The sequence below is a fragment of the Dorea sp. D27 genome (assembly GCF_001185345.1).
Lineage (GTDB): Bacteria > Bacillota > Clostridia > Lachnospirales > Lachnospiraceae > Extibacter.
On record NZ_KQ236743.1, the window covers coordinates 733,871 to 778,073 of the forward strand.

Annotated in this window: 36 protein-coding genes and 1 other annotated feature (1 of these 37 only partly in view); of the genes, 33 read left to right on the forward strand and 3 right to left on the reverse strand. The window is 47.7% G+C overall.

Annotated features, from left to right (window positions below; genetic code table 11):
• The 8 genes from HMPREF0980_RS03455 to metA form a co-directional block, all read left to right on the forward strand.
• A protein-coding gene (locus HMPREF0980_RS03455) for an acetate--CoA ligase family protein (protein WP_049727728.1) crosses the window boundary here: on the forward strand, positions 1-1,067 show its 3' portion. It extends 388 nt beyond the left edge of the window; the window shows 1,067 of its 1,455 coding nt (coding positions 389-1,455); its start codon lies off the left edge, out of view; it ends in the stop codon at positions 1,065-1,067.
• Positions 1,060-1,722 carry an acetate--CoA ligase family protein gene (locus tag HMPREF0980_RS03460; protein ID WP_049727729.1) on the forward strand — a complete coding sequence of 221 codons (663 nt, stop codon included), beginning with the start codon at positions 1,060-1,062 and terminating at the stop codon, positions 1,720-1,722. The genes HMPREF0980_RS03455 and HMPREF0980_RS03460 overlap by 8 nt, the downstream gene beginning before the upstream one ends.
• A gap of 4 nt (positions 1,723-1,726) precedes the next feature.
• The gene (locus tag HMPREF0980_RS03465) at positions 1,727-3,139 is read left to right on the forward strand and encodes a YfcC family protein (protein WP_049727730.1); all 1,413 of its coding nucleotides are present in this window, start codon (positions 1,727-1,729) and stop codon (positions 3,137-3,139) included.
• The gene (locus HMPREF0980_RS03470; RefSeq protein ID WP_242847325.1) at positions 3,126-4,406 is read left to right on the forward strand and encodes a metal-dependent hydrolase family protein; all 1,281 of its coding nucleotides are present in this window, start codon (positions 3,126-3,128) and stop codon (positions 4,404-4,406) included. The genes HMPREF0980_RS03465 and HMPREF0980_RS03470 overlap by 14 nt, the downstream gene beginning before the upstream one ends.
• A gap of 26 nt (positions 4,407-4,432) precedes the next feature.
• On the forward strand, positions 4,433-5,368 hold the full coding sequence (locus tag HMPREF0980_RS03475) for a DMT family transporter (RefSeq protein ID WP_049727731.1): 936 nt from the start codon (positions 4,433-4,435) through the stop codon (positions 5,366-5,368).
• A 3-nt stretch (positions 5,369-5,371) separates the two neighbouring features.
• Positions 5,372-6,829: a Na+/H+ antiporter NhaC family protein gene (locus tag HMPREF0980_RS03480; RefSeq protein WP_049727732.1), complete on the forward strand. Its 1,458-nt coding sequence runs from the start codon at positions 5,372-5,374 to the stop codon at positions 6,827-6,829.
• Positions 6,830-6,942: 113 nt separating this feature from the next.
• A complete protein-coding gene (locus tag HMPREF0980_RS03485; protein WP_049727733.1) occupies positions 6,943-8,298 on the forward strand; it encodes an AI-2E family transporter in 1,356 nt (451 codons plus the stop codon).
• Between the two features lie 3 nt (positions 8,299-8,301).
• Positions 8,302-9,222 carry a homoserine O-acetyltransferase MetA gene (gene metA / locus HMPREF0980_RS03490; RefSeq protein WP_049727734.1) on the forward strand — a complete coding sequence of 307 codons (921 nt, stop codon included), beginning with the start codon at positions 8,302-8,304 and terminating at the stop codon, positions 9,220-9,222.
• 303 nt (positions 9,223-9,525) lie between these two features.
• Here metA and HMPREF0980_RS19375 read toward each other — a convergent pair whose 3' ends face one another.
• Positions 9,526-10,377 (reverse strand): hypothetical protein, encoded by an 852-nt coding sequence (locus HMPREF0980_RS19375; RefSeq protein WP_242847326.1) that lies wholly within the window; start codon positions 10,375-10,377, stop codon positions 9,526-9,528.
• Positions 10,378-11,029: 652 nt separating this feature from the next.
• Between HMPREF0980_RS19375 and HMPREF0980_RS03500 the strand changes: the two genes are divergently transcribed.
• Positions 11,030-11,254 (forward strand): hypothetical protein, encoded by a 225-nt coding sequence (locus HMPREF0980_RS03500; RefSeq protein WP_049727735.1) that lies wholly within the window; start codon positions 11,030-11,032, stop codon positions 11,252-11,254.
• A 60-nt stretch (positions 11,255-11,314) separates the two neighbouring features.
• Here the strand turns inward: HMPREF0980_RS03500 and HMPREF0980_RS03505 are convergent, their stop codons facing one another.
• Together HMPREF0980_RS03505 and HMPREF0980_RS03510 are read right to left on the reverse strand one after the other, a co-directional pair.
• Positions 11,315-12,466 carry a sensor histidine kinase gene (locus HMPREF0980_RS03505; RefSeq protein ID WP_198146158.1) on the reverse strand — a complete coding sequence of 384 codons (1,152 nt, stop codon included), beginning with the start codon at positions 12,464-12,466 and terminating at the stop codon, positions 11,315-11,317.
• 191 nt (positions 12,467-12,657) lie between these two features.
• Positions 12,658-13,380, reverse strand: coding sequence for a LytR/AlgR family response regulator transcription factor (locus HMPREF0980_RS03510; protein ID WP_049727737.1), 723 nt, complete (start codon positions 13,378-13,380; stop codon positions 12,658-12,660).
• 189 nt (positions 13,381-13,569) lie between these two features.
• Here HMPREF0980_RS03510 and HMPREF0980_RS03515 point away from each other — a divergent pair, with 189 nt between their 5' ends.
• The 24 genes from HMPREF0980_RS03515 (at position 13,570) to HMPREF0980_RS03635 (ending at position 43,761) form a co-directional block, all read left to right on the forward strand.
• Complete coding sequence (locus tag HMPREF0980_RS03515) at positions 13,570-13,950, forward strand: DUF2304 domain-containing protein (RefSeq protein WP_242847327.1); 381 nt, start codon at positions 13,570-13,572, stop codon at positions 13,948-13,950.
• Positions 13,951-13,952: 2 nt separating this feature from the next.
• Entirely contained in the window at positions 13,953-16,073 is a 2,121-nt protein-coding gene (locus tag HMPREF0980_RS03520; protein WP_049727738.1) for an NAD-dependent epimerase/dehydratase family protein, read from the forward strand.
• Positions 16,074-16,086: 13 nt separating this feature from the next.
• Entirely contained in the window at positions 16,087-17,004 is a 918-nt protein-coding gene (locus HMPREF0980_RS03525; RefSeq protein WP_049727739.1) for a hypothetical protein, read from the forward strand.
• A gap of 6 nt (positions 17,005-17,010) precedes the next feature.
• On the forward strand, positions 17,011-19,227 hold the full coding sequence (locus HMPREF0980_RS03530) for a hypothetical protein (RefSeq protein ID WP_049727740.1): 2,217 nt from the start codon (positions 17,011-17,013) through the stop codon (positions 19,225-19,227).
• Complete coding sequence (locus tag HMPREF0980_RS03535) at positions 19,190-19,936, forward strand: glycosyltransferase family 2 protein (protein WP_049727741.1); 747 nt, start codon at positions 19,190-19,192, stop codon at positions 19,934-19,936. Before HMPREF0980_RS03530 ends, HMPREF0980_RS03535 begins: the two co-directional genes overlap by 38 nt.
• Positions 19,933-21,585 carry a DUF2194 domain-containing protein gene (locus HMPREF0980_RS03540; protein WP_049727742.1) on the forward strand — a complete coding sequence of 551 codons (1,653 nt, stop codon included), beginning with the start codon at positions 19,933-19,935 and terminating at the stop codon, positions 21,583-21,585. Before HMPREF0980_RS03535 ends, HMPREF0980_RS03540 begins: the two co-directional genes overlap by 4 nt.
• Positions 21,582-23,003 (forward strand): GT4 family glycosyltransferase PelF, encoded by a 1,422-nt coding sequence (gene pelF / locus HMPREF0980_RS03545; RefSeq protein ID WP_049727743.1) that lies wholly within the window; start codon positions 21,582-21,584, stop codon positions 23,001-23,003. Before HMPREF0980_RS03540 ends, pelF begins: the two co-directional genes overlap by 4 nt.
• Positions 23,003-24,460 carry an exopolysaccharide Pel transporter PelG gene (pelG, locus tag HMPREF0980_RS03550; RefSeq protein ID WP_049727744.1) on the forward strand — a complete coding sequence of 486 codons (1,458 nt, stop codon included), beginning with the start codon at positions 23,003-23,005 and terminating at the stop codon, positions 24,458-24,460. The genes pelF and pelG overlap by 1 nt, the downstream gene beginning before the upstream one ends.
• Positions 24,447-25,928 carry a lipopolysaccharide biosynthesis protein gene (locus tag HMPREF0980_RS03555; RefSeq protein WP_049727745.1) on the forward strand — a complete coding sequence of 494 codons (1,482 nt, stop codon included), beginning with the start codon at positions 24,447-24,449 and terminating at the stop codon, positions 25,926-25,928. The genes pelG and HMPREF0980_RS03555 overlap by 14 nt, the downstream gene beginning before the upstream one ends.
• A 16-nt stretch (positions 25,929-25,944) precedes the next feature.
• A complete protein-coding gene (locus HMPREF0980_RS03560) occupies positions 25,945-27,009 on the forward strand; it encodes a glycosyltransferase family 2 protein (protein ID WP_049727746.1) in 1,065 nt (354 codons plus the stop codon).
• Between the two features lie 13 nt (positions 27,010-27,022).
• Positions 27,023-28,009, forward strand: a complete 987-nt coding sequence (locus HMPREF0980_RS03565) for a glycosyltransferase family 2 protein (protein ID WP_049727747.1) — start codon at positions 27,023-27,025, stop codon at positions 28,007-28,009.
• A 2-nt stretch (positions 28,010-28,011) separates the two neighbouring features.
• Complete coding sequence (locus HMPREF0980_RS03570) at positions 28,012-29,343, forward strand: DUF4832 domain-containing protein (protein ID WP_084002641.1); 1,332 nt, start codon at positions 28,012-28,014, stop codon at positions 29,341-29,343.
• Between the two features lie 31 nt (positions 29,344-29,374).
• Positions 29,375-30,538 carry a CDP-glycerol glycerophosphotransferase family protein gene (locus HMPREF0980_RS03575; RefSeq protein WP_049727748.1) on the forward strand — a complete coding sequence of 388 codons (1,164 nt, stop codon included), beginning with the start codon at positions 29,375-29,377 and terminating at the stop codon, positions 30,536-30,538.
• A 450-nt stretch (positions 30,539-30,988) separates the two neighbouring features.
• On the forward strand, positions 30,989-32,374 hold the full coding sequence (locus HMPREF0980_RS03580; protein WP_049727749.1) for an alanine/glycine:cation symporter family protein: 1,386 nt from the start codon (positions 30,989-30,991) through the stop codon (positions 32,372-32,374).
• A 63-nt stretch (positions 32,375-32,437) separates the two neighbouring features.
• Positions 32,438-32,686, forward strand: a binding site (T-box leader).
• A 262-nt stretch (positions 32,687-32,948) separates the two neighbouring features.
• Positions 32,949-33,965 carry an ABC transporter substrate-binding protein gene (locus tag HMPREF0980_RS03590; protein WP_049727751.1) on the forward strand — a complete coding sequence of 339 codons (1,017 nt, stop codon included), beginning with the start codon at positions 32,949-32,951 and terminating at the stop codon, positions 33,963-33,965.
• 36 nt (positions 33,966-34,001) lie between these two features.
• Positions 34,002-34,883 carry an ABC transporter permease gene (locus HMPREF0980_RS03595; protein ID WP_049727752.1) on the forward strand — a complete coding sequence of 294 codons (882 nt, stop codon included), beginning with the start codon at positions 34,002-34,004 and terminating at the stop codon, positions 34,881-34,883.
• Positions 34,876-35,649 carry an ABC transporter ATP-binding protein gene (locus HMPREF0980_RS03600; protein WP_049727753.1) on the forward strand — a complete coding sequence of 258 codons (774 nt, stop codon included), beginning with the start codon at positions 34,876-34,878 and terminating at the stop codon, positions 35,647-35,649. Before HMPREF0980_RS03595 ends, HMPREF0980_RS03600 begins: the two co-directional genes overlap by 8 nt.
• A gap of 221 nt (positions 35,650-35,870) precedes the next feature.
• Positions 35,871-38,000: an anaerobic ribonucleoside-triphosphate reductase gene (gene nrdD / locus HMPREF0980_RS03605; protein WP_049727754.1), complete on the forward strand. Its 2,130-nt coding sequence runs from the start codon at positions 35,871-35,873 to the stop codon at positions 37,998-38,000.
• Between the two features lie 3 nt (positions 38,001-38,003).
• On the forward strand, positions 38,004-38,492 hold the full coding sequence (gene nrdG, locus HMPREF0980_RS03610; RefSeq protein ID WP_049727755.1) for an anaerobic ribonucleoside-triphosphate reductase activating protein: 489 nt from the start codon (positions 38,004-38,006) through the stop codon (positions 38,490-38,492).
• Positions 38,485-39,000 carry a dCTP deaminase/dUTPase family protein gene (locus HMPREF0980_RS03615; RefSeq protein WP_049727756.1) on the forward strand — a complete coding sequence of 172 codons (516 nt, stop codon included), beginning with the start codon at positions 38,485-38,487 and terminating at the stop codon, positions 38,998-39,000. Before nrdG ends, HMPREF0980_RS03615 begins: the two co-directional genes overlap by 8 nt.
• Positions 39,001-39,168: 168 nt before the next feature.
• The gene (locus HMPREF0980_RS03620) at positions 39,169-40,530 is read left to right on the forward strand and encodes a spore germination protein (RefSeq protein WP_049727757.1); all 1,362 of its coding nucleotides are present in this window, start codon (positions 39,169-39,171) and stop codon (positions 40,528-40,530) included.
• 137 nt (positions 40,531-40,667) lie between these two features.
• The gene (locus tag HMPREF0980_RS03625; RefSeq protein WP_049727758.1) at positions 40,668-42,089 is read left to right on the forward strand and encodes an MATE family efflux transporter; all 1,422 of its coding nucleotides are present in this window, start codon (positions 40,668-40,670) and stop codon (positions 42,087-42,089) included.
• A gap of 3 nt (positions 42,090-42,092) precedes the next feature.
• A complete protein-coding gene (locus HMPREF0980_RS03630; protein WP_049727759.1) occupies positions 42,093-42,956 on the forward strand; it encodes a DegV family protein in 864 nt (287 codons plus the stop codon).
• A 166-nt stretch (positions 42,957-43,122) separates the two neighbouring features.
• On the forward strand, positions 43,123-43,761 hold the full coding sequence (locus HMPREF0980_RS03635; RefSeq protein WP_242847328.1) for a B3/B4 domain-containing protein: 639 nt from the start codon (positions 43,123-43,125) through the stop codon (positions 43,759-43,761).
• Positions 43,762-44,203 lie beyond the last annotated feature (442 nt).

Consider the following 44,203-nt stretch of genomic DNA (forward strand, 5'->3'; position numbering starts at 1 on the left):
ACGGAATCCGGGTGGTCGGCCCGAACTGTATCGGAATCATAGACAATATCAACCGTGTGGATACGACTTTTGTAGAGACGCTCATACCGAAGGAGATGAGAGGGCAGAAAGGAGGTATCAGCTTTATCTCCCAGAGCGGGGCCATGGCCGCTTCCATCCTCATGATGGGTGCGTCCGGACCGGCGCCGATTTCTATGAACAAGTTCATCTCCATAGGAAATATGGCCGATGTAGACTGTATCGACCTGCTGGAGTATTTTGAGCAGGATGAGGACACGAAGGTCATCGGCATGTATCTGGAAGGATACCCGGACGGACGGAAGCTGATCGACACGCTGGCAAGAATCGCCCGGAAGAAACCGGTGGTAATCCTGAAGGTCGGCCGCAGCAGCATCGGGGCAGAGGCCGCCAATTCCCACACAGGTTCGCTTGCAGGGGCAGATTCCGTATACGACGCCGCATTCCGCCAGTTTGGAATCGTCAGGGTATATACGATAGAGGACATGATGGATACGCTCCAGGCTTTTGACGCGATGAAGATACCGGACGGCAGGAACTGCTTCCTCCTTACACAGGCCGGCGGGCCTGGTATCTACTGCACGGATGCATTTGTAGATGAGAAGATACTTAAGTTTCCGCTCGTATCAGAGGAGACGAAGAATAAGCTCGCAGACGCTCTGCCTCCTATGGCAAATGTCTGTTCCCCGGAAGGATATGCAGATATCACGGCAGCGGCCACCGTGGAACATCATGTAGAGAGCCTCAGGACCGTTATGGATGACGATGCGGTGGACAGCGTCATATTCGTGACTGTCGTGCCTACTTTCCTTCCGAGAAGGGAGCTGGCCGAAGGACTGCTCCATCTGCTTGTGGAAGATGGATACCGGGAGAAAAAGCCGGTCTGCATCTGCATCATGGCCGGGAATTACGTATGGGAATGCCGGCAGATACTGGAGCGTGGAGGGATACACACGTTTGATACCCCTGCCCACTGTGTGAAGGCGATGAGCCATATGACGGCTTACGGCCAATTTTTGAAGCGTCAGGAGGAAGAGGCGGATGAGTAGATTTTTAAATGAACTGGATGCAAAGAACCTTCTTTCTGAATACGGGGTCCCAATGGCCATGAGTAAGGTTGCCGGGTCGCAGGAGGAAGCTGTACGGATAGCGGGAGAGATGGAATTTCCGGTTGTCATGAAGATATTGTCCTCCGATATCCAGCATAAGACAGAGGCAGGCTGCGTGTATCTCGGCGTCGGAGAAAAGGATGTAGGAAAAACATATGAAGAGATTATGGAGAATGCGGCAGCTTATAAGGCAGATGCCGCCATTGACGGGGTACTCATACAGGAGATGGCAAAAGAAGGGCTGGAAGTGATAGTCGGGATGAAGAAAGACCCGCAGTTCGGGCCTGTGCTCATGGCAGGAAGCGGCGGCATCTACGTAGAGGTATTTCAGGACATCGCGCTCAGGCTGCTTCCTGTAGACGAGAAGGAAGCAGTGAGGATGATAAAGGAGACGAAGCTGTACCAGATTATCAGAGGAGCCAGAGGGACGGAATATGACATGGATGCTCTGGTCAGCTGCCTCCTGAAAGTATCGGAACTCGCAGTGGATCAACCATCTATCGAAGAAATCGACATTAATCCCCTGTTCTTGTACGAGAAGGGCCAAGGAGCGAAAGGGGTAGATGCTTTGATCAAGATTACCGAGGAGAAATAAGCCTATGAAAGAGAAAGTAAAATCGATAAGAGAGAGAAAGTTTCCCCATATATTTGCCATCTTGTTTGTGATGATGGTCGTTGCACTTATCGCCACATGGATCGTACCGTCCGGGACGTATGAACGGGCCGCGCTGGAGGACGGCACGTCTCAGGTGGTGGTGACAGACTCCTTCCAGTATACGGACAAAGACTACCTGAATCCATTTTTCCTGCTGAAAGCAGTCACCCAGGGCCTGACGGGCGCATCCCTCGTGGCGTTCACCATCCTGATCATCGGTGCGTGCTGGCAGGTCATCAATGCGACCGGAGCGATTGCAGTCGGCATCAGCTCGATTGCCAGAAGGCTGAAAGGAAAGGAGATGCTCATCTTCCCGATCCTCATGTTCGTATTTGCACTGATTGCAGCAATCATCGGAGGCGCGGAGCTGATGCTCGTATATCTTCCGGCAGTCATGCCGCTTATGCTTGCCCTGGGATTTGATTCTATGACGGCGACCGGCATGGTAGTCGTATCCGCCTTCTCCGCGTTCTCCGTCTCTGTCACGAATCCGTTTACTGTGGGAATCGGGGATGAGATTACAGGACTGCCATTATATTCAGGTGCATGGTTCCGTATCATCCTTCAGGTCGTATTCTATGTGGCAGGTGTTCTCTATGTCCTGCACTATTCCAAAAAGGTGAGAAAGGATCCGAAGAGCAGCCTCGTGTACGAAGAGAGCGCGGCACTGGCCAGACGTTATGAGAACCAGACAGGAGAGACGGCGGCTACGGGCCGCCACAAGCTGATTGGAGCCGCGCTTGTCGTCATTTTGGCAGTCATGGTGTACGGAATCATCTCCCGTGGGTGGTATATGGAAGAAATCAATGGCCTGTTCATTATCGCGGCTATCGTTGCAGCCGTCATAGGCAGGCTTAAGGTTGAGGACGTCTGTACGAATATGATTGAAGGCGCCAAAGGCGTGATAGCGGCGGCAATCGTATGCGGGCTTTCCAGAGGCATCATGGTCATACTGGACGCCGGGAGCATCATCGACGTCATCATCCATGCACTGTCACAGGCAGTTGGAATCCTTCCGCCTTCCCTGGCGGTTATCGGGATATTCTTCATACAGTTATTGTTCAACTTCCTTGTGAATTCAGGTTCCGGACAGTTCCTGATCACGATGCCCATACTGGCGCCGCTCGGCGCGCTGGTCGGCATCAACAGCCAGACGATGATACTGGCATCCCAGATGGGAGACGGGTTTACGAATCTGCTTTTTCCGACGTCAGGCGTATTGATGGCGTGCCTGGCTTTTGCTAAGATCCCGTATCAGAAATGGGTGAAGTTTATCTGGAAGTACATGTTGATAGTGACGGTTCTCGGCAGCATCAGCCTCGTGACAGCTCAGCTGATTGACTATGGGCCGTTTTAAGAAGGACGGTGGTGTTGGAATGTATGTAATCAGGAATTGTTTTCTTATAGACGGGATTGCGGATGAGGGCATGGAACATGCCATGGTGGCAGTGGACGGGAATCGGTTCTGCTACGTGGGAAGGGAAACAGAAGAGGCGCTTGAGCTATACCGGGACTGGGAGATGACAGATGCCGGCGGACGCACGGTGATGCCCGGAATGATTGACGCCCATGTACATCTTTGCATGAACGGGGAACCGGATAACTTCCGCGGCATGATTATGGAACAGGCCGGCCTGGCGGCTATCCATGGTGTCAGAAGAGCGCAGGAGGATTTGAAGGCGGGTTTTACGACAATCCGATGCTGCGGTGAAAAAGGCGAGATAGATATGGATATCCGGCAGGCGGTACAAGAGGGCTCGGTCATAGGGCCCCGCATTCTCGCCAGCGGCAAGGCGCTTACGATAACAGGAGGACATGGTGATATGTTCTCGGACAATTCGATGGAAGCCGACTGGATAGCAGAAGTGTGCGACGGAGAAGATGAAGTGAGGAAATGTGCGAGAAAACGAATCAAGCGCAGGGCAGACAATATCAAGCTCATGGCGACCGGCGGGGGAATGTCTCCGGGGCCTGCCACGGTGGCTCAGTTCAATATAGAAGAGATGGCTGCCGCGGTACGGGAAGCAGAAAAGAACGGCATCTGTACGGCAGCCCACTGCATCGGTGAAGAAGGCTGCTCCAACGCCGTGGAAGCGGGAGTCCGCACGATTGAACACGGGACTTTTCTGAATGAGGCGACAATCGCGAGAATGAAAGAAAAAGGAGCCTGCCTGATGAGTACGCTGTGCGCGTTCCGGACGATACAATACGGCGCGTCTGCCGGCGTGCCGGCAGACCATCTGCAAAAGGTAGAAATGTTCGCACGGCACCACTATGTGAATCTGCAAAAAGCGCTGGAAGCAGGAGTAAAAGTAGGCGTTGGCACAGATACTGGAACACCGTTCAATTACCACGGGGAGAACGCGTACGAACTGGAATGTCTGACACGCAACGGCATGACGCCGATGGAGGCGCTCAAAGCGGCGACATCCGTGAATGCTGAGGCGCTGCTGCAGAAAGACATCGGGAGCATAGAACAGGGAAAGACTGCGGATATGCTTCTTATAGACGGGAACCCGCTTCTGGATATCCGAATACTTCAGGATAAGGAACGTATAAGAAAAGTATTCAGAGACGGCGTGGCTGTCGTTGACCGGGAGGAAGGAATCATGCCTGCATTCTAAAATGTGGGAACAGGAAGAGAGGCTATATGAAAAAAACAGGTATTCTGCCTTATGCGGCAGGTGTCGTGATGGCCGTGTTTTTCGGACTGTCGTTTCTCGTAACGCAGCAGGGGCTGGCCGAGATTCCTCCGATGGTGCTGATGAGCTTCAGGTTCGCGCTGGCAGCAGTCTTTATGACTCTCTTGAGGGCGTTCGGCGTCATACATATCAGCTATAAGAACAAGCCGGTGATGGGTGTCATTGCCCTCTCGGTGTTCTACCCGGGAATCTCATTTTTCTTTGAGACGATAAGCCTGCAGTATGTATCATCTTCCCAGGCAGGCATATTAGTGTCTATCATGCCTATATTCGTGACGCTGTTCGGCATATTGATACTGAAGGAAAAGCCGATGAGAATCCAGGTGTTTTTCATCATCGTGTCCGTGACAGGGGTGATGATCACCGTTATATTTGCCAAGAGCAGCGGAAATCAGGGGACATTCTTCGGAATCATGCTGATGCTCATATCTGTGCTCGGGGGATCTGTCAACAACGTGCTCTCACGGAAGTATTCTAAATATTTCTCATCCGTCGAGATAACGTATACGATGATATGCCTGGGAGCCGTCATATTCACATGCATATCGCTTGTGCAGGGGATTTTTGACCGGACGGTGATTAAGGCGTATCTCGTGCCGTTCGGCTCTGCGAAAATGCTGTTCGTGGTCGTGGAATTGAGTATCGGAACTTCAGCGGTGGCGTTCTTCTGTATGAATTACATGCTATCTAAGCTGAAAGCGGTCAATGCGGCAGTATTCATCAATCTTGCAACAGTGATATCCATCGCGGCCGGAGTGCTCATCGTGAAGGAGCATCTGTACTGGTACCAGGTCGTGGGAGGGATATTGATTGTGCTGAGCGTGTGGGGGACCAATTATTTTGAAAACCGTGTAAAAAATTTAAAGGAAAAGGAGGGTGAATGATTTATGGAAGATAAGAAAGAAAAACGTTTGGAATTCAGAGGAGGGAGCTTTTTCGCCGTATTGCCGCTCATATTGTTCGTCATCGTCTGTATTATGCTTTTCGTCGTCTTTAAAGTGTTTGAGATGGAAGGGCTCTGCATGGGCGGGATTCTTGTAATCATTATCGGAAGCCTTTTTGCCAAGGACTGGAGCCACTACTGGCGCGCCGTCGTCAAAGGGATGACTTCGGAGATGATGAATACGCTTGCATTGATTCTGCTTGTGGTCGGCATCTTCGCTAAAATGATGTCACGCGGGGGAGTTGCCCAGGGATTTGTATGGCTCGGCGATTCCATGGGGCTGCATGGCGGCATGTTCGTCGTATTTGCATTTGTCGCCACGAGCATCATATCTATGTCCACCGGTACTTCTATCGGGACATTGTTTTCCGGATTTCCGATTCTCTATCCGTCGGGGATCCTGCTCGGTGCCCACCCGCTGTACCTGGCAGGGGCTATCCTGTCCGGAGCCATATTCGGAGATAACATCGCCCCCATATCTGACACGACGATTGCGTCGGCAGCTTCACAGAGCTACAAGAACAAAAAGGGTACGGCTGACATTGGCGGTGTCGTAGCTACCCGCCTGAAATATGCGCTTGTCGCCATGGCTATCGCATGCGTACTGTTCCTCGTGCTCGGCAATGCCGGCGCGGGAGACCCGGCAGGAAAAGAGATTCTGGAAGCATATAAGGATCCGAAAGGCCTCATCATGCTTATCCCTGTCGCGGTGCTTCTTACGGTTGCGATTATTAAAAGAGATATCTTCATCGCGGTGACGTGGGGCATCCTATCCGGTACGGCCATCGGGCTTGCCGCAGGAATCCTTGCGCCGGCTGATATCGTATCCGTACAGGACGGGGCGCTGGCCGGATTTGCCATAGACGGCATCAGGAACATGCTCGGAACGGTCGGCTATCTGTATGCGGTCGCCGGAATCATCGGCGTGCTCAATGAGAGCGGGATGATGCAGAAGATGATAGACGCGCTGCTCAAGAGCAAGCTGAACAAGTCGATTATCGGCTCCGAACTCATCATCGGCTTTGGCATCATCCTGACTTCCATATGCCTTGGTTCAGCCAACGGGCCGGCTATCATCATGTATGGGCCGATTGCAGACAAGATAGGGCAGGAGAGCGGGCTGCACCCTTACCGGCGCTCAAATCTTCTGGACGGTTTTGCAAGTACCCTGTCTGTCATTATACCATTTACGAGCTCTTTTATCTTTATCGTTATCAGCTGTATCACAGGTCTGATGGAAGAATATACCTTTATACACGCCATAAACCCGATTGCCCTGGCGGGGGCGACCTTCCACTGCATCGCTTTGTTTGGCGTATTTCTGTTCTCCGTGCTGACAGGATGGGGCAGGGAATACGAAGGCCCGGACGGTGAGCGCGTCAAAGCGAAAGAGCATAGCTAAGAAAGTAGAGAATAGTGTCGTATAAAAGGGAGGCCCGGGCTTCCCTTTTTGGTTGACGAGGTTTTGCGCAGAGGGTATAATGATTTTAATTGTGTAGAGAGGTGCGCGTATATATGGAAAATGAAAATAAAAACATGCAGGAGGGTGGCCAGGAGAAGGATAAACGTTCTGACTATTATGCAAAGCAGCCCAGATTCGGGGGTAAGGGCCCGTCCAAGATCCGTCAGCAGTTCAACCGGGGAATGACGGCTTTTCTCGTGGTGGCGGCGAGCATATTATTCTACTTCGCACTCCTTCGGCTTACGAACCTGTCGGAAGGATTCACGAAGATATTCGACGTGCTCAAGCCGGTCATCTATGGCTGTGTGTTCGCTTATCTGATGAATCCGATTGTCAAGCAGGTGGACAGGTATCTGGCTCCGGTTTTTGAGACGAAGATAAAAAAACGTGACGGGGCAAGGAAGCTATCAAGGGCATGCGGCATATTCCTGTCCATTGTCATCTTTTTTATACTGATTATCACGCTGTGCAATCTGCTCATCCCGGAACTGTATTCCAGCATACGTAATCTGGTCTATACCCTTCCGGGACAGCTGAACGATCTCGTCGATAAGCTCAACAATGTGCAGCTTGAGGATTCGACAACAGGCGCCCTTATCAAGACGGCGGTGGAGGAAGGCACAGATATGCTGCAGACATGGCTGCGCACGGACCTTCTGACCAGGGCGAACGATATCATGTCCAACCTGACGGTAGGGGTTATCAACATCATCAGCGAGATTGTCAATGCGCTGATAGGAATTATCGTATCTATCTATATCCTGTTCAGCAAAGAGACGTTCTCACGGCAGAGCAAGAAGGCGGTGTATGCGGTTATGAAGCCAGAGCACGGCAATATGCTGCTCCACCTGGCGACAAAGAGCAATGAGATATTCGGAGGCTTTATCATTGGAAAGATTATAGATTCGCTCATAATCGGGGTGCTCTGCTTTATGGGGCTGTCCATCCTGAATATGCCTTACACGATGCTCGTCAGCGTTATTATCGGTGTTACGAACGTCATCCCGTTCTTTGGCCCTTATATCGGGGCCATACCGAGCGCGGTGCTCATATTGCTGTCCGACCCTGTAAAAGGGGTATATTTCATCCTCTTTATCCTGCTCCTGCAGCAGTTTGACGGCAACATACTCGGTCCGAAGATACTCGGAGACTCCACAGGACTTTCCGCTTTCTGGGTCATCGTGGCTATCCTGCTCGGCGGCGGCCTGTTCGGATTTGTCGGAATGATCATGGGTGTACCGACGTTTGCGGTCCTCTATTATATCGTACAGATGATATTGAACAACAAGCTGGAGCGGAAGAAGCTGCCGGCGGATTCAAAGTATTATGACACGATGAGTTATGTAGATAATTCAGGAAAATACATCCATTCTGAAGTACAGCATGCAGATAAAAGGGAGGGAAAATAATATATGCCAATCAGAGTACAGAATGACCTTCCGGTCAAAGAGATACTGGAACGTGAAAATATATTTGTGATGGATGAATTCCGGGCGACGCACCAGGATATCCGCCCTATCAGAATCGGGCTTTTGAACCTCATGCCTCTTAAGGAAGAGACGGAGCTCCAGATACTCAGGTCGCTGTCCAACACGCCGCTGCAGGTAGACGTGATATTTGTCAACGTATCAAGCCATGAATCGAAGAATACGCCGACGAGCCATCTGAACAAATTCTATCAGACGTTTGAAGAGATAAGAGACCAGAAGTTCGACGGCTTTATCATAACCGGGGCGCCGGTGGAACAGATGCCTTTTGAAGAGGTGGATTACTGGGAAGAGCTGAAGGAAATCATGGAGTGGACGACGACCCATGTGACATCCACGCTGCACTTGTGCTGGGGAGCGCAGGCGGGGCTCTATTACCACTATGGTATCGACAAGGTACAGCTTGACCGTAAGCTCTTCGGCGTGTTCCGCCACAAGGTGATGAACCGGAAGATACCGCTCGTGCGCGGGTTCGACGATGTGTTTTACGCCCCCCATTCCAGACATACGGATGTACCTGCTGAGAAGATACATGCAGATGAGAGGCTGACGATGCTTGCGGAATCGGAAGAAGCCGGCGCCTTCCTTGTGATGGCCCGGGACGGACGGCAGATATTCGTGATGGGGCATCCGGAATACGACAGGATTACACTGGACGGCGAGTATAAGCGTGATGCTGGAAAAGGGCTGCCGATTGATATCCCCGTGAACTACTATCCGGAGGACGATTCGGATAACAGGCCGCTGCTGACGTGGAGGGCACATGCCAACAACCTGTACACGAACTGGCTCAATTACTACGTCTACCAGGTGACACCTTACGATCTGGACGGGACGCCGTTCTAGAATGCCGGAAAAGCCTGTGGCTGACACGTTTGTGAGGGATTATAATTACTCTTATGATTGGGAAGCAGCTGTATTTTGTAGACGAAATCTGGGCAGGAGTATTTAGTTAATACCTTGTTAAGCAGTAAGTATCTTGAAGGAAAATGAATGATTCAGCAGGCAAGCCATGTAGTGAGTGCGAACGTTATTCGTTTTATATTTATTAGACTTATATTGGCATGGAACAAAAAAAGACTGATAAACAGAGACTTTTATGACTTGGTCACAGTTTATCAGTCTTAGCATGTCAATGTAGGTATTGTATTATAGTGCATATACTATGCTGATTTTAAATGGGTGAATTAGACCTAAAGTCTGCATTGCATAGCAATAATTATTACCAAATCCAACTGCGAGACTATCATACTTTCCCCATGCAAAATCGTATACATCTGTAATATAATAAGTTGCGGCATAGCCATTACTCTGTTTCTTAAATGCTACTTGATAGTTAACATTATGCAGAGCTGTATATTGGTCTAAAGAAGAGTTGGCTATTGTATATGCGAATGTACCATATACTGAACCTTGCAGTTTACCAGTTTGTGCTATTTCAATATTAAATTGTAATTCGATTTTATCAAAGAGCTCTTGAACAAAAGCGCATTTACTTGCCCAGTCATCATTGCGATTATAATATGTCGGTGGATTATTTTGATCAGCATGACGCATATATTTTGCTGTTTGTGTACATCCCTTAGATTCTACCATCAATATACCGGCATAATAAGCGGTTCTTGCTGCATCAATAGGATTAACTCTGGTAATTGCAGCTTTATTTTCTTGTGATTCAACTAAAGCATTAGCATTTTCTTGCGCCATTTTTAGTTCTTCATTTGTTTTTTTATTCATTTCAATTGATTGAATCAAAGCTTCATTGACAAATTCGTTAAGCTCTTCAGAATTTGTATGTATTTCTTTATTAAACAAATCAATAACATTGTTTATGAAGGCTTTATCTACCAAATTTCTTTGAGAAGCATCTTCTATTGCTGCTTGCGTCTCCGGATATAATTTAAATTCCTCATTGGCTTTAGCAATAGTTGAAAACATTAATATTGATAAAATTAAAGCTATCATTAATGAAGAGGTTATACGGCTCAAATATTTTTTCATATTTTATTCCTTCCTGATATAAAATCGGTACTTAAAACTCGTTGTTCCCTTTCGGCGGAGTTTAAGATGCATGGAATCCTCCAAGCAAAAAGCTAATAGCAAACAAATCAACAAAACAAAAAGCAATAAAGAGACCAAATGACAAACTAAAGAAAATAATATTTCTTGTTGAGCTTATACTATACATAGAATATTTATCTCTAAATATGACCGCAAATATGATTGCTGCTATCAATGTAATTATCCAAATTTTCAAGCAGACAGGAAGTATATTTAATATTATATAATTGCTTTTTGTTTGTTCACCCTTCAGATAAATAAATGCTATATAATTCAAGAATGCTGTAAAGAAGGGGACTAAAATTAAAAATATATAAATGTATATTTTTAGAATGAGCTTTTTTATTTTATCTTCCTCCTCTTTGCCTATAGATAATAGTACTATTATGTATATAATAACTATATAATAGCGAGTTAAAAAATTATAGGTTCTGTCTTTATATTACTAAGTCTTGACCTTAAAAAGTATAAAGCGTTTATTCTGTGTCCGAAGGATATTTCAAGGAAGTTCAGTATAATATTATAGTCATAATTCATAAAGTCTGTCCATATATTTATATAGATAAAATGGACAAAGGAGCGGAGTATAAATATGGCCAGAAGGACAAAGTCTTATGAGGAACAGATGGAAGTGCTGGACGTACAGATAGCCAGGGTTCAAGGGAAACTGGATTCGCTGCTGCGGCAGAAAGATGAGGTTATAGCTAAAAAGCAGGAGCAGGAATTAAAAGAGCTGTATCGGCTGCTCCAGGAACATAATCTTACGGTCCGGGAAGCGACACATATAATCAATGCCCAAGGCGGGCAGAGTACATAGGGATGAACTGTAAGTAGGAAGGCGTCGACAGCCGGGTACCAGCTGTTGGCGCCTTCCTTTTTATCTTCCCGGGTATAGCAGGACGGAGGCTGTAAATATATCCGGCGTGTAATCAAACTCCGCTATGCCCCCATAACTGGCCGCTACGGATTTGATACTGGCAATGCCGATGCCAGGAGTCCTGTCACGGTTTGATTTGGTTGAGAGAATCTGACCATCCTTCTGGTAGATGATACCGCTGAAGCCATTTTCCATACGAATAAAGACTGTGCCTTCTTTTTCTTGTATGTAAAGACGTATAAACTGGTGCTCCTCGTCTGCATCTAATGCCGCAGTAACCGCATTTTCCCACAAGTTACCTATGATTACCGCCAGGTCACAGCCCGCTATTTTGATATCCTGAGCCAGTTTCAGCTTATATATGACCTCGATGCCTGACTGTACGGCAAGCATCTCATAGCGGCGGCAGAGAGTGTTGACGACAAAGTTCTCACATAGGGCAGGCTGTATGTTTGCCGCGGTGCTCGTTTCATACTCGTTCAGATATTCAAGAGCCTTGTCTGTGTCTCCGCTTTCTAACAGCCCTTTGAGCACCTGAATATGCTGCCGATGGTCATGCCGTATGCGGCGGATCTCTTCTGCATGGATCTCGATGTCATCCGTGCGTGAACGCTGCAGGTCAAGCTGGTGGGCGAGCTGTATATGTCTCTCTTTTTTTTCTGTGGCTTTCGAAGATTGTGCTACTGCCGATGCCAACTGGGAGTATGTCACAAAAGCACAAATCATTAGTATGAGCCTCATGAGATTCGCTTCTACCTGAGTGTCTTTTTCTGATACAGGGTAGAAGTAGACCTGGACGAAGTAAAGCAAGAGGAAGAGCATCGGTATGTACCAGATGCGATGGTATGCCGTCGCTTCTGCCTTTCGCAGCATGTTATACATTTTGCCGGTGATGATGGCAAAAGGAGGAGCAATCAGAAGAAGCGGCAGCGCGTGTCCGGGGATATCTCCGGGAAGATAACCGCTAGATGTTGCTATCCAGGGAAACCATGCGGCATAAGCAAAATATGTTACGCTGATACTGAGATATTGAACGTGGATGGACAGACAAAGTACGAATAAAATGTGGCTGCTTTCCTCGCATACGACAGACTTCAGGCAAAAGTAACCTATGAAAAGCATAATCGTAAGGGAGGACAGCTCATAGTCCATGTAAAACGGGAGCCGGGAACAGATCTCTGAGGCGGCGACGGATAGCGCGCCAAAAGCACAGCTCAGAGTTATGATATATACTGCAAGGCGGCAAATACATGCTTTTAGCTGTTTGCGGAAAATATAGAGGCAAAAACAAGCTGTGGAGGCTGTCTGGATAAAGACAACAAAAAACTGGCATATATTAGATGTCATAATTCCTGTCCGTCCATTTTCTGAAAGATATAGTTCATATATCGGCTTCTGAGCTGGGATTTCCTGTCGCGGGATATCGGTATGGTTCTTCCGTCCTTCATGAGGAAACTATCCTCCATTATCTTCTGTACATAGTCCATATTTATAATAAAGTAACGATAACATCTCAGAAAAGGAGCGCCGCCAAGCGCCTCTTCAAGAGAGGACAGTGACTGGCTCACGTTTATCTCTCCTTTTGACGTGTGCAGAATCGTCTTATGCCCATACACTTCGATGTATTGTATGCCGGAGACGGCAATGTTAAGCGGTATGCGTTCAGAGGTCACGTGAAGCGTCCTTTCATATAAATTCAGCCTGGCACGGACGCGGCGCATTGCTTCGCAGAAAGAGGCCCACGATACAGGCTTCAGAAGGTAGTGGGAGGCATCTGTGTCGAAACCGTCCGCATAGTGCTCCTGGCTCGTCGTCGTGAAGACAATGGCGCCGCAGAAGCCTTTGTCCCGCAGAATGTGGGCGGCGTCTATGCCGGAAGCCCCTTCCATATATATGTCCAAAAACAGCACATCTGCATTTCTGGACTTGTGGCTTCTGAGAAGCATGCCGGCATTCTCTATACCCTCCGCAGTAATTGCCAGATGCTTCTCTTTCGCATAACGTGTACAGTAATCCATTAGAAGCTGACGGTCGGCGGCAAAGTCATCACATATTATCGCCAGCATTTATCATCCCTCCTGTTCCATCGTAAAGACAACTTAGCAGATTCATAAAGGTTATTATACAGGAAATTTATACCAATCCAATCCGGCTTAAGGATATAAAAAACGGTTCAAGCGGCTTAGTGTTGTATGGATAGGTATAATCTGGAATAATTCTAGAAAAACTGGACCACAGAGAGAGGGTGTACATATTTGAGCATTGTATTAAAGGTCATTTCTATCGCAGTATGCCTGCTTATGGTTTATGGGCTGTGCCAGGAGATGAAAAAAAGGAATCTGTCGGAAAACCAGGCCATACTATGGCTTGGCGGCGTACTGGGACTGCTTCTGCTTTCTGCCTTTCCTCAGATACTGTCGGCTGTGGCAGGATTCCTCGGCATCTGGTGGCCACCGGCGGCTCTTATTTTTTTCCTGCTGGTCGTAATCATACTCATAATCCTGCGCCATACGGTTACGATTTCCGGAATGGAAGCAGAGATAAAGGAACTGGCGATGCAGCTTACGCTGTTGAAAGATGAGAACGAAGAGATTAAAAAAGAACTTGGGCGCAAGATAAAAGGAGAGCAGGAATAGCCATGAAAGTATTGATATGTGGAGAGTATGGGATATATTGTAAAGAGCTGATTTCGCGTCTGAAAAAAGAAAACCATGACATATTTGTCATAACTGGTTCGGAAAAGCCGCGGAGGGAGAAGCCGAGGAGCGGAGTGTTCCAGGAGTACAATTTCAGCTATAGGAGTAAAAATGTATGTACTGTCATGAAAAATATTATGGCAGATATCGTGATTATCCTGGGGGCCTGTGATACTAAGTATACGTGGAGGGATACGGGACAGGAATCGGTACGCTATCTGACAGGTATTACCAATCTGCTGATGTGCGCAAAGGAGGCCGGCATACCTCAGGCCATTTATTGTTCGTCCCTGGGCGTATATGAAGACGTCAAGTGTAAAGAGATTGACCAGGAGACAGCGTTTGATTCGCACTCTGTGTTTCTGCAGACGGTCATTCAGACAGAATTCATGTGCGAGGAACAGAACAGGCCGGGAGAGTTTCAGATAAGCGTCATCCGCTATCCTGAGATATACGGAGATTACAAAACACATGACTACAATATATGTTCCCGTATCATGGAACAGTTCTGGAGCAGTCCGGAGGTGGACATAGAGACGGCGAGGCAGCACAGGGTGCTGTACGTCAAAGATGCGGCAGATGTGCTGGTGCGGGTGCTTATGCAGGAAGAAAAGGAACGGTGCTATCTGGTTCCGGGAACTACGTATACGGAACGGAACATACTGGAAGCTGTCCGTCACGTGGTAAAGGGGCGGGAGCCAGAAGTGCATGAGCTGGATACTGCACCAGAAAATCTGCCTCAAATCCGGTCATCCTGTGCAGAAAACCTGGGATTATATGAAAAATACAGCCTTGAAGACGGACTGACGGAACTCTATAAGATATGTGAAAAGGAAAAAGAGCTGGATGTAAGGGAAGAGACGAAAAAATCTGTCGTCAGAGAGAAGCTTATCCCGCTGGCAGAAAATGCGGGCCTTTTCCTTGTCGTGACACTTCTTCATTATCTGCTGAAAGATACATGGTTCGGAAGCGTTTTAGACTTTTACCTGCTCTATGTAGTTGCCGCCGCTGTCGTATACGGATGCGCCCACTCGTTGTTCGCATCGTTTCTGACGCTCATCGCCAAGATAGGGGAAATATTCATAGTGGGTCAGACCTTTGAGTATGCAGCCTTCACGGAGATGCTTCAAATTCTTATTATTGGTGTTCTCGTCGGCTATATGCATGATAAATACAAGAGAAGATACGGAGATCTGGAAGACGAGAAAAAGTATTATCAGAGCGAGCTTATAGATATGACAAGAATATATGACGGCAACAGATATATAAAAGAGATATATGAAAAACGTCTCGTCAACTATGAGAACAGCATGGTAAAGATCTATGAAACTGTCAGCCGGCTTGATTTCTGGGAACCACAGAAAGTCATATTCCAGTCGATTGACGTCGTACGTGAACTGTTGGACATGGAGGACGTGGCTATCTATATCGCAGGAGGCAGTTCGGACTACATGCGTCTGGCCGCGGCTTCGACGGAGAAGTCAAGAGAGCTCGGCAAATCTCTGCTGGCGGACGAGAAGTTTTTCATGTACCAGGAACTGGTGGAAAGAACAGTTTACAGAAACCGTGAGTTAGAAACAAATCTTCCGGCGTATGCCTGTGGAATCTATGAAAAGGAACGTCTCAGCGCAATAGTCATGCTCTGGACGAGAGATCTTACGAAAGTAAGCCTGTATGAGGCCAATATGCTTGCGCTTATATGCCGGCTGATAGAATCATCTATGAACCATGCAACGACTTATTGGAATAGGCTGGCAGACCAATACATAGAAGGAACGTATATACTCCGGGAAAAGGAATTTGAAAAGATATGGCAGATATATGAAGAGGGTTCCAGGGCAAAAAAACTGGAATATTCGATGCTCAGAATATCTGGTCAGGCGGTGCAGGATCAGAGTGGATTCCTATATCAAAAAATATGTTCACTTGTCAGGCAGACAGACATACTTGGAGAGAAGGAGGGAGACTTGTGCATCCTTCTGACGAACACGAACGAGAAGGAAGCCGGTTATGTAGTAGACAGATTTCATAAGGCCGGAATACAGGTAGGCAATAGCGGATGATAGGGAGGATAACTTGGAGAACAGATGGTTTATTGTGATTATAATCGTGAACACGTGTCTGGCAACAGCATACTTCATCTACAGAGGGATAGTCAGGAAAGAATACCGCAAGGCGGCCCTTCTCGGTGCATTCATGCTGCTTACGCCGGCAGCAGGCGTGCTGTTCCTGGCTGGCAGCGAAGCTGTCAATATCTTGCTGTTCCGCAAGAGAGACGGCTTGCTCAATGAGGATGAGCTGAGCTTCAACAAGAAGAGGGTTCGTATGATTATCAGTGACGATATAGAGAAGGAAGTAGACAGAGTTCCGGTAGAGGAAGCGCTGATTATTTCCGATACGGCCAGCAGGAGACGCTCCTTTCTGGAAGTGCTGAAGCGCCCTGACGCAGAAGACTATATGTCAACGATACAGGGGGCGATGGAACGGACAGATCCGGAGGTCGTACACTACGCCGCATCCTATATTACAGATACGATTGCAAAATACAAAGACACAGAGAAGAGACTTCGGGATATATGTGAGGAGAGCAAGGACCCAGATTCGCTCCGTATCTATCTTCAGTTCTGCAGAGACATGCTCCATAAAAATATATTAAGTGATCTTGAACAGAAAGTATACGTGAATTATTTTGATGGCTACATGAAGGAACTGTATGAGAAAGACAAAGAGAAGCTGAGTGGAGGTATGCTTGCCGATATCATAGGATTCTGGATGGACCAGGGGGGATATGTGTACGCCGGAAGGTGGGCAGCGTATGCCGAAGAATATATGGATACAGAACTAGCGGCAGCCAAAGCGGTTTTGAAATACAATTTTACTTCCGGAAACAGGGAGAAATTCTTGAATACGGTCAATCGAATCAAAGAATCCCCCCTCATACTGGACGCAGAGGCGCTGGAATGGATACGGTTTTATGACCAGGCAGGATGGTAGACTGAGATGGTATGGGAAAATATATGGACGATAATATGGAGCTCCGCCGGCTATATGGTGCTTACCTTTTCGCTGCCTGCGGTATGTTTGGGGAAATACGTGGCGCGAAAGGGGCATACCTTCCGTTTCTTCTTTTATCAGTGTGTTGGAAACCTGTATATCAATTACGTGATGTTACTGCTAGGTTTTCTACACTTTGTAAACTTTGCTTCTCTGCTTGCCACACTTGTCCTTCTCCCGCTGTCGCTGACCGCGTGGAGAGAACGTGGAAGATTGGCCGCATTGTATGGTACTGCCGTCAAGGTGCTCAGAGAGCTGGTCATCGGCACATACGGATTTCATGTATTGCAGGCGAGAATCTGCGGCCGTATCAGAAAGGGGATTTCTGCAAAAAGGAAGCTGCTGGATGGCAACGTTGCGGAGACAGTCATCTTCTGCGCAGTCATGGCCTGGGTCGTATGGTTCTATGGATGGTATAAGCTGCACAATACTGCATACGGGCATACGGATGAAGAGACACACCTGTATTGGATTGGTTCACTTATACACGGCAATGTATTTCCCGCAGGCATGTACCCTCACGGGGTGCATACACTCAATGCAGCTCTGGGCGTACTGCTTCCGCTCAATGTTACGAGGGTATATCTGAACTTTTCTGTCCTATCCGTTTTTTTGATTTTTACGTCAGCATACATACTGTTCAGGAGCAGCTTTTCAAATAGGTTTGCCGCATTGGGCGGATGGGCCGTTTTTATACTGGCTGACATATTTTCCCCTACGTCTTATGTTCGGTTCCAGTTTTCTTTTCCGATGGAATTTGGGCTGATAGCTGCCTTTGGCATGATATATGCCATGTTTTCCTATATGAAGGAAAAGGACCGGAGAGACCTGATTCTGTTTGGGGCATGTATTGCGTGGACGCTGATGGCTCATTTCTATATTACTATATTATGTTTGATTATCTGTATCTGTTTCGGCCTTTTGTTCTTAGTGCCAATTTTAAAGAAGAAGCTGCTGCTGCGGCTTATCGCAGGTGGACTGGCAGGAGTGGTGCTGGCCTGTATCCCCTATGCTTACGGCCTTATGAACGGGTACAAATTTGAGCGGTCTATCGAGTGGGCGTTTGGAATCGTAGATACGACGGCTGCTTCGGAAAGCACAGAAGCCCTGGGTGAAAAGGAAAGTACAGATAAAAGAGAGACGGCATTTACTACGGGCTATCTGACTGCAAATTTTGCGGCAGACAAAAGGACGGTACATGTACTGATCGGACTGGACGGGGCGCTGGCGGCATATGCACTGCTTGGAATCATATTGCCGGGCAGATTCAGGCTTAAGTATCTTGGATATCTTTTTTGGGCCGTACTGTGGCCGGTATGTGCGTTTCTGTCATGCACGTATTATCTGAATCTTCCTACAATCATTGAGGTAAAGCGTATGGCAACCTTTCTGACATTCTTTACGATTCCGCTTCTGAGCCTGCCGTTTGAGGCGGTTTATGCCGCACTCAGAAAATGTGGCCTGAGAGACAGATATGCAGAAGCATCGCTTGTGCTGATTATGCTCGGCGGCATCGGAGGGATGGCACATGCGGGGAAAATAAAGGAAGAACGTTACTACAACATAACCATTTCGGAAGCAGATATGAGACTCTGTCTTGACCTCTGTGAGAATCATGAGAATGATACATGGACAGTCATATCTCCAACCAACGATCTGTCTGTCATTCGATATGATGGATATCATTATGAAATCGTAGATTTGCTGCAAGAAATAGACCGTGGTAAGAAACGGATATATATCCCTACTCCGGAGATTTATGTGGTAACAGAGCAGCGCCCGATTTCATTTCTGGATGACAGAAGAGAAATAGACAGAAGTGACACAGCAACTGCTGAGAACTCTGGCAAAGTAAGTGCCGGGCTGGCACTCCGGGATATCGACTGGAGCGGGAGCAGGGATGCCATGCACGGTGCGGACGCCCCGTATTATTTCCAGAGGGATGCAGTCATGTCAAAGCTGCATTATTGGATGGAGACGGTCAAGCTCATATACCCAAACCACGTAACATTACATTATCAGGATGACCAGGTCACGGTGTACAAAATTGAACAGGATGCGTATTTTACTTTAAACCTTTCAGTAGATTATAAGCAGCTTGCGATAGAAAGCGGGGAGACATCAGGTGAAGAAGATATTGATTATAATACCGGCATTCAATGAAGAGGAGAATATAGGGACGCTTCTTGGCGGAATGAAGGACATGGGGATAGAGGAGTCCATGGATGTTCTAGTGGTCGATGACGGATCTCGCGACCGGACGGCCCAGATAGTGGAGGAATCTGGTTTCAAAGTAATCCGCCTTCTCTTTAATATGGGGTATGGGGCAGCGCTTCAGACAGCCTACAAGTATGCGGTAACGAAGCATTACGACTACCTGCTTCAGATGGATGCGGACGGTCAGCATAATCTGACGAATATCAAGATAGTATGTGAGCGGCTCGGCTGCTTTGAAAAGGAGCAGGAAAGCTTCCCGGATATCGTCATCGGCTCCCGGTTCCTGGAGGGAAGCCAGACGTTTCTCATATCGGGAATGAAAAAATTGGCCATAAGCTGTTTCAGAAAGATTATAAAACGGGTTACGGGGCAGAGCCTGACAGATCCGACGAGCGGGCTCCAGGGGATGAACCGGCGGGCCTTCTCTTTCTATTCCCTGTTTAATAATTTTGACCTCAAATACCCGGATTTGAATATGATAGTACAGATGCTGCTTCTCGGATTTAAGATTGAAGAGGTTCCTGCTGTTATGACGGAACGGACTGCGGGTGAATCGATGCATTCCGGCCTGCTGAAGGTTGGAAAGTATATGGTTCTGATGCTGCTCAGTACGTGGAATGCGTATCTGCGGTATAAGACAGGGAGCAAAGTATGAAATTACTAGAGAGTTTTAATATCTCCAAAAAAAATCAGGTCAGAAAATACATATTCGGATATATTGTAGTCATATTATTCTGCCTGTTGTTCGTCTTTCTGCTTTTGGGGAATCTGAATAATATATGGAGAAGCATTCAGATGAAGGATGAGCTTGAAATAGACGAGCGTGAGGAATACAAAAAAGTGGTGGAGCTTGCCGGACGGCAAGAAAGAGAGTCTGCCGGAGGACGGAAGGGGGATGAAGATATTATTCTCTGGGGACGGGAAGGAGGCTACCCTGTTACGTCGCAGCAGCTACACAATATGAAAAAGGGTTATCTTGAAAAAGAAGAACTGTCAGAATGCAGAAGGGCAGAGATTCTGTTTATCTGCAGGACGGCCTTCGATTTGGAGGAGCTAGACCTCCTGAGACGGTATAGCGATGAGGGGATGACGCTTTTCTTCACACATATTCCTGAGGCGGGGCTGCTCGGTGATGACACGGTGAAGAGCCTTTTAGGAATTGAAAGGTATAAGGGGATGGAAAGGAAAAAGGGAATCCGTCTGACCAAGGAGCTTTTGTCTGGCAGCATCACGGAGAACAGGGAAAAATTTACGATGAAGTCGGTAACGCTTAAGCCACAGACTGAAGTGTACGCTACTGCCCTGGAGAAGGGAGAGGTTAAAAGTGAAGATTTGTCTCCAGTATTCTGGAGGTATAAAAGAAACATAAGCTGCGGCAGCGTCTATGTTGTAGACGGACAGCTCATGAATGGGCCTGCCGGATACGGAGTGGTGAGCTTTCTGTTTAAAGACTTATACGGAGCTTACATGTACCCAATAATAAACGCATACTGTTTTGCAGTATCCGGGATGCCCTACACAGACGAGTTTTCATCGGAATTCCTGAATTCAGAGTACGAAAGAGACAGCGCAGGGGTGCAGAATGATATTTTCTTCCCCGAATTCAAAAGATGTGAAGAACGTTATGACATTGCGACAACATGGTACAGCCCGGATAAGATGAAACTCAAGAATGCAAAGGACGAGCTGCTCAAATATCATCTTGAAGGAATAGAAGAAAAGAGGGATGAGATAGGTACGCTCGGACTACGGAAGACAGTAAAGTCGCCGTTTGACAATGAACTTAAGGAATGGGAGCCTTCCTTTCAGTGGGTGGAGGGGGAGACGGGCAGAGTATGCCTTCCTTATAATAGGATAAAAGACCGGAGCTACGAAAATGTGGTATTCGACAATCTGGGAATGTGCAAAGGAACGGGATTTAATGTAGTCTACGCTGATATTACGCCGTTTCTGCAGGAACAAGAAGAGAAGGACGGGGACGACTGGGTTGATTTCTGCCGCAGCATGGAGACCGTACTTGGAGTGGAAAAAGAGAGGCAGCCATGGCTTGAGCGGGTCACTGCAGCTGAGGCTGTATACAGGGTGAAAGCTTATGAGCTGCTGGAACCGGAGATTACATATTCCAATGGGAAGATAGAGACGGACATCGGAAATTTTACGGGCAGGGCATATTTCTACCTGTCGCTGCCAGGAGAGGTAAAGACAGCCGAAAATGCAAAGCTCAAGGAATTGTATGACGGCTTCTATATGGTGGAAGCAGTGGGAGAACATGTAAGCATAGTATATGAGGAGATAGAGAGATGAAGGTTTGCCTGATTGTTGAAGGTGCATATCCATACGTTACGGGAGGGGTATCCAGCTGGGTACAGGGTCTGATGCTCAGTATGCCGGATGTAGAATTTGTCGTGCAGACGATAGCAGCCGCGCCGTGCGCAGACCGGCAGTTCAAGTATAAGATTCCTTCCAATGTCAGTGAAATCCAGGAAGTGTATCTGCTGGACGATGATTATGTAGACAACAGGACTCAGAAAAAGATTACCCTTACCGGTGAAGAGTATGATGCATTTGAGAAGCTTTTGTTTGAGGATAGCCCTGACTGGGATGTGGTTATCCGTTTCTTCGCAGAAAAAGACATTTCGTTGAATGCATTGCTGTCAGGAAGAGATTTTTTCAAGATGTCGCTGGACTATTATAATGCCAATTACAGAAGAGTCGTATTCTCTGACTTCTTATGGACGATGCGCTCTTTATATCTGCCGCTGTTCACGATACTTAAGTCCAGGACGGAGAAGGCAGATTTGTATCATTCCGTATCGAGCGGCTATGCGGGAATATGGGGCAGCATGGAGAAATGCATACACGGTGCCCCTTTCCTGATGAGCGAGCATGGATTGTACACGCGGGAGAGGGAAGAGGAGATTATAAAAGCAGACTGGGTGAGCGGAATATATAAGGATATCTGGATCAGCCAGTTCAAAAAGATTGGGGAATGCTGCTATGGGCATGCAGACAAGGTCGTATCACTTTTCGAGGAAGCGAGAGAATTTCAAATTGAGCTTGGATGCGAAGCAGATAAGACCGTTGTTATACCAAATGGCGTAGATTACCGGAAGTATGAAGATATACCAGGAAAAGACAAAGGTGACGAATATATCAATATAGGTGCCATTCTCCGTGTCACCCCGATTAAAGATGTAAAGACGATGCTGCGTGCATTTGCCCTGGCCAAAAATAAAAATCCGATGCTGAAGCTATGGATTATGGGCAGTCTGGACGAGGCAAAGGAATATGCGCAGGAATGCCGTGATATGGTCCGGGACATGAAGCTGGCGGATGTTGTATTTACCGGCATTGTCGATGTAAAGGCCTATATTGGAAAGATGGATTTTCTCATCCTGACGAGTATCAGTGAGGGACAGCCTCTATGTATACTGGAGGGCTTTGCCTCCAGGCTTCCTTGTATCGCTACCAATGTAGGGAACAGCAGGGGTCTCATTGAAGGAGAACGGGATGACTATGGCCATGCCGGCTTCATCGTTCCTGTGATGGGTGTCTCAGAGATAGCAAGGGCTGTGCTGAGACTTGCTGAAGATGAGACGGGACGCAGAAAGATGGGAGAGGCAGGATACAGACGTGCAAGGAAATATTATGACGAAGTGGACGTATTTGATACGTACCGGAAGCTCTATGAAGAGCTGGCAGGAAACAAGGAGGTGGTATAGTGGCCGGCATAGGATTTGAATTAAAGAAGATATACAGGAAAGAAAGCATATCGAGAGGGATGATTGGAATTGTCTACAGCTCTGTCGTTACCGTCGGGCCGATGCTTATGGTCATAGCAGCCATCCTGCTGTTATATCTGTTCCTCGAAATGACGAAGGTGTCTTATGCGGACAGGGAACTTCTTTCCTCCACAATATTATACACCTTTATATTTTCTGTCATACTGACTTCTCCGTTTAATGTAGTCTTTTCGAGATATCTGGCAGATAAGTTTTACACGGAAGAATATTCGAATATACTGGCCTCTTACTATACGGGGAACTCTCTCTGCTGTATACTGGCGACGGTTCTGTTTCTTCCTGTCGGGTGGAGCCTGAGGGTGAGGGGCAGTATTGACCTGCCTTTTATTCTGGCGGCTTACATACAATGGATATCTCTTGTCATCCTGTTTTTTGCAATTACGTACCTTCACGCTACGAAGGATTATAAGATTATCGCATTGTTTTTCTTCATCGGGATGGCAGCCTGCATCGTGACGGCTCTGGCCTTCTATAATATCGGAGGGAGGGATGCGGTACACTCTATCATTTACGGCCTGGCAGCAGGCTTCTTTCTGATAGCCGTACTGGATTTCTCATATATTAAAAGATACTTCCGAAGCGTTTCAAAAGAGTATGGAGAGTGCCTGCCCTATCTTCTCCTGTTTAAGAAGCTTCTTGCGGCAAATCTTCTTTACATCCTGGGGCTTTATGTCCATAACTTCATATTCTGGACGGTACCAAGCCGTCTGCATGTAGCCGCTACCTTCTACAGCCACCAGGCGTATGATATGGCTTCGTGCCTTGCGATGTTTACGAACATTTCTGTCATGGTATCTTTTATGGTCGTTGTAGAGACGCGGTTCCATAATGCTTATAAAGAATACATGGAAGGGGTAATCGGTGGCACTTATAAGATGATAGTGAAAGCGAGAAAGAAGCTGTTCAGGACGCTGTCCCAACAGATCATACAGGTATTCGGCACCCAGGCAGCGATAACTTCAGTCATATTCTTGTTCCTTATCCTGTTCGGTACGAAGATAGGATTCGATGGTGTCACGATGGCCATATATCCGGTATTGACAGTATCTTTCCTTGGAATATTCATGATGTACGGCAACATCATCTATCTGTATTATTTTGCAGATATGACGGGTGCTGTGGTGACAGGAGCGCTATTCTTTACGGTGACGCTGGCCGGCAGCCTCTTTTCAAGGACATGGCCGATACCGTTCTGGGGTGGAGGGGTGTTCCTCGGAATGCTGGCTGGCTGGACATTCAGCTTTTTCAGAATCCGGTGGATTGAACGCAACCTGGATACGTTTATATTTTGTGATTATAAGGTGATAGACACGATGAAATCATCGAGCAAAGGTAAAGTTATCTATCGAAAGAAGGAGAACAATGCAGCCAGATAGCAGCAGAAGGTTACTTCAGTGGAATATCATCGTCAGCATGATGAGCCAGATAGCGTCTCTTATCATAAATCTGATTTCGAAGCGGGTAATCTGCATCTATCTGGATTTGGAATATCTGGGGCTGCAGAGCCTGTATTCTAATTTCTGCGATGTGCTGTCGTTTGCTTTCTTCGGCGCGGGTACTGCCATGCTGTTCAGCTTTTACGGGCCAATGGCAAAAGGTGACAAGGAGCAGCTTGCAGCTACATACAGATATTATGACAATATTTACAGGAAGCTGACGTGGATTTTCTCCGGCATCGGCGTACTGACGACGTTGCCGGCCGTATTCTCTGTCAATGCATCGATCAGTGACAGTGAGGTAGCTGTCACCTTCGTGACATTTATGCTTTCCATCGTCCTTTACAACCGGCATATGGTCAGAAATTATTATATTCAGGCAGACCAGAGAAGGTACTTTGTGGCCGCCGTCACAGGTATGGTGGATGCTTTGGCGCTTGCTGCTGAGATTCTGGTGCTCAAGCTTTTAAAAAGTTATGAGGCGTTCGTTATCTGCATCCTTCTGAAAAATCTGTTCACCAACTATATATTCGGCTGCTATCTGAAATCTCGTTACAGCTATCTCTTCACACGAGTCCCGCAATTAGAAAAGGCGGAGAAAGACAGTATTAAGGCCAATGTTACAGATATGGTGATGTACCGGTTTGGAAAGGTGCTCATAAGCAATACGGACAATATATTCATATCCAGGTTTATCAACACGGCCATGGTCGGAATCTATTCCAACTACCAGTTTATCATTGCAGGCATCACAAGCCTTGTTTCAGCTTTCTATGAAGCCGTCACGGCAAGAATCGGTCAGATGCTCTCGGTGAAAGACAAGGAAGACCAGTATGCGGAATTTAGGTTCTATTCCTTTTTGAATTCCTGGATGGCCGGGGCTTCAATCGTGTGTTTCTTTTATCTCGTGCAGGATTTTCTGAAGATATGGATGGGAGCCGTGGCCCGGCTTGACCAAAAGATTATCATCATCATTATCGTCAACTATTATCTTGAGACGTGCAGGTTTGCAACGAAGATGTACCGGGAGAGTGCGGGCCTTTTCCGCAATATCAAACGGATGATACTTATAAAAGGTATTCTTAATATCGTTCTGTCCTTTTTCATGGGAAAGTTCTGGGGACTGGAAGGAATTCTGCTTGCGACAGCGGTTTCCTCTGCCGTAACATTATTCTGGTATGAGCCGCTTGTAGTGTATAGATATTTTAAGAAAAGCTTTGTGAACGAGCTGTATTATCAGGCGGCTGCCGTCATACAGATGGCCTGTTCTTTTGTGACGGCCGGTTTGGCGGCCGGACACCTCTCTGGCAACGGGCCGGCAGGCTTTCTCCTGAAAGCGGCTGTGTGCGGAGTGTCAGCAAATGTATGCTATGTACTGTCTTACCTGTATGTAAAAAAGAAACTGTAAAGACGGAGGTGAGTTTATGGAAATCAGCTTTATCATCCCCGTATATAATGGTGAACGGTGTATAGGGGAATGTATCGGCGAGATTCAAAAATGGGATAAAAAGGAAGAGATAGAGATAATTGTAATTGATGACGGGTCAGACGACGGGACGTGGGATGTGCTGAACCGGGCTGCAGAAAATGACGGCAGGATTAAAGTGATACGTATAACGAACAGTGGACAGGGCGTGGCCAGAAATCTCGGTTTTCATGCGGCATCGGGCAAGTATGTGTATTATGCCGATGCCGACGACCGGGCGAACACGGAAGCAATCTATAAGCTTTATATGAAGGCGGAGGAGATGCAGGCGGATGTGGCGATGGGAGGCTACTATCGGATTGGAAACGGAAAGGCAGTGCGGGTACATATGCCTGAAAACGGGTTTGTCAGGCGGACAGGAAAGCCGGAAGATGTAGAAAGGTATCACCGCATCAAGACGGAGAGTGCTTTTGGGTATGTATGGAACAAGCTGTACCGCAAGAGCTTTTTGTCAGAGCATAATCTTTATATGGATGACGTTAAGAAATTGAATATGGAGGACTTTCTATTTAATCTGAAAGTATGGAGCAAGGCGCCTTCATTTTATTGCACCGATTATCCTGTCTATTCTTACATGACGGATCATATTTCTACAACGAGAAATGCTGATCCGGAAATACATATAAAAAGCGCAGCTATGCTCACCGAGCTTTTCTCCTATCTGGAAAAGGAACGTGTGATGGAAGAGAATCTGGACATAGTCATCCCGTTGATTGCGCGAATGTTCTGCTGGTCGCTGATCAAGAATATTCCGTATGAAGGGAGAGAGATGGAACAACTGAGACGAAGGGCCATCGCCTTTGCAGGGACCCTGGAAATACGGTCGGCGGCAGGAACCCCCGGTGCTTCAAAGCATCTGCAGAGGCTTCCCTCGCTGCCACAGCGGATATTCTACCGGTTCTGCCTCCGTGCATTAAGGCGGGGGAAGGTAGGAGGGGTGTGTATGATGTTCTATCTTCTATACCCGGTAATGAGACGATATGTTGATACGGTACTGAAGTAAAGGAGCGAACGCGATGATTAGTGTTATCATCCCTGTATATAATGTGGAACGATATGTTGAAAAGTGCATCTGCTCTGTTCTTGGGCAGACATATCGGGATTTTGAGCTTATTCTGGTAGACGATGGCTCTGAAGACAGTAGCGGGCATATCTGTGATAGCTACGAGAAAAAGGACAGCAGGGTACGTGTGATCCATCGGGAAAACGGAGGGCTGTCTGCTGCGAGGAATACAGGTCTTGCCGCAGCAAAGGGAGAATACATAACGTATATCGACAGCGATGACAGCGTGGAGGCGGGCTATCTGGAAGAGCTGCTTGGCAATGCCCTCAGGTATGATGCGGATGTGTCAGTGTGCGCCTATCGGCCTGTGTGGGAAGGGAAGCCACGTATGCAGAGACCGTTGAAAGAGAATCCGGATGTGCAGGTATGTACGGGAAGAGAAGCGGTCTGGAAAATTGTAGCTGAGAATGACAGGAAGATGATTACGGCCTGGGGAAAGCTGTATCCGTGTCGGATGAAGCCTCTTCTCACGTATCCGGAAGGAAGGCTGCATGAAGATGAATTTATCACATATCGTATACTCTATACTGCGGACACGGTTGCCGTGTCTCAGCGTCCATTGTACTGCTATTTGCAGCGTGGAAGCAGTATCATGAACAGCGGTTACAGTGAGAGGCGGCTCGACAAGATTGCGGCCCTTGAAGAGGCGGTGGCATATTTTGACAAGGCGGGGGATGAGGAGATGACAAGGTACGCGCGGAAACGGTATCTTCTCCAGCTCTCAATTGCGTGTTACAAAGTATCGGCTTTCATGCCGGAGGATACGAAGCTGGCCGGCCGATTGCAGAAGGAATGGCACACCTGCTACAAGAAGTATTGGAACAGCATCAAGGGCATATCCGGCGTAACCGACAGAGCCGCAGTCAGGATATATGCCGCCTCACCTATGGCATATAGGCTTGCCGCGCGCGTGTATGAAAAAATATATAGAAAGGTGTGAAGATGCTGGTGAAAAGGTCTGATACGAAAAGTCGAAGAAGACGCATATGGACGACGGCATTTATTCTTATATTGACTGCAGGTGCTTTCGTGCTGAAAAAGTATAATGCGGGACTTAGCTACACTTATACAGAGAGCAGGGACATGGTGGAGAATCCTTATCAAGGTTCCTATTTCCAGTGGAGTACGAAAGACGCGGAAGGAATCTATGACGTAATAAGCAGGAACCCGGGCTGCCGTCTGGTTCTGCTGACGTATAACCTGGATGATGAAAGAGATAGGAAGGCCATACGTGAGGACAAGCTGAAGGAACTTTCCCGTGCGCTTAACATAGCAGAGGATCTTGGTCTGTCAGTCATATTCCGCGGAGCGTATGACTTTGCAGGAGAATATAAAGATCCAGAATTTGAGATTATGCTGGCGCATATCCGGCAGACAGGAACGGTGCTGAACATGCATAAAAGCTGTCTTGCGGGGGTCCAGGCCGGCATGATAGGCGCATTCGGAGAGTGGACGCAGAGCAGATATATGGAAGAGAAGAAGTATCGCATGGAGGTAGTGGAGGCGTGGATGGAGGTGCTGGATCCAGTAGTCCCAATATCCGTCCGGAGGCAGAAATTCATCCGGGAAGCGGAAGAATGGGGACTTGAAACAGACAGAATCGGGGTGTACAATGACGGGCTGTTTTCCAGTGACAGCGATCTCGGGACATACAGGGAAGACTATGACAGGAAGGATGACCTGGCCTGGACGTCGAAAAATATGAAAGTACCGTTTAACGGTGGTGAGATGCCGTTTGTGAGTGAATTTACACAGATTGACAACGTTGTAAAAGAAGCCCGCCAGCTGAATCTTTCTTATCTCAATCAGGAGTATAATCATGAAGTATGGGAGCTGTGGGAGAAGCAACGATATGAAGGCATGGCAGGGGATGAATATGTTAAGATGTATCTCGGATGCCGTCCGTGGGTGAAGACGGTGAAAACGGACAGACACCTGCAGCAAAGAGATACTGTAAGTATAAAAATAGATTTGAGAAACAGCGGATTTGCCATGATGAGCCCAGAGTATCATGTGTATGTTGTCCTTAAGTGCGGCGGGAAGACGGCAAGGGCAGAAGCAGAAGGTGCTATGGAGAATAAAGAGAGAGGGACATTCTCTGTGAAAGCATCCAATCCTTTTGCGGGAGCTGATGCTGAAAAGTACGGTATATCTGTTGGGATTCAGATTTCACGGGATAAGGAAGATGAGATAGAGGAATCTTATTGTCTCAGACTTGCAAATAAAGGAACGATATACGAGGATGGGGTTAACTATCTGCTGACACAGCGCTGATATGCTGGTGAACATATGAAGGGTATAAAAGATGAGTATTTTCTTAAAACGGAGCTGGCTGCAGAAGGCTTATGGCGCATGCTGCGAGATTGCCTTCATTTGGCTGGCCGTGCTTCCGAAGAAAAAGAACAGGATAGTATTTGACAATTTCGGAGGGCGCGGCTTCGGCTGCGATCCGAAGTATATTGCACTGGAGCTGCTGAGGAGAAGGTCAGACCTGGATCTTGTATGGCTGAGCCGCGATATGAAGGCAGAACTTCCTCCGGGAGTGCGGCCGGTGAAATATGGTGGTGCCAGAGCGCTGTTTGAACTGGCCACGGCCGGCGTATGGGTAGATAATTTCAAAAGTGCCTTACGCATACCGAAGAAAAGAGGTCAGTATTATATTCAGACGTGGCACTCATCCCTTGGACTTAAGAAGAATGAAAGAGACGCAGTACAGCTTGACAGCTCATATGTGAGAAGAGCGAAACGGGACGCTGCCGCCACGGATCTTATGTATGCCAACAATACGTTCAGGGAAGAGAAGTACCGGAACAGTTACTGGTATGACGGGAAGGTAATCCGATGCGGCCATCCAAGAAATGGGATTCTGGTACATCCGTCTACACTGGTCAATAATAAAGTGAGAGAGCGCTATCATCTGCCGGATGATGTGAAAATATTACTCTATGCCCCCACATTCCGGTCGAGGGCCGGCATAGAAGCATACCGATTCATTGCCGGATCCTGCCTTGCGGCATGTGAAGAAAGGTTCGGAGGGAAGCATGTCTGCTTCCTGCGGCTGCATCCTAACGTGGCAGGACGGGAACAAGAGATAATCGGTTCGGATAATTTGGTTCCGGTGACAGATTACCCGGATATGCAGGAACTGATGGCAGCGGCCGATGTGCTCGTCACTGACTATTCAGGCAGCATGTTTGAATTTATGCTGACCGGAAAACCGGTATTTCTGCTGGCAAAGGATCTTCAAGAATATCTAGCCGAGGAAAGAGAACTGTATTTTGCCTTTGAAGATCTCCCCTTTCCCATGGCACAGAACGAAAAGGAGCTTGCCGCCCTGATATCATCTTTCGATTCCGAAGAATACGGGGAAAAATGCAGAACCTTCATGGATGCCATCGGTATGAAAGATGATGGACGCGGGGCGGAGGTGATAGCGGATGTCATTCTGGAGAAAATGGGTCTTTTGTGACACTCTCCGGCAAAAGCTATTAAAAATGGAAGGAATTCTATATTACTTATAGGAATTATCGCGGTGAACATCGTTCCTTTCATACGATATATAGTACAACATTGTACAGCCTATACAAAATATACAAAGACTCTGAAGGCGGAACTTATCTTCGGGGTCTTTTTGCTTTGCCGCAGGAAGGAAATAACCGCGGAAATTGTGCGATAAAATCGTTAGTTATTTATTTAACAAATTGAAAAATGAAGAATAATCTTTATTATTTCGTCATTATGACGAATTGAATGTCAATTTTATAACGATAGTTGCTATTTTCTACAAATTCATGTACAATGTTTTTAGGTGATGCAGGGGGCGGTCGACATGAGTTGTCGACACCTGTTTGTTTTTATCGTAGTACTATTTTTATCAGAAAGTGCATAGTAAATCAAAGGAAAGAGAAGGGGGAATAATATGTTTGATGCAATTAATTCTTTCGTAACAACCATTAATGGATGGGTATGGGGCTGGTTCATGATTATCCTGCTGTTTGGTACCCATGTGTTTATGACGATACGTACAGGATTTATCCAGAGAAAGACACTCTCGAAGGGTATTAAGCTGTCCGTAACAAAAGACCCGGAAGCAGAAGGTGAGGTATCACAGTTCGGAGCCCTTACAACCGCGCTGGCGGCTACCATCGGTACCGGTAATATCATCGGTGTGGGTACGGCCATAGCAATCGGAGGACCTGGAGCAGTGTTGTGGTGCTGGCTCATCGGCGTATTCGGAATTGCGACGAAGTATTCAGAATCCTTAATCGCAGTTAAGTACAGAGTTAAGACAGAGGACGGCCGTATGCAGGGTGGTGCCATGTGGGCTCTGGAACGGGGACTTAACATGAAGTGGCTCGGTGTTACATTTGCAGTGCTTGCAGGATTCGCTTCCTTCGGTATCGGCTGTGCGACACAGGTTAATGCAATCGCAACCGTATGTAACGAGAACCTTGGCCTTCCGAAGTGGCCAATCGGTATCGTAGTTGCAGTCCTTACCGGAATCGTTATCTTTGGTGGTATCAAATCTATCGCAAGAGTATGTGAGAAGCTGGTTCCTTTCATGGCTATCTTCTATGTAATCGGATGTATTATTATCTTAGGTATGAACTATGACTTCATCATCCCGGCACTGGCAACAATCGGCAGACTTGCCTTTACACCAGGTTCCGCAGCAGGCGGCCTTGTGGGCGGCGGTCTCATGATTGCCATGAAGATGGGTGCTGCAAGGGGATTGTTCTCTAACGAATCTGGTATGGGTTCTGCTCCTATCGCGGCGGCAGCAGCTCAGACGAGAAATCCGGTTCGTCAGGCGCTCGTATCTTCCACAGGTACATTCTGGGATACGGTAGTTGTATGTGCGATGACAGGTCTTGTACTTGTTACGACTATCATGAAGAATCCGTCTATCAATGCTGACCAGATTGAAAACGGCGGTGTTCTTACATCCATGGCATTTAGCCAGATTCCGTACCTCGGACCAATTATTCTGACACTTGGCATTATCTCATTTGCCTACTCTACGATTCTTGGATGGGCTTATTACGGAGAGCGTTGTGTGGAATATTTTGCAGGCAGTAAGGTAATGTTCGTATATCGTATCCTTTATCTTCTGGTTGCAGCCATTGCACCAATTATAGCTCTTGACCTCGTATGGCTGATTGCCGATACGCTGAATGCGCTGATGGCAATACCAAACCTTGTTGCCGTACTGTTATTGTCCAATGTAATCGTAAAAGAGACGAAGAAGTACATAAACGACCTCGATGCAAAAGACGATACGCCGGTACCGGTTATCAAAGACTAAAAATATTTTCAAATTTGACTTGACAAATGCACTTTGGTGAATTAAAGTATATGTTGTAAATAAGAAAAACCGTTGAGAAAGAAGAGTAGATTATCTTGCGACATCCAAGAGAGCGGCAGGTGGTGTGATTGCCGTATGAAGGAGATAGTTGAATGGACTTTCGAGGGCGGCCTGAAATCATATGAGAGTATGGCCTGTCGGGAACCGAACCCGTTATCAATCAGGAGTGTATGTTAGTACATGAGAAAAGTGGACGATTCGTCAATTTGAGTGGTACCGCGATAATAAGAGTCAATTATTACCGCCTCAAACCTAAAGGTTTGGGGCGGTTTTTTGCGCGTGGTAGAGATTGCGGGCATTTTCAGCATTAACCAGATGATGCGCTGACGCAAGCATCTGGTTAATGCTGAAAATAACAGCGGGGCACCCGCGACCGAGTGACCGGAAGTCACGAGGTGCCCGCAATCCAAGTTGGTTATGTTTTCAGACTCAGCCATCTATCGCCTGCCAGCTCTACTATGATTTTCTCTCCTAACAGCAAAAGGAATCTATGAAAAGAAAAGGAGAAAGAACAATGAAAAAGAAATTAACAGCTGGATTATTAACAGCGGCAATGACAGCAGTATTACTATCAGGATGCGGAGATTCTTCCAAATCATCCGGAGGCTCTGAAAAGGAGAGCTACACTATCGGTATTGAGCAGTTTGCAGAGCATGGTTCTCTGGACAACTGCAGAGAAGGATTTTTAAAAGGACTTGAGGAGGAAGGCATCAAAGAGGGCGATAACCTGACAGTTGAGTATAAGAACGCAGCGGCAGATATGGGAACGGCGGGACAGATATCCGACGGCTTCGTCTCTGACAAGGTTGACATGATCTGTGCGATAGCGACACCGACGGCCCAGAGCGCGTACAATGCGGCAATGGACAGCCAGATTCCGGTCATCTATACGGCGGTGACGGATCCTGTTGCGGCAGAGCTTGCAGACGAGGAAGGGACTCCGGCAGGAGAGGTGACAGGAACGTCCGACAAGCTTCCTGTAGAAGAGCAGCTGAAGATGATCCGGGAAATGCTTCCGGATGCCAAAAAGATAGGAATCATGTACACGACGAGCGAGGCGAATTCCGTATCAGCTATAGCAGAATACAAAGAGCTGGTCGGAAAATATGATTTTGAACTTGTGGAAAAGGGAATCACGGCAACCGCAGACGTATCTCTCGCGGCAGACGACCTTCTAAGCCAGGTGGACTGCATCACGAACCTTACGGACAATACGGTCGTGGCATCGCTGCCGACGATTCTTGAAAAGGCGAATGAGAAGAAGATTCCGGTGTTCGGCAGCGAAATCGAGCAGGTAAAGATTGGATGTCTTGCGGCAGAAGGAATTGACTATATCGCACTCGGCCGGCAGACAGGGCAGATGGCGGCAAAGGTGCTCAAAGGAGAGGCCAAGGCCTCGGAGATGAACTTTGAGCTTATCACGGAACCAGGATTTTATGTAAATACAAAGGTGGCGGAGAATCTCGGAATCTCTGTGCCGGAGACGCTTTCAGCAGACGCGGTTGAAAGCTTTGATGAGATTACAAAGTAGAAGCGGAAGTATAATTCGTATGCGGGAGGCATTTTCATGAACTTGATTGTAACCATTATTGAACAGGGACTTATATATGGGATATTGGCGCTGGGGGTCTATATCACATACAAGATACTTGACTTTCCAGATCTTACGGTGGACGGAAGTTTCCCGCTCGGGGCAGCTATTACAGCTGCCCTTGTCACACGGGGAGTGAATCCGTACCTGGCTCTGCTTGCCGCGTTTGCAGCAGGGGTGCTGGCAGGCATATGCACAGGGCTTATCCATGTGAAGTGCAAGGTGAGGGATCTGCTGTCGGGGATTATCATGATGACAGCGCTCTGGACAGTAAACCTCTATATTGCGGGCACGTCGAATGTACCGCTCTTTTCCCAGAAGACGATTTTCAAGAACGATATGATAAGCGGCATCGTGCCTGACGCTTTAAAGCCGTATACGACATTGGCGGTCATCCTCATGCTTACGATACTGAGCAAGGTGCTCCTCGATTTGTACCTGAAGACAAAATCAGGATATCTCCTGCGTGCGGTCGGGGACAACGATACGCTTGTCACCTCGCTTGCCAAGGACCAGGGGAATGTGAAGATCCTTGGCCTCGCCATAGCGAACGGTCTCGTATCGCTGGCAGGATGTGTATTCGCCCAGGAAGAGAGGGTATTTGAGATATCCATGGGGACAGGAGCGATTGTCATCGGCCTTGCAAGCGTCATCATCGGCACAAGCATATTCAAGAAGATGACATTTTTGAAGGCAACGACGTCTGTGCTGATAGGTTCTGTCATATACAAGGCATGCGTCGCGGTCGCCCTCAAGAATTTTGAACCGCAGGCGATGAAGCTGATTACGGCGGTTCTGTTCCTTATCATCCTCATCATCAGCATGGAGAGAAAGAAGAAGGTGAACAAAAATGCTTGAGCTTAAGGGAATCGAGAAATATTATAATCCGGGTACGATAAATGAAATGTGCCTCTTTCATAATTTTAATCTCAAGATAGAGCAGGGCGAGTTCCTGTCCGTCGTGGGGAGCAACGGTTCAGGAAAAACTTCCATGCTGAATATCGTATGCGGCAGCATACCGTTGGAGGCCGGCCGGATATTTATCAATGAAAAGGATATCACAAAGGAAAAGGAATACCGCAGAAATGAGCGGATTGGCAGAGTGTACCAGAATCCTGCCATGGGGACGTGTCCGTCCATGACCATTCTGGAGAACATGTCTCTTGCAGACAATAAAGGGAAGCTCTACGGCCTTGGAAGAGGGACGAACAAGGCGAGGATCGGCTATTACAGGGAGCAGCTGAGCCAGCTTGGCCTGGGGCTGGAGGATAAGCTGGATGTCAAGGTGGGGTCGCTCTCAGGCGGACAGCGGCAGGCAATGGCCCTGCTCATGTCAACGATGACGCCCATCGAATTCCTGATTCTGGATGAGCATACGGCAGCCCTTGATCCGAAGACCGCGGAACTCATCATGGAACTGACGGATAAGATTGTCAGGGCAAAGAAGCTGACGACTATCATGGTCACCCACAACCTCCGGTACGCGGTAGAATACGGTAACCGTCTTCTCATGATGCATCAGGGAGAAGTCATCCTGGATAAGAAGGGCGAAGAAAAAGACCATGTTACGGTGGATGATATTCTGAAACTTTTCAATGAGATAAGCATAGAATGCGGCAACTGATGGCCGCATTCTGAATCTCGTTTCAGGTCGAAATAATTATATACAATTTGCAGAGCCGTTGCAGGCTCTATTTTTGTGAATTATTTTTCGGGCGCTGACATTGACGCTATACATCGGGAATGGTAAGATTAATAGGTGAGTAAAAGCACATGATGTTGTGATGGTGCCGGACGGCTATACTAAATATGGGTTGACATCGGAGAGAAGGAAGGTTTGCTTGAATGAAAAATGAAGTAAAAGTAGTAAAAAAAGACGGTACAAAAGAAGAGTTTAACGTGCAGAAGGTGGTGGTGGCTGTAAACAAATCCGCCTACCGGGCACTTGTGAAATTTACAGAGGAGGAGCTTGGCTTTATCTGCAGCTTCGTGGAAGAGAAGGTGGACGCCAGGAATGTTGCGGAGGTCCCGATTGCGGAGATGCACAATGTGGTCGAAGGCGCCCTTGAGAAAGTGAATCCTGTCGTGGCCAAGAGCTACAGGGACTACAGGAACTACAAGCAGGACTTCGTCCAGATGCTGGATGAGGTATACAAGAAGAGCCAGTCGATCATGTACATCGGGGACAAGGAAAACAGCAATACGGACAGCGCGCTCGTGTCTACGAAGCGGAGCCTGATATTTAACGAGCTGAACAAGGAACTGTACAAGAAATTCTTCCTTACGGTCGAAGAAGTACAGGCTATCAGGGACGGATACATATATATCCACGACATGTCTGCGAGGCGCGACACGATGAACTGCTGTCTCTTCGATGTAAAAGCGGTATTAAACGGCGGATTTGAGATGGGGAACCTCTGGTACAATGAACCGAAGACGCTGGATACTGCATTTGACGTAATCGGCGATATCGTGCTGAGTGCTGCAAGCCAGCAGTACGGCGGCTTTACTGTACCGAGCGTGGATGAGATTCTGGCTCCCTACGCTGAAAAGTCCCACAGGAAGCTGATTGAGAAATATACACGGCTGGGGCTTGATGAAGATACGGTACGGAAGGTTGCCTGGGCAGATTTGGAAAAGGAGATGGAACAGGGCTTCCAGGGATGGGAGTACAAGTTCAATTCTGTGTCTTCCAGCAGGGGAGACTATCCGTTTATCACTGTCACGGCGGGTACCGTGACGAATGAGTACGGTAAGCTTGCCACGAGGAAGATGCTGGAAGTCAGAGGCGGCGGGCAGGGCAAGGAAGGACATAAGAAGCCGGTGCTGTTCCCTAAGATTGTATTTTTATATGATGAGAACCTTCACGGACCGGGAAAACCGCTGGAAGATCTGTTTGAAGCAGGCATAGAATGTTCTGCCAGGACGATGTATCCTGACTGGCTGAGCCTTACCGGAGAGGGTTATGTCTCCAGCATGTACAAGAAATATGGCAAGATCATAAGCCCGATGGGTTGCCGCGCATTCCTTTCGCCCTGGTATGAAAGAGGAGGGATGGAGCCGGCGGATGACAGAGACGAGCCTGTATTCGTAGGCAGGTTCAATATCGGTGCCATCAGCCTGCATCTGCCTATGATTTATGCGAAAGCCAAGCAGGAGAGCAGGGAGTTCTTCGAAGTGCTGGACTATTATCTGGAGCTTATACGCCAGCTCCACATCCGGACATACGAATATCTTGGCGAGATGAAGGCGTCCACCAATCCGCTCGCTTACTGTGAAGGCGGGTTCTACGGCGGACATCTGGGACTGTATGACAAGATTAAGCCGCTTCTTAAGTCGGCAACCGCATCCTTTGGCATTACCGCTCTGAATGAGCTTCAGCAGCTGCACAACAAGAAGTCGCTTGCGCAGGACGGCCGGTTTGCGATTGATACGCTGCAGCATATCAATGACAAGATCAATGAGTATAAGGAAGCAGACGGACATCTTTATGCCATTTACGGTACTCCGGCGGAGAACCTGTGCGGCGTCCAGATACAGCAGTTCCGCAAAAAGTATGGTATTATAGAAAATGTTTCCGACCGGGAGTACGTGAGCAACAGCTTCCACTGTCACGTATCGGAGGAGATCACTCCGATTCAGAAGCAGGATCTGGAGGGCCGCTTCTGGAACCTGAGCAACGGCGGGAAGATTCAGTATGTAAAATATCCGGTCAATTATAATAAAGAGGCGATAAGGGCGCTTGTCAGAAGAGCCATGGAGAAGGGGTTTTACGAAGGTGTGAACCTGTCTCTGTCTTACTGCGACGACTGTGGACATGAGGAACTGTCTATGGATGTCTGCCCGGTATGCGGCAGCAAGAATCTGACGAAGATAGACCGTATGAACGGCTATCTGTCCTATTCAAGAGTTAAGGGTGACACGCGCCTTAACGCGGCCAAGATGGCAGAAATAGCAGAAAGGAAAAGTATGTAGAAGATGCGGTATCATAATATTACGAAAGATGACATGCTCAATGGTGACGGACTGCGCGTTGTATTATGGGTATCCGGGTGTTCACACGGCTGTAAAGGCTGCCACAATGCGGTTACGTGGAATCCGGATGACGGTCTCATATTTGATGAAGAAGCAAGACAAGAGATATTTCAAGAGCTGGATAAAGATTATGTGAATGGAATAACCTTTTCAGGAGGCGACCCGCTGCATGCTGCTAATGTGGCAGCGGTAACTGAGCTGGCGTGCGAAATCAGGAAGAGATATCCCGGCAAGACGATTTGGCTCTATACAGGCAGCGTCTGGGAGGAAGTCAAAGACCTGGAAGTGATGGAGTATGTGGACGTGCTTGTGGACGGGGAGTTCATAGAAGAGAAAAAGGACAGCACGCTCCACTGGAAGGGAAGCTCCAACCAGCTGGTTATCGATGTGAAAAATACGAAGAAGACAGGAGAGATAGTGTTACATGGCTAAGAGAGTTGCACAGTTCCATAAAGTTAGTTTTGAGCAGTTTAAGACAGATATCAGAGATACGTTCGGAGCAATAGACGACAGCGAGATAAAGGAAGTGTATGAATCTGTCCGTCTGCCTGAGAGAGCGACTGCTGGTTCCGCCGGTTATGACTTTTTTACACCGGTACCTGTCGTGCTCCATCCGGGAAAAACAGTGAAGATACCGACAGGAATCCGGGTCGAGATGCAGGAAAACTGGGTGCTGAAATGCTATCCGAGAAGCGGGCTTGGGTTTAAATTCAGGCTGCAGCTCAACAATACAGTCGGAATCATAGACAGCGATTACTTCTATTCTGACAATGAAGGGCATATTTTTGCCAAAATAACAAATGATACAAATGAAGAAAAAATAGTAGAGCTTGAGGCAGGTGCCGGATTCATGCAGGGCATATTCGTCGAATACGGGATTACGATGGATGACGATGTGACCGGGACCCGTAACGGAGGGTTCGGAAGCACATCAAAATAAGTGGTGATTCCATTCTGGGACAGGTCAAATGCCGGTTGGGGACGGAGGTTTTTTAAAAAACCTCCGTCCCCAACCGGCATTTGACCTGTCCCAGATGGTATATTTCCTCTGTTTCCGGGGCAGTCTAACCGTGGAATATTATCTTATCAGATTCATGGAGGGACTGTTATGCCGGAAAAGAAGAAAGTAACTGCATCGAGAGAAGAGAGTACGGAATATCTGAATAAGGTTCTGCCGGTGCAGGACAGTTTTGATATTATACAGCGGGATATGATGATAGGGGGAAGGGTCGCGTCCTTCTACTTTATCGATGGATTTACAAAAGACGAATCCATGTTGAAAATCATGGATTCCATGTTCAAAGTGACGGAGGAGAATATGCCGGTAGACGCGACTGCGTTTGCGAGGGAGTGCATTCCTTATGTGGAAGTAGATGTCATCGGCGATTTTGACCAGGTGCTCAGAAATATCCTCTCCGGGGTAACCTGCCTGTTCATTGAAGGATACGAAGCATGTATCGCGATAGACTGCAGAACGTATCCTGCGCGGAGCGTAGAAGAACCGGATAAAGACAAATCGCTGCGCGGTTCCAGGGATGGGTTCGTCGAAACTATCGTGTTTAACACGGCTTTGATGAGAAGAAGGATACGCGATCCCCATCTTACGATGCAGATGCTGGAGGTAGGCGACAGTTCACGGACTGATGTGGCAATCTGCTATATGAAAGACCGGGTGGATACGGAACTTTTGAATACGGTCATGACAAGGATAAAGTCTATCAAGACGGATGATCTGCGGATGAACCAGCAGAGTCTTGCAGAGTGCCTGTATAAGAGAAAATGGTTCAATCCATTTCCAAAGTTCAAATTTACGGAACGTCCTGATACGGCGGCGGCCTGCCTTCTGGAAGGGAAAGTGGTCATTCTCGTGGATAACTCGCCGTCAGCTATGATTCTGCCAACCTCTATCCTGGATATGATTGAAGAGGCGAATGATTACTACTTCCCGACCTTGACAGGAATCTACCTGAAAGTGTCCAGAGCGCTGATTACGATTATGACTGTATTCCTTACGCCGCTGTTCCTGCTGTTTATGCAGAATCTGAACTGGCTTCCGGATGTGTTCGCATTCGTGGCGGTGAAAGACATGGTCAATATCCCTCTAATCTTTCAGCTGCTTATACTGGAAATTGCCATAGACGGGCTGCGGCTTGCGGCTCTAAATACGCCGAGTATGCTGAGTACGCCGCTGAGCGTTATCGCTGGCCTTGTCATGGGGGAATTTTCTGTCAAGTCAGGATGGTTCAACGCAGAGGTCATGCTCTATATGGCGTTCGTAGCTGTTGCAAACTACACGCAGCCAAACTTTGAGCTCGGTTACGCCCTCAAGTTCATGCGGCTGCTTCTGCTTGTGCTCACCGCCCTGTTTAACTGGATCGGCTTCGCGGCCGGCTGCATTATCATCGTGTGCAGCCTCTGCTTCAACAAGACTTTATCCGGACGGAATTATTTGAATATTAAATTGAACTAAAATGTGTTATACTAATATAAACAGCACAATCATAGAGCTATAAATAATAACCAAGAGGCCGGCTTGCCGGGCTCTTGGTCTTAGTGTGTGCCTGTGGACAGGAATACTATGTGTAAGATTATATCAGGAGGTTACATATGGAGGCAGAAATTCAACAGAAGAACAGTGACAGCGGACGGGATGAGCGGCTCGGCACGGCACCTCTCGGCCGGCTCATGGCAGGTATGGCGGTACCGGCGGTTGCGGCTCAGCTCATCAACGTTCTCTATAACATCGTGGACAGAATTTATATCGGACATATCGCGGGATATGGGGATGTGGCGCTGACAGGCGTGGGAGTCACCTTTCCTATCCTCATGCTTATCGCCGCGTTCAGTGCGTTCGCGGGTATGGGAGGTGCCCCGCTTGCATCGATACAGCTCGGGAAAAGGGACCATGACAGGGCGGAGCGGATCCTCGGCAACTCCGCAGGGCTGCTGATCATATTTTCCATAGTGCTGACCATTTTCTTCTCCGTGTTCAAGACGCCGATCCTGTATGCGTTTGGCGCCAGCGGACAGACAATATCCTATGCGGAGTCGTACATATCCATCTATCTCATAGGCACGGTGTTCGTGCAGATAGCAGTAGGGCTGAATACATTTATCAGTGGCCAGGGCGAGGCAAGGACAGCCATGTTTTCCGTTCTTATTGGAGCGGTGATTAATATTGTCCTGGATCCGATATTTATCTTCGCCCTGCATATGGGTGTAAAGGGAGCCGCTCTTGCGACAATCATCTCGCAGGCCATCAGCGCGGCATGGGTGCTCCGTTTTCTTCTCTCGGAAAAAAGCGTCATGAGGCTCAGGGTTAAATACATGAAGCTTCAGAAAGATATCGTATTGCATATTGCCGGGCTCGGCGTGTCCCCATTCATCATGCAGAGCACAGAAAGCCTCGTGAGCATCACACTGAATTCAGGACTCCAGAGATATGGGGGTGACCTGTACGTAGGGACAATGTCCATCATGACGAGCGTCATGCAGCTCATCGTCATTCCGGTGCAGGGAATTACCCAGGGAATACAGCCGATTATCAGCTACAATTACGGAGCAGGGAACAAAAAAAGGGTAAAGGGAGCATTTGTCAGGATGCTGCTCGTCTGCTTCGCGGCTACATTTGTCCTCGCGGGAATCGCGGTGCTTGTACCGGGGGTTTACGCCTCTCTGTTCACGAATAACGGCAAGCTGGTAGCCCTGACGTGCAAGTTTATGCCAATATACTTCTTCGGCATTATGATATTTGGGATACAGTCCGCATGCCAGTCTACTTTTCTGGCATTGGGACAGGCGAAGGTATCGCTGTTTATCGCGCTGCTGCGTAAAGTGATCCTGCTCATACCGCTTGCGATCATACTTCCAAAATTCATGGGAGTCATAGGGATATACCGGGCAGAGCCGATAGCGGACATCATTTCAGTGCTTACGACATCGGTATTGTTCGCGTTTACATTTAAAAACGTTTTGCGTAACATGGGAAAAAGTGGTATGATGAGTGCAGGCAAGGAGAAGGAGGACTAGGGTATGAGAGATTATGTTATCACAGTAAACAGCACGGTTGATTTGCCGAAAGAATGGCTGCAGGAGCGAAATGTACCGGTGATACCGCTTCATTATACGATTGACGGCGAGACTTACCCCGATATGGAAGGATTGACTTCCAAAGAATTTTTTGACAAGCTGCGGGAAGGTAAAATGTCAGTGACTTCACAGGTGAATCCTGAAGAGGCGAAGGAAGCGCTGGAACCTATTATAAAAGAAGGAAAAGATGTGCTTCATCTTGGATTTTCATCCGGCCTGAGCGGCACATGCAACAGTATGCAGATAGCGGCGGCCGAACTGGCAGAAGAGTATCCGGAAGCAAAGGTGATTGCCATAGACACGCTGTGCGCGTGCCTCGGCGAGGCCCTGCTGCTATATAAGGTGCTTCAGCTCAAAGAGGCGGGCAAGACAATTGAGGAAGCGGCACAGTGGGCAGAAGAAAACAAGCTCCACATATGCCACAACGTAACGGTCGATGACTTGAACCATCTGCACCGGGGCGGACGTGTATCCAAAGCGACTGCCGTGGTGGGGACGATGGTAAAGATTAAGCCGATTATCCATGTGGATAATAACGGAACGCTTCAGGTAGTCGGAAAGGAACGAGGGCGTAAGAAGTCTCTGAACAAGATTGTAGACATGGCAGTAGAACAGTCGGAAGGCTGGGACAACGATATCATAATGATTACGCATGGCGACTGTATCGAAGAAGCAGAATATGTGGCTTCTCTCGTGCGGGAGAAGATGGGAGTGGATAACATCCTGATCAACAATATCGGTACGGTAATCGGAAGCCATACAGGACCTGGAGTGCTGGCGGTATTCAACATGGGGAATAAAAGATAGGCTGATAAGTGGCACATAATGTAAGAAGAAGGGGCAGATGCTTCCGGGGCTTCAGCACCGGAAGCGTCTGTCCCCTTTATAACATTGCAGAAGGGGTTCCACCATTTCATGCGGAGCAAAAAGGAAAAAGGTGTTTGAGATGAAGCGATTGGAGATTGATTGCAGAATGAAAGAACTGTGGCCTTCCGTCAGAGTCGGCTGTATGCAGTATAAGGTGAAGGTAGATAAGAAAAATGACGAAATGTGGACGTATCTGAAAAAGGATATATTCAAAAAGACAAAAGACAAGATATTTGACTTCGGGGTAAATGATATTCCTAATATCAGGGAATCCCGTCTGGCCTACAAGGCATTCGGCAAGGATCCGAGCAGATACCGGGTATCTTCTGAGGCGCTGATCCGGAGGATAGGGCAGGGGAAGGGCCTGTATGAAGTAAATACGGTGGTGGACGTCAACAATCTGATTTCTATCGAGTCCGGCTTCTCGGTCGGATCCTACGACACAGCCAATATCGGGGAAGAGCTTGTAGTGCGTATCGGCAGGGACGGCGAGACGTACAAAGGAATAGGAAAGGAAGAAATCAACATAGAGCATCTGCCGGTACTTGCCGACGGGAAAGGTGCCATCGGCAGCTCCACAAGCGATTCCGAGCGAGCGATGATAACAGAGGATGCCAAAGAAGTCCTCACGCTCATATATTCTTTTTCGGAGAACAGAGACTTGGAAAAAGCACTGGAATATGGAAGAGAGTATATGGAGAAATACGCCGGGGCGCAGGACATGCAATGCTGGATTGTGAAGTGAAGTGTGGGTTTAGTGAAGCAGGGCGCCGCTGGGGAAGGCAGGGGGCATCTGCTGCGATGCGTCCGGGACTGCGACTATCACACAGATTCCTAAGCCTGTGGAATGTTCGCCGATAGCGGCTCTCATCCCACAAGCTAAGGAATCTGGTGAGGATTCTCCGTCCCTTCCGCTTATACCTTCGCATCTGCCCCCTGCCTCCCCAGCGGCTATCTACTTTACTGGCACGGGCGGGAGTGGCTGTGTGACGTTACTGGCGGTCAGAAGGAATTTATCTGTGCCGGTATATTAATAAAAAAGCTGAGCGAGTGAAAACCTTTGAAAAATGAAATTATTATGAGGAAGAGCCGGAATCAGGTACAGGGCTGTTATATGAGATAACATCCCTTGCCTGATTCCGGCTCTTCTTCCAGCAACGGCGTGCACGCCTCGCTGCAAACGTTTA

What these genes read in the sequence shown, in the direction of transcription:
- HMPREF0980_RS03570 (WP_084002641.1), top strand. Translation starts at nt 28,012, where the DNA reads ATGCTGGTGAAAAGGTCTGATACGAAAAGTCGAAGAAGACGCATATGG.
- pelF (WP_049727743.1), top strand. Translation starts at nt 21,582, where the DNA reads ATGAAGGTTTGCCTGATTGTTGAAGGTGCATATCCATACGTTACGGGA.
- HMPREF0980_RS03575 (WP_049727748.1), top strand. Translation starts at nt 29,375, where the DNA reads ATGAGTATTTTCTTAAAACGGAGCTGGCTGCAGAAGGCTTATGGCGCA.
- HMPREF0980_RS03580 (WP_049727749.1), top strand. Translation starts at nt 30,989, where the DNA reads ATGTTTGATGCAATTAATTCTTTCGTAACAACCATTAATGGATGGGTA.
- HMPREF0980_RS03505 (WP_198146158.1), bottom strand. Translation starts at nt 12,466, where the DNA reads ATGGACTATGAGCTGTCCTCCCTTACGATTATGCTTTTCATAGGTTAC.
- HMPREF0980_RS03620 (WP_049727757.1), top strand. Translation starts at nt 39,169, where the DNA reads ATGCCGGAAAAGAAGAAAGTAACTGCATCGAGAGAAGAGAGTACGGAA.
- HMPREF0980_RS03560 (WP_049727746.1), top strand. Translation starts at nt 25,945, where the DNA reads ATGGAAATCAGCTTTATCATCCCCGTATATAATGGTGAACGGTGTATA.
- HMPREF0980_RS03635 (WP_242847328.1), top strand. Translation starts at nt 43,123, where the DNA reads ATGAAAGAACTGTGGCCTTCCGTCAGAGTCGGCTGTATGCAGTATAAG.
- HMPREF0980_RS03485 (WP_049727733.1), top strand. Translation starts at nt 6,943, where the DNA reads ATGGAAAATGAAAATAAAAACATGCAGGAGGGTGGCCAGGAGAAGGAT.
- HMPREF0980_RS03630 (WP_049727759.1), top strand. Translation starts at nt 42,093, where the DNA reads ATGAGAGATTATGTTATCACAGTAAACAGCACGGTTGATTTGCCGAAA.
- HMPREF0980_RS03600 (WP_049727753.1), top strand. Translation starts at nt 34,876, where the DNA reads ATGCTTGAGCTTAAGGGAATCGAGAAATATTATAATCCGGGTACGATA.
- HMPREF0980_RS03615 (WP_049727756.1), top strand. Translation starts at nt 38,485, where the DNA reads ATGGCTAAGAGAGTTGCACAGTTCCATAAAGTTAGTTTTGAGCAGTTT.
- HMPREF0980_RS03480 (WP_049727732.1), top strand. Translation starts at nt 5,372, where the DNA reads ATGGAAGATAAGAAAGAAAAACGTTTGGAATTCAGAGGAGGGAGCTTT.
- metA (WP_049727734.1), top strand. Translation starts at nt 8,302, where the DNA reads ATGCCAATCAGAGTACAGAATGACCTTCCGGTCAAAGAGATACTGGAA.
- HMPREF0980_RS03530 (WP_049727740.1), top strand. Translation starts at nt 17,011, where the DNA reads ATGGTATGGGAAAATATATGGACGATAATATGGAGCTCCGCCGGCTAT.
- HMPREF0980_RS03555 (WP_049727745.1), top strand. Translation starts at nt 24,447, where the DNA reads ATGCAGCCAGATAGCAGCAGAAGGTTACTTCAGTGGAATATCATCGTC.
- HMPREF0980_RS03470 (WP_242847325.1), top strand. Translation starts at nt 3,126, where the DNA reads ATGGGCCGTTTTAAGAAGGACGGTGGTGTTGGAATGTATGTAATCAGG.
- HMPREF0980_RS19375 (WP_242847326.1), bottom strand. Translation starts at nt 10,377, where the DNA reads ATGAAAAAATATTTGAGCCGTATAACCTCTTCATTAATGATAGCTTTA.
- HMPREF0980_RS03590 (WP_049727751.1), top strand. Translation starts at nt 32,949, where the DNA reads ATGAAAAAGAAATTAACAGCTGGATTATTAACAGCGGCAATGACAGCA.
- HMPREF0980_RS03540 (WP_049727742.1), top strand. Translation starts at nt 19,933, where the DNA reads ATGAAATTACTAGAGAGTTTTAATATCTCCAAAAAAAATCAGGTCAGA.
- HMPREF0980_RS03500 (WP_049727735.1), top strand. Translation starts at nt 11,030, where the DNA reads ATGGCCAGAAGGACAAAGTCTTATGAGGAACAGATGGAAGTGCTGGAC.
- HMPREF0980_RS03565 (WP_049727747.1), top strand. Translation starts at nt 27,023, where the DNA reads ATGATTAGTGTTATCATCCCTGTATATAATGTGGAACGATATGTTGAA.
- HMPREF0980_RS03520 (WP_049727738.1), top strand. Translation starts at nt 13,953, where the DNA reads ATGAAAGTATTGATATGTGGAGAGTATGGGATATATTGTAAAGAGCTG.
- HMPREF0980_RS03595 (WP_049727752.1), top strand. Translation starts at nt 34,002, where the DNA reads ATGAACTTGATTGTAACCATTATTGAACAGGGACTTATATATGGGATA.
- HMPREF0980_RS03475 (WP_049727731.1), top strand. Translation starts at nt 4,433, where the DNA reads ATGAAAAAAACAGGTATTCTGCCTTATGCGGCAGGTGTCGTGATGGCC.
- HMPREF0980_RS03465 (WP_049727730.1), top strand. Translation starts at nt 1,727, where the DNA reads ATGAAAGAGAAAGTAAAATCGATAAGAGAGAGAAAGTTTCCCCATATA.
- HMPREF0980_RS03460 (WP_049727729.1), top strand. Translation starts at nt 1,060, where the DNA reads ATGAGTAGATTTTTAAATGAACTGGATGCAAAGAACCTTCTTTCTGAA.
- HMPREF0980_RS03625 (WP_049727758.1), top strand. Translation starts at nt 40,668, where the DNA reads ATGGAGGCAGAAATTCAACAGAAGAACAGTGACAGCGGACGGGATGAG.
- nrdG (WP_049727755.1), top strand. Translation starts at nt 38,004, where the DNA reads ATGCGGTATCATAATATTACGAAAGATGACATGCTCAATGGTGACGGA.
- HMPREF0980_RS03510 (WP_049727737.1), bottom strand. Translation starts at nt 13,380, where the DNA reads ATGCTGGCGATAATATGTGATGACTTTGCCGCCGACCGTCAGCTTCTA.
- nrdD (WP_049727754.1), top strand. Translation starts at nt 35,871, where the DNA reads ATGAAAAATGAAGTAAAAGTAGTAAAAAAAGACGGTACAAAAGAAGAG.